This is a genomic window from Terrabacter tumescens (assembly GCF_014646815.1).
Taxonomy (GTDB): Bacteria; Actinomycetota; Actinomycetes; order Actinomycetales; family Dermatophilaceae; genus Terrabacter; species Terrabacter tumescens.
In genome coordinates this window covers 1-57,090 of the sequence record NZ_BMNZ01000011.1, presented here as the reverse complement: position 1 = coordinate 57,090, position 57,090 = coordinate 1, and the positions used below count along the sequence as shown (strand labels likewise).

Below are 57,090 nucleotides of genomic sequence, written 5' to 3'. Positions count from 1 at the left end.
GCCAGCTCGTCGTTGCGGATCGCCTCGCCGAGGTCGGCCATCTTGACCTCGTCGACGATGTCGATCGACGCGCCCTGCGGGCTCGTGCCGAATCCCGTGAACGGCGCCGTGATGAAGCGGATGTCGCCGCCGCGCAGGTCACGCAGGGCGAAGGCCTCGGAGCGCATCGTGCCGACGTCGAGCTTCTGGTCGACCGTGAGGTTCTTCGTCGCCGCGTCGGCGAACTCGCTGAGCCGGACCGGGTTGAGCAGGACGTCCTTGTTGAGCGTCTTGAGCATGAGGGCCTTGATGAAGGCGAGCTGACGCCGGCCACGGGAGATGTCGCCCTCGCTCAGCTGCTTGCGCTCGCGCACGAAGGCGAGCGCCATGTCGCCCGTCATGTGCATGGTGCCGACGGTGAAGTCGTAGCCGTTGTCCTTGCTCGGCTCCTCGACGTCGACGTCGACGCCACCGACGGCGTCGGTCATGGCCTTGAAGCCCTCGAAGCCCTGCATGGCGACGTGGTCGATGCGGATGCCGAGCATGTTCTGCATCGTCTTGACGAGCAGCGGAGCCCCGCCGAACGCGTACGCCGCGTTGAGCTTGTTCTTGCCCTTGCCCGGGATGGAGACGTAGAGGTCGCGGGGGAAGTGGATGAGGGTGACCTGCGAGTGGTCCTCGGGGACGTGCACGAGCACCATGACGTCCGAGCGGGCACCGACCCGGTCGGGTCCGGCGTCGTTGCCGATGATGAGGTAGTTGGTGCCGCTGCCGGTCGGCTGCGCGACGACGTTGCCGTTCTTGTCGGTGGGCTGGCTGTCCGTCCCGCTGTCGGGCAGCAGCAGCTCCTGCTTCACGTTGTTCGTGACGATGTGGTTGAGCCAGGCGAGGTAGCCGCCCACGGCCAGCACGGGCACGAGCAGCAGCACGAGCGCGGCGACGAGCACCTTGCGGTTGCGCTTCTTCTCCCGACGCCCGGAACCACCGTCGGCTGCGGCGCCGCCGTCCCAGTCGTCGCCGGAGCCCCCGGAGCCGCCGTCGGCCCCGTCGGGGCCGTCGGTCTCGTCACGCTCGAACAGGTCGGCGTCGCGCTCACGGGTGCTGTCCACGGCGCCAGTGTAGGTGTCGGGAGGACATCCCACGGCTGCTTACACTGTCCCGCATGCCCGGAGGACGAACGCGACGAATGAACGCCGACGTCCCCCTCGTGGCAGGTGGTGCCGTCGGCTTCGTGGTGCTGGTGTGGCTGCTCATGCACGCCACGGTGCCGCTCGTGACCGTCTTCGACTTCGCCTCCGACGGTCGTCCCAAGCTGTATGCCGCGTTCCTCGCCGGTCTCGCCGGTCTCGGCGGTCTGCTGCTCACCCTGCCGCGTGCGCTGAGCCAGCCGGTGCCCGCCGTGCAGCCGTCGCTGCGCAGCCGGCGTCAGGCGTCGGCGCTGCGCCGCTCCCACCTGCGCACCGACCTGCTCGCGGTCGCCGCGCTCCTCATCGCCCAGGTGCCGCTCCCGGCCCCATGGGGACCGGTGGGCAAGGCGGCGACCATCGCAAACGTCACGAAGTCGCCCGAGATCGTCGAGCTGAGTGCGCTCTTCGCCAACGTCTCGCTCGCCATCCTGGTGGTCGGCCTCGTCGCGGCCGTCGTCGCCAAGGTCTACAGCCACGCGGCTGCCTTACGGGTGCTCGCAATCGCCTTGGCCGTCGGCGCCCCGGTCATGGGCTGGTTCTTCGTCGTCCACGCCATCGGCTAGGGAGAGAGCAGTCGCTCGACCTCGGACCGGATGCGCTCGCGGAAGCGGGTCTCGGAGAACTGCTCGGCGTGGGTGCGGATCGCCGCGGCGTCCCACCCGCGATCTCGAGCGGTGATGACGGCCGCGCGCACCGCCTCGGTGGTCGGCTCCTCGAAGAAGGCGCCGTTGACGCTCTCGTCGATCGTGTCGAGGTAGCCACCCGCGTGCAGGGCCAGGGTCGGCACCCCGAAGGCCGCCGCCTCGAGCGGGGTCAGACCGAAGTCCTCGAGGCTCGGTGCGAGGAGCGTGCGTGCGTGGGCGTAGGTCCAGCGCAGCTCGGCATCGGTCAAGCCTGTGACGATCCGCACGTTGTCGGGCGCCTCCGCGCGCAGCCGCGCCTCGAGCGGCCCGGCGCCGACGACGACGAGCCGCTCGGGCAGCCCGCGCACGGCCTCGACCGCGACGTCGACGTTCTTGTAGGGCAGCAGCCGCGACACGACGAGCAGGTAGCCGGCCTCCGCCCAGTCCGCGAGGGCCGCGACCGGCTCCTGCGGGTCGGCGGGGTCGATACCGTACGGCGGGGCGAGCACCTCCGCGTCGATGCCGTAGGCCGTCGCGATGCGCTCGCGGACCACGGTGGAGTTCGCGAGGTAGCGGTCCGCGGACGAGGCCGCCCGACGGTCCCAGCGGCGCAGCCACCCGCTCAGGACCGACAGCGCCCCCGCCTTGGCCGAGCTCCCTGCCTCGTCGCCGAGGTAGGCGTCGGCCTGGTAGAGCCACCGGGCGGGAGCATGGCAGTAGACGAGCTTGCGCCCGGTCGCCGGCACGCCGTGGGCCCAGCCGGAGCTCGACGCGACGACGACCTCGGCGTCGACGCGAAGGCGCGACACGGCATACGGGAGCAGGGGCAGCGCAGCGCGGTGCTCACGGCGCAAGGGTGCGATCTTGTCGATGGGCGAGACGACGACGCTCGCGTCGCGGAACTCCGGGTAGGTGCCGTCGGGGTCGTAGAGGGTGGTGTGGATCGTCGCGTCGGGGAAGGCACGGTGCAGCGCGAGGACGACGCGCTCGGCGCCACCGCGCTGGGTCAGGTAGTCGTGCGCGATGGCGACGCGCGGACGGTCGCTCTCGGACGGCGCGGGGAAGGGGCGCGCACCGGCGGACTCCAGCCACACCCGGGTCAGAATGGCCGCTCCGCGGTCGGCGCGGAAGCGGCTCGCGACGTCGGCGTGGGCGCGCGCTGCCCGCTCGAGCGCCTCGGCCGGACGGTCGAGCACCTCGAGCACCGCGGCGGCCAGGGCCGCGTCGTCATCCGGCGCGACGAGCAGCCCGGTGTCCGCGCCGGGAGGCTGCGTGCGCACGATCTCGTCGACCCCGCCCCCGCGCGTCGCCACGACCGGGACGCCCCAGGCCATCGCCTCCGTCACGACCTGCCCGAAGGGCTCCGGGACGGTCGACGCGTGGACGCAGACGGTGAGCCTGTCGAGCTCGGGACGTGGGTCGGCGACGAAACCCGTGAGCTCGACGACGTCTGCCAGCCCCAGGCGGTCGATCTCGCCGCGCACCTCGCGCTCGTAGTCCTCCGCGCCGAACGCCGCTGCCCCGAGCAGCCGGAACCTCACGTCAGGGCGGACGTCGACGACGCGTCGGGCGGCGCGGACCAGGACGAGCTGGCCCTTGGTCGGGCTGAGGCGCCCCACCATCCCGACGACCGGCGGCCCCTCGGGCTGGTGGCGTCGCACCGACCCGGCCACCTGCTCGGGCGAGAGCCCCGGGTGGGCCACCGTCAGGCGTCTGGCCCCCGGCAGGGTGGCCGCCGTGGCCGCCGAGTTGGCGACCACGGCATACGGCACGCGACGGGCCAGGGCCCGGAACGCGCGGACGGTCCGAGCCGGCAGGTAGTCCTCGGCGATCCGGTCGTGGACGTGCCAGACGAGGGGGAGACCGAGCAGCCGCGCGGCCGGCACGGCCAGCAGGTCGGCCTTGAGCGAGGTGGTGTGGACGACGTCCACGTCCAGCCCTCGCAGCGTGCGCACCAGGCGTCCGAGGAAGCCGGCACCGGCGACCGCCGAGCGCACCACGGTGACCGGACCCGCGGCCCGGCCCACGTCACGCACGCCCGGGTCGAGCGGCACGACCACCACCCGGTGACCCGCCCGGTGCAGGCGCTCCTCCAGCGGCCCGGACGAGAAGAGGACCACGACCGGCTCGACGACCGTGGGGTCGAGCGCCTCCAGCGACCGCACGAGCGCCAGCTCCGCGCCCCCGAGCTCAGCTGTGTGGTCGAGGACGGCCACGCGCACGGGACGGGGGCGACGAGCGGGGGCTGGCGGCACGTCCCGAAGGGTATCCGCGGACCCTCGCGAACCGGGTCGATCCGCGGAGGTTTGCTGACATACTGCCGCTCATGCTGGCCTCCTCGCCCTCCGTCGACGTGGTCGTCGCGACGTTCAACCGCCCGGACAACGTGCGGACCTGCCTCGAGCACCTGAGCCGCCAGACGCTCACCCCCGACGAGGTCGTCGTCGTCGACTCCTCGCCCCACCGCCTGACCGCCGACGTCGTGGCCGACTTCCCCGGCGTGCGCTACATCCGCAACGACGCCGGCCCGGGCACCCTCGCGACCTCGCGCGCCATCGGCGTGGCCGAGACACGGTCCGAGATCATCGCCTTCATCGACGACGACGCCTACGCCGAGCCCGACTGGCTCGAGAACATCGTCGCCCGCTACGCCGACCCGGCCGTCGGGGCCGTCGGCGGGCGCGCCAGCAACGGACGACCGGGCGAGGAGCACGAGGGGCTCGACGCCGTCGGTCGCCTGCTGCCCGACGGGACCCTGACCGGCAACTTCGCGGCCGACACCGGCCGGGACCTCGACGTCGACCACGTGCTCGGCGCCAACATGTCCGTGCGCCGCTCGGCCCTCGAGCAGATCGGCGGCATCGTCGACCTCTTCCCGGGCACCTGCCTGCGCGAGGAGAGTGACATCATGCTGCGCCTCGGACGCGCCGGCCACCGAGTGGTCTACACCCCCACGGCCCTCGTCGAGCACGTCGCGGCGCCCTACACCCGGGGACGTCGCTTCGACGTGCGCTACACCTTCTACGGCCACCGCAACCATGTCGTGCTGCTCTCGCACACCTATGGCCTCGGGGCCCCGATCCTGCGCCGCTACTACGGCACGGCCCTGCGCGGTGTCGGCGGCAGCGTCGTCGAGGGCGCGCGGGCGGTCATCGACGGCGAGCGCACGCCTCGCCAGCGGGTGCGCTCGGTCGGCGGCAAGGCCCTGCACGCGTCGGCGACCCTCGGTGGCCTCGCCGCCGGCACCACCGCAGCGATCCGCACGCGGATCGACGACCGGCGCCACACCTGAGGTGTCCTCGACCGCACCGGGGGAGCCCGACCACACCGTGCCCCAGGGCCGAGGGCCTGACGAGGCGCCGACCGATGGCGCCGAGGCCATGAGCGCAGGCCACCTCCAGCAGCGTGCGGTCCGCGGCGCCGCGTGGACCGTCGTCAACACGTTTGTCGGCATCCCGGTGGCGTTCGCAGTCAACCTCGTGGTCGCCCGGGTGCTCGGCGCCTCCGACTACGGCAGGCTCGCACTGCTGACGGCGTTGATGGAGTTCGTCGGCGCCCTGCTGACGAGCGGCGTCGCGACTGCGGTCATCCAGTTCGGCGCCAAGGCTCACGCCGCCGGCCGCACCGCCGACGTCGCGCGCCTGCTGTCCCAGTGGCAGGGGTTCCGACTCCTCGTCGTCATGCCGGTGGTCGCGACGGTCGTCTTCCTCGTCGCCGACGTGCCGCCGCAGGCGATGGCGGTGGCGCTCGTCTTCGGGGTCGTGCTCCCGGCCGCGCTCGACGGCGGCGCAGCGTGCCTCGGCATCGAGAACAAGACGGCTGACGGCGCCAAGATCGCGCTCGTCACGACGATCGCCACGCAGGCCGCCGTGCTCGTGGTCGCCCTGGTCGTGCGGACGCCCGACGCGGTGTGGGCGACCCGTCTCGTCGTCGTTGGGCTGGCCGTCGGGCTCTGCCTGTTCCGGGTCGCCCCCGCCTACCGCGTCGCCGTGCTGCGCCCGATCCTGCCGCGCGGGCTGCCCCCGGGGTTCTGGGCCTTCGCCGTCCCGATGGGTCTCGCGGGCGTCGTCAGCGGGCTGGTCTCGTCACGCAGCGAGGTCTTCGTGATGAACTGGCTGGCCGAGCCCGCGGAGCTCGGGATCTATGCCCTCGCCTTCGGGCTGGCCGTGCATGCCTTCGCCCCGGCGCAGGCGCTCGTCGGTCCGCTGATCCCGGCCATCTCGGGCCTCCGGGAGGTCGACGAGGGCGCCGTCGAGCCGGCCTTCCGACGGGTGACGCGAGCGGGTTCCACCGTCGTGGCGCTCATCCTCGCGACCGGGCTCGCCCCGCTCGCCCTGCTCGTCCCCGTGCTCTACGGCGAGGAGTTCGCCGCCGCGTCGCCGGTCGTGCTCGCGCTCGGGATCTCCGCCGGGTTCGCGACGGTCGGCGGCCCGGTCTTCGCCTTCGTCTCGGCGAGGCTGTCGGGCAAGGCCATCTTGGCCGCCAACCTCGTGGCCCTCGTCGTCGATCTCGGGCTCGCCGTCCTGCTCATCCCGGGGCTCGGCGCGTGGGGCGCCGTCATCGCCAACGCCGGTGGAGCCCTGACGACGCTCGGCATCCTCAGCGGACGCGAGCTGCGGGCCTTGGGTCTACCGGTACGTATAGCCCTGCGGGATGCGCTGCCTGCCTTCATCGGAGCCGTCTGCGCTCTGGGCGCGTACTTCGGCTGGGTCCTCCTGACCGGGCCGGTGCTGCTGCGCGCGATCGGTGCGGGACTGGTCGGGGCGGTCCTCTGCGTCGTCCTCATGCGGGTGATGGGCTCGGGTCTGAGCGCGGAGGACCGTGGCGCGGTCGGGCGCGCCCTGCCGTCGAGCGTGGGCCGGGTCATGGGCCGCGTCCTGGGCTGGATGTCTGGGCCTGACTGATGATCAACGACCCGTTGAGCTCCGACGAGACAAAGGAGGTCCATCGGATGGAACTGTTCGACTACGACGTCGTCATTCCCAGCCACGGCCGGCATCCGGACCTGCTGCTCGCCGCCGTCGACAGCGTGCTGGCCCAGACCTGCCCGCCCGCCCGGGTCCTGGTCGTCATGGACGGCATCGCCGAGGCCTCCCGCCTGCTGGCACGCGCCCGTCCGCAGGTCGAGGTGCTGGACGTCGAGGAGCCTCGCGGGGCAGCTCACGCCAGACAGGTCGGCATCGACCACGCAACGGCGACCTGGGTCGCCTTCCTCGACGACGACGACCTCTGGCACCCGGCCAAGCAGGAGCGCGTCGCGGCCTGGGTGTCCGACCACCCCTGCTGCCGGGCGGTCCGCTCGGGGTTCTGGACCTTCACCGCGCCGGCCAGCGGGGTCGACGACGTCGGCACCCTGGCGGTCGAGCTCGTCGGGTCGACGGTGGACGAGCTCGTCGCCGCGGCCGCGACAGCCGTGCCGCGCAACGACCTCGGCTACCTCGACATCGACGGCGACAGCCTCGCCCTGATGCTCGAGCGCAACCGTGGCGTCATCGGCTCCAGCGTCGTGCGCCGTGACCTACTGCAGTCGCTGCCGGCCGTCCCCGCCGGCCTGCGCCCCGGTGACGACCATGCGCTGCTGACCCTCGTCGCGTCCCGGACCGAGTGGCAGTTGATGGGGGAGCGCCTGCTCTTCTATCGCGCCCACGCGGCGCAAACCACTCGCGACGCGGCGAGCAACGCCATGGCCGACCTCGTGCGAGCCCGACTCACGCTCTGGGAGCTGGTCGGCGACGTGGCGCCCCGCCCGCTCGAGAGCTACGGTCCCGTCTACCGGCGCGAGGTGAGGCAGATGGCCTGGTCGCTCGTCCGGAACGGTCGCCCGAGCGCGGCCATCCAGGGCTTCTGGGCCGCGGCCCGTCTGCTTCCCCGCTGGCGGGACCGCCTCCTCGTCCTGATCCCCGAACCCGTTGCCTGGCGCTGGCGCCACCGGGGTCGCGCGGGCGGGCAGCGGTCACCGGACTGACGGCGACCACGGGGCTGGGCGGATCAGGGGTCATCGGGCTTTCTGCACCGCGCGGTCGTAGAGCTCCCCGTATATGCGGGCGACCGACGCCCACGTGTAGCGCCGCACGCTGGTCAGACCATTCGCGGCCAGCTCGGCGGCACGGTCATGGTCGCGTAGCACCGACTCGATCGCGTACGTCAGGGCGCCGGTGTTGACCGGGTCGACAAGGACTCCATCGGCCCCGTCGGTGACAAATGACGCAGGGCCTCCGAGAGTCGTTGCCACCAACGGTGTCCCAGCTCGCCAAGCCTCGAGCGCCACGATCCCGAAGGCCTCGCGGCGGCTCGGCATGACCACGACGTCGGCTCGCCGCATCCACGTGTGCACCGCCGCCTCGTCGAGCGGTCCGACGAGCCTGAGGCGGCCGCGGAGCCCGAGCTGCTGGCCCTGGGCGCGCAGCGCCTCGCGCTGCGACCCGTCCCCGCCGAGGACGAGGCGTGCGCCGAGAGCGGGGTCGAGGGCGGCGAACGCCTCGACCAGAAGATCGAAGCCCTTCGTGGTCTCGAGGCGGCCCACTCCGAGGACGAGCGGGGCCGCGTCGAGGTCGAGATCGGCAGGCAGCACACCGTGAGGTGGCGACGTCGGGGCCGGGCCCACTCCGTTGGGCACCACGACCCCGCCGACGAGCTCGAACCGGTCACGCAGGTCGCCGAGCACCTGCTCGGAGCACCCGGTGGTCATCGCGGCTGCGGCGATGGTGCGTCGCAGTCCTTCGCGCATCAGGGCGGAGGCGCCGAAGGCGTCGTAGTCGTCCATGAACGTCTCGCCGTGCGCGGAGAGCACCAAGGGGGTCGCGGTCCGTCGAGCCAGCGCTGCCGCATACAGCCCGTTGGGTCCGAAGCACTGGACGTGGAGCAGATCCGGTCGGAAGGTGCGGAAGGCCGACCGCCAGGCGCGCCAAGCGCGAGGACTCGCGGCAGCGAAGGTTGCCAAGGCCCGGCCGGAACGGGCGGGCAGGGGAGTGGGCAGGTGCCGCACGACAATCCCGTCGAGCTCGGTGGTCCCGAGGCGCTCGCCGCGGTCGACGGTCCACACCTCGACGTCGGTCCCGATCCGACGCAGCTCGCGAGCCACATTGCGCACGTGGGACTCCACCCCGCCGAAGTGGGGATGGTACGACGACGTGACGAGGGCGACTCGGGCGCCTGCGCCACCACCCATCGGGTCTCCTGTCCGTCGTGCCGTGCGATCAGCCGGCCTCAGTGCGGTCTCACCCTACGATGCGAGGGCAGACCCGTCCGCCCCTTCTCCATGACCCCGACAGGCAGGATCACGCGTGCCCCGGCTCACGATCGCCACGACCGCCACTGCGGTGCCCATGGGTGCGCAGGCGTATGAGCGGCACATCGTCGCTCGCGCGGCGAAGGCGCTCCAGGCGCTCAGCGGCCCGGATGAGTCGTGGCAGGTGCGCCACGCCGTCGCCCGGTCACTGCGGTCCCCTCTCCCGGGCACCATCCGGCTGCCAATGGGCTGGCTCGGGCACGCGTCGCCGCGTGCCCGTGCGGCGGCAGGGCGCCTGACCTATGCGGGCCGCGGGCTGGTGCACCGCATGAACCTCGAGCTCCCGCCGGCGCCTCGCGAGGTCGTCACCCTCCACGACGTCGTGGCGTGGCGCTACTCCGACGAGTCGGCACCGGTCGCCGCAGCTGCGGAGGAGCTTCGCCGAGCCGCGGCCGTCGTCTGTGTGTCCGCCTATACGGCGTCGGAGGCTGTCGAGCTGCTCGGGGTCGCGGACCCCGTCGTCGTCCCCAACGGCGTCGAGGACCGCTTCTTCTCGGCCAAGGCGCTCGAACCCAATGCCCTGGCCGCGTTGGGGATTGAGGGTCGTTTCGTCCTGACGGCCGGCGGCGCCTCGGAGCGCAAGAACCTGCCGGCGCTTGCGGCGGCCTGGCCTCTCGTGCGGGCCGCGCGACCCGATGTCGCACTCGTGCTCGCGGGGCCACCACATCCCCGCCGGACCGAGCTGTTCGGCTCGCTCCCGGGCGTGCGTCTTGTGGGTCGTGTCCCCGACGACATCCTGCCAAGGTTGTATGCCGCCGCAGCCGTCGTCGTCGTCCCGTCGCTCGTCGAGGGGTTCGGCCTGCCGGCCCTCGAGGGCATGGCGGCGGGGGTCCCCGTCGTCGCCTCCGACCGGTCGTCGCTGCCCGAGGTCGTCGGCGACGGCGGCCTGCTGGTCGAGCCGACCGGAGCGGCCCTCGCCGAGGGGGTGCTCGACGTGCTGGGCGGGGGGAGCGACGTCGAGGCCATGGCCCGACGCGGACAGGAGCGGTCGCGGGCCTTCACCTGGGAGGCGAGCGCCGAGGGGCACGCCCGGGTCTGGTGCGCCGTCGGGGGCTGAGGCTCAGCCCGGTGCCCCATCGTCCCGACCCGCGGACCGGCTGACGTCGTCGTCGAGGTCGTCGTCGAGGTTGGCGGCGTCCCCACCGAGGACCGCGACCGTCGCTGCGGTCACGGTGCCCACGAGCAGGAGGCTGCCAAGGACGTCGCGGGGCTGGTGGGCGTACCACGTGACGTTGCCCAGGGCCACGACGACGGCGGCGACGGTCAAGGCGACGAGCCCACGGCGCGTCACGGGGCGCGGCCAGACGACCGAGACGCCCACGAGCAGGCCGATGCCGGCCGCCGCGTGGTTGGAGGGGAAGGCGTCGCCACCGATCCCGAAGACGTCCCGCACCCGGACCTCCAGCGCGACGATCGTGGAAGCGGCCGGCACGACGAGCCCGGCGACCGCCCGGCGCCAGCTGCGCCGGACGAGGGCGAGCAGGGCGAGCACCACGACCACCGGCGCGAGCACGACGATGACGAGGGGACGGGCCACGTGGTCCAGGCCCTGGCGCAGCGCCGCGGGCACCCCGTTGAGGATCCACCCCCGCACCGTGGCGTCGACCGACACCCCTGCTCCCGTGCGCGTCGACACGAGCGCCACGACGACGAAGGCGACGGCCCCGACGACCGCCGCCAGGGCCAAACGCAGCCGATCGCGATGCGACACGTGCGCCTCCTGCAGGCCTGTTAGGGTGCGATCGACCAGTCAGTTCGGAGTCTATGGGGGTTCGCGAGATGGCAACCCAGGAGGCGACGGAGGGCCCCGCACCGGCCGCGTCCGTGCCTCTCGAGGTCCGCATCGGTTTCGCGCACGCCAGCCTCCAGTGGATCGCCGACCGGTGCGGCGCCGACCTGATCCACGTCAAGGGTGCAGCGCTCGACCCGACCCTCGTGCCCGGTCGCGGCTTCTCCGACGCCGACGTGCTCGCGCGGCCCCAGCAGGTGAGGATGCTGCTCGACGAGCTGCGCCGCCACGACTGGGAGCTCATCAACACTTTCGCCTACGGGTCGTCCTTCGAGCACTCGGCAACCTTGCGGCACAAGGACTTCGGTCTCCTCGACCTGCACCGGATCTATCCCGGCACCGGCCCCACGCCCGAGCAGGCCTTCGACACGCTGTGGTCCGCACGCACCACCACCGTCATCGGGGGGAGGGACTGCGCCGTGCCGTCGCGCGCCGCCCAGGCCGCCCTCCTGCTCCTGCACGCCGCACGAGGAGGCACCGACCCCAAGGCCGCCAACGACGTCGAGTGGGTGTGGACCGCGGCCGGTCCCGACGACCGCGAGCAGATCCTCGAGTGGGTCCGGCGGCTCGACGCCGAGCTCGGGTTCTCCGTCATCACAGGGACGTTGGACGAGCACCGCGACGACCCGGCATACGACCTCTGGCGGGTGGCGTCGCGCGGGGGCACGCGCATGGACGAGTGGCGGGCGCGCGTGCGCGCCGCCCGGGGCGCGCGCACCAAGCTCGCCGTCGCCGCCCGGTCGGTCCTCGTCAACGTCGAGCACCTGACGATCGTGCGGGGACGGCCGGTCAGCCGGCGCGAGGTCGTCGCGGAGTTCTTCGAGCGGCCGGTGCGCGGCCTGCGTGAGCAGGTCACGCGCCGCGCGGGTACGGCACTGGGCCGCGCGGGTGCGAGGCACCGGGAGCCCGTCCCGCCCGCGACGGACGACCGGTGAGCGGCGCCTTCCGCCCGGGTCCCGACGCCGGCGTCACCGTCGACGGGGACAGCGGGACCGTCTACGTCGCCCGGCTCCCCGGTGGTCCGCTCCTCGTCCTCGAGGGCGCCGCCGCGGTGATCTGGGCCGAGGCGACGGCGGCCCCGGCCGCCGGCTGGCTCTCACGGGTGGCCGCCGCGGTCGGGCATGCCGAGGACGTCATCGCGGCCGACGTCGAGGACTTCGTCGCCGACCTGCGCGCCCGACAGCTGCTCGTGCCCGTCGACGGGGACGACCAGGTCGACGGGGCCGACGCGCCGCAGTGACGCCGGTCCCGCGGACGGAGTGATCACGCGTCGGCCCGGAGTGGTCCGAACACGCCTGGCCCCGACGGCTCAGGCGTGGCGGCCCTCCCGCTCGCGCTGCTCGCGCCGGCTCAGCTTGACGCCGGAGTCGCGGTTGTAGCCGTAGTAGCCGTAGCGGTGGGCCGTCGACGATCCGGCCGACACCATGTTGAGCGCGAAGCCGGCCACCGGGGCGTCGACCGTCTCGAGGGACTGGACGGCACTCGCAAGGTCGCGCTTCTTCGTGCGCTCGGCGCCGACGACCATGATGAGCCCGTGCGTCAGCTTGTTGATGAGCACGGCGTCGATGACGGGCACGACCGGCGGGCTGTCGACGAGGATGAAGTCGTACTCGTGCGAGAGCTTGCCGAAGAGGGCCTCCATCGGCTCCGAGCCGAGCAGCTCGCTCGGATTCGGGGGCACGGGTCCGGCCGGCAGGACGTGCAGCGTCGTCTCGCGCCAGCGCTGGACGACGTCGTCCGGGTCGGCCTGCCCGAGCAGCAGCGTCGTCAGACCGAACGACCCGTCGAGCCCCATCGTGCTGGCGACCGAGGGGTTGCGCAGGTCCCCGTCGATGAGCAGCACCTTGGAGCCGGCATCGGCCATCGCGAGCGCGAGGTTGATCGTCGTGGTCGTCTTGCCCTCCCCGGGCACCGAGGATGTGACGACGAAGGAGTGTCCGCCGGTGGTGACGTCGACGAAGAGGATGTTGGTGCGCAGGCGCCGGATCGCCTCGGCGTGCCGGCCGTGCGGGTCGCTCTCCAGCGACAGCAGACCGCCCTTGACCGACTTGACCATCGGCAGGTCACCGAGGATGGGCCGGCTCGACAGGGCCGCGATGTCCTCCTTGGTGCGCACCTTGGTGTCGAGGGTGTGGCGAAGCAGCGCGAGCCCGATGCCGAGGGCGAGCCCGAGCAGCCCACCCAGGGCGAGGTTGCGCTTGGCGTTCGGCGACGTCGGCGCGCCGGGCACCTCGGCCGGCGTGATCGTCGTCGCCTCGACCGACTGGCCGTTGGCGGCCAGCAGCGGTGAGAACTTCTTCGTCGCCACGTCGGCCAGCACCGGGCCGACCTCTGCGGCGACCCGCGCCACGAGCTGGGCGTCACCGCCGATCGCGGTGATCGTCATCATGTTGGAGGTCTGGGACACCTCGCCCGAGACCGACAGGGGATAGTTGGCCGGCAGTCCCAGCCGGGTGCGCAGCGGGTCCATGACCGACGGTGACGTGAGGACCTCGAGATAGGTGGCCAGGTCACTGGCCGAGACGGCATAGGTCGCGACCTGGTTGTTGGTGCTCGAGCTCGCCGGCTGCGTCGCCCGGAGGTAGATCTTCGAGCTGGACGCGTAGACGGCAGGCGTCAGCATCGTCTGGACGGCGACAGCCGCGACCACGGCGAGCAGGGTCACCGCGATGATCCGCCACCGTGCCCCCAGCACGCCCAGGAACTCCCGGAACGTCATGTCTCCCCCATGCCCCAACTCGCCAGTACGTGCCGCGATCCTCCCATATCATCCAAGAGGTTGTGCCGAGTCCGGGACATCCGGGGGACGGCCGGGATCGGCCGCGGACGGCCGGGGGACGGCACGGGGAGAGAGGGTGAGGCCATGTGGGCACTGCGGGTGTCCCACAGCGCGGTCGTGGACACGTGGCGTGAGCGGGAGCGGGCGCTGCGTCGCCGCGGCCACCGCGTCGACGTCGTGTCGGCCGCGCAGTGGTCGGAGGGCGGGCGTCGCGTCACCCTGTCCGCGCGCCCCGGTGAGGCGGTGGCACCGGCTCGCACGTTCGGCTCGCACCCGGCTCTGTTCCTCTACGACCCGCGTCCGCTCTGGCGCGCCCTCGGTCGGCCGGTCGACGTCATCGACATCCACGAGGAGCCCTTCGCGCTCGCGACCGCCGAGGTGCTGGCCCTGCGCTGGCTGCGCCGGCAGCGCGCGCCCTACCTGCTCTACTCCGCCCAGAACATCGACAAGCACTACCCGGTGCCCTTCCGCTGGCTCGAGCGCGCCGCGCTGCGCCACGCGAGCGGGGTCCACGTGTGCAACGACGGCGCAGGCCGCATCGTCGAGCGCAAGGGCTTCGCGGGCCGGGCCCGCACGATCGACCTCGGCACCGACCTCACCACCTTCACGCCGACGAGCACGTATGCCGTGACGCCGGGTCGGGCGCCCGTCGTCGGGTTCGCCGGTCGGTTCGACGCGGCCAAGGGCGTCGACGTGCTGCTGCGTGCCGCAGCCCTCGAGCCGGGGCTCCGGGTGCGCCTCGCAGGGGACGGTCCCGAGCGGGCTGCGCTGGCAGCCACGGCCGATGCTCTCGGCATCGCCGACCGGGTCGAGATGGTCGGCGCCCTGGCGCCCGAGGACCTGCCCGACTTCTACCGTTCGCTCGACGTCCTGGCCGTCCCGTCGTTGACCACCTCGTCCTGGGTCGAGCAGTTCGGCCGGGTGGCGATCGAGGCCATGGCCTGTGGCACGCCCGTCGTCGTCAGCGACAGCGGCGCCCTGCCGGCGGTTGTCGGCGCCGCGGCCCTCGTCGTGCCCGAGGGTGACGCGATCGAGCTCGCCAAGGCGCTCTCCGACGTGGTCCATGACACGGAGGTGGCTGCCCGGCTGCGGGAGGCGGGCCTGGCGCGCGCCGCCGCGACGTCGTGGGACCGGATCGCCCTCGAGCACGAGGTGATGTACCGCGCCGCCACCAAGCAGTGGGCAGAGCGGGCTGATGTCGAGGGGGAGAAGGTCGAGGATCGGGCGCTCGAGGTCGTCGTCGTCGCCTACGGCCGGCCCGACCTGCTCGCCGAGACGCTCGCCCCGCTGCGCGGGCTGTCGGTCACCGTCGTCGACAACTCGTCGTCGCCCGACGTGCGCGCCGTGGTCGAGCAGGCCGGCGCCGACTACGTCGACCCGGGCCGCAACGGCGGTTTCGGCGCCGGTGTCAACGTCGCGCTCGGCCGGATCGACCCCGACGCCGACGTCCTCCTCGTCAACCCCGACGCCGTCGTGCACGAGGACGACGTGGCGGCACTGCACAGAGTGCTGCTCGCCGAGCCCGACCTCGCGAGCGTCGGGCCGGTCCAGGTCGACTCCGGTGGCAGGCCGTCCCGTGTGGAGTGGCCCTTCCCGTCGCCGGTGGCGACCTGGGTCGAGGCGGTCGGACTCGGTCGGCTGCGGCGCAACCGCTACGTCATCGGCTCGGTGCTGCTGCTCCGTCGGGAGGCGGTCGACCACGTCGGCCCCTTCGACGACGAACGCTTCTTCCTCTACGCGGAGGAGGCCGACTGGGCCCACCGCGCCGCCCGGCTGGGCTGGCGGCACGCGCTGGTGCCGACGGCGCGTGCCACGCACGTGGGCGCCGCGACCAGTGCAGACCCGGTGTCCCGCGAGGGCCACTTCCATGCTGCCCAGGAGGTCTACCTGCGCAAGCACCACGGCGCCCTCGGATGGCAGGTGGGTCGGGCCGGACAGGTCGTCGGCTCCGCGGTGCGCGGCGTCGTACTCCCCGGTGAGCGCGGTCGCTCGGCGCGGTCGCGCCTGCGCCTCTACCTCGCCGGACCGGCACGCTCCGAGGTGCGGCCCGAGGACTCGCGGCGACAGCAGTCGGCCGGGGTGGGGGCCCTGTGACCACTCTCGTTCCCGAGCGCTTCAGGGGTCCCGGGCGCACCGACCTGCTGGCCCGCTTCGCGCTCGTGCTCGGCGGTGTCGCCCTCGTGGCGACGGTCGGACGGCTCGCGGTCACGGTGCCCGAGGCGGCGGTCATCATCTCCGTGGCCGTGCTGGCGATCGGGCTCACGGCCGTCCAGCCCGGCCTCATCCCCGTCGCGGTGCTCCCGGTGCTGCTCGTCGTGCTGCGCGTCGGCAGCGGCGGGATCGACCTCTCCCTCTCGGACTTCGCGCTCGCCGCCGCAGCGGTGCCGGCGCTGCTGCTCGCGCGCCGGCCGTTCTCGTCGGGCCTGCGTGCCGTGCTGTGGGCTTCGGCGATCTACCAGTTCGCCACGCTCGTCACGGTCGTCAACAACCCGTATGCCGCCAACGTCGTGGAGTGGGCGCACGCCTGGATGATGGTGTCCGGGTCGCTGCTCGTGGGCTGGGCGGTCGGTGCCAACGGGCACGGCCGGCTCGGCATCCGCCTCCTCGTCGCGACGATGACGCTGCTCGCCGTCATCACGGTGGTCGAGGGGAGCGTCCACTTCGCCCAGGGCGACTTCTCGCCGGTCTACCCGAGCTTCCCGTACGGCATGCACAAGAACTTCGCCGGCACGGTGTGCGCCACGGGGGCCGTGATGGTCTACGCCCGACCGGCCTGGGTGGGGATCAACCGCAGGTGGTCCTTCGTGCTCGGCTCCGTGCTCCTGGCCGCGGTGCTCTTCACCCAGTCCCGCCAGGCGCTGATCGGACTCGTCGCCGCCGTCGTGATCCTCGTGCTGCGCAGCGACAGCGACCGCAAGCGCTCCCGGGTCATCCTGCTGCTGCTGGCGCCCGTCGTGCTCTTCGTGACCAACCTCGTGCAGGACCAGGTCCAGAACGGCAACCAGTTCAACTCCGTGTTCCAGCGCCTCACCTGGTTCCAGGACTCGATGACGGTGTGGAGCTCGGACCCGTGGTTCGGTGTCGGGCTGCGGTGGTGGTACACCGACCGGTTCCCGTTCCAGTTCCAGCCGCCCAACGCCGAGATCGAGGTGCTCACCTCCGCCGGCGTCCTCGGCCTCGCGGCCTTCGTCGTCCTCATGGTCGTCGCGCTCCGGGTCGCGTGGAGGCTCGACCCCGCCTACGGCTCGCTCGCCGTCGCCGTCCTCGTCTCCCGTCTGGTCCAGGGTCAATTCGACCTGTTCTGGTCTGCGGTGCAGGGTTCGGTGCCCTTCGTCGTGCTCGGGATCTGCCTCGGCGCCTGCTGGCACGCCGAACGCGAACGGCAGGCGGCCGACGCGCGGCTGCTGCCCGCCTCGCCAGCACCACACGTCGCGGCCGGGGTCGCATGACGACGATCATCCAGATCACGCCCGAGATCGGCCCGGGCACGGGGGTCGGGGCGGTCGCCCACCACCTCGAGCAGGAGTGGCAGCGTCTCGGCGTCGACGTGCGCCGCTTCACCCTCGCCGAGGCCGGGGGCGCGTGGCTCCCGCAGCCCGGGGGCGGTGTGGCCGGCCGGCTGGCCCTGGTCGCACGGGTGGTGTGGTTCTCGACGGTCGGCACCCGGCGCGCCCGGCGCTTCCTGCACGCACACCCGGAGCAGCTGTCGGTCTGCCACAACGACGCCATGGTCGGTGACGTCTACGTCAACCACGGTCTCGTCGAGGCGGCCATGATGGCCCGCGGTCACCACCGCCTCCGGCTGGTCCGCAACCCGGTGCACCTGTTCACCACGACGAGGGACCGTGTGCGCTACTCCCGCCCAGGGACGCACCGGCTCGTCGTCAACCTCGTCAGCGACGAGGAGCGCCTGCTCCGTGAGCTGCATCCCCGTCTCGCCATCCCCACCGTCGTCATCGGCAACGGCGTCGACACCGAGCGGTTCCGGCCCCCGACCTCGGCCGAGCGTGCAGCAGCCCGTCAGGACCTCGGCATCGGGCCCGACGAACGGATGGTGCTCTTCATCGGCAACGAGTTCGGTCGCAAGGGCCTGCCCCGGCTCGTCGACGCCGTGGCGGCACTCGAGCCCGGCGTGCGCCTCGTCGTCGTCGGAGGCACCCCCGACCTCGTCGCGGCCGAGGCCCGGCGCGCGTCCGCCGTGTCGATGGGGGACAGGCTGCGGTTCGCGGGCGCCCACGCCGACCCGCGTCCGTGGCTGCACGCGGCCGACGTGCTGGCCATGCCCAGCGCGTACGAGTCCTACGGTCTCGTCGTCCTCGAGGCCCTGGCCTGTGGCGTCCCGGTCGTCGCCACGGCAACCGGGTGCGTGCCCGACGTCGTCGTCGACGGCGTCAACGGTGCCGTCGTCGAGGCGTCCGTGGGCTCGCTCACCGACGGACTGCGTCGCTCCCTGGAGCTCGACCCCGAGACCGCCCGGCGGGCGGCTCGGGAGAGCGCCGAGGATCACTCGTGGGCGTCGGTGGCTCGGCGCTACCTCGAGGTCCTCGACCGGCTGGGGTCCGACGGCAGCGTCGGTCAGCGCGAGGCCGGTCGGTCACGGTGAGGGTGGTCCACGCGGTCCGTTCCGACGCGTTCGCCGGTGTGGAGAGCCATGTCGCGCGGCTGGCGCGAGCACAGGTGCTCGCCGGAGACGACGTGCTCGTCATCGGAGGCGATCCCGGGCACATGGCGGTCGCCTGCGGGCCGCGAGTGCGCATCCTGCCCGCGACGACGGTCTCGCAGGTGCGACTGGCGGTGCGCCGCTGGGCTCCGGGTTCCGACGTGGTCCACGCGCACATGACGGCGGCCGAGATCGCCTGTGCCACAGCGATGGTGGGGGTGCGCACACCTCTCGTCGTGACGCGGCACTTCGCGAGCGAACGCGGCAGCAACCCTGTGTCCGCCGTGGTGGGGAGCGCGGCGGGCCGTCGGGTCGACGCGCAGATCTCGATCAGCCACTACGTCGCCGACACCATCTCCGGTGCCAGTGTCGTCATCCACCCGGGCGTCGACTCGATCACGGCCACCCGGCCGGCCGCGGAGCGCGAGCGGGTGGTCCTCGTCGCGCAGCGGCTCGAGCGTGAGAAGGACACCGAGGTGGCGATGCGGGCGTTCGCCCTCTCGGGTGCCGCCGGACGGGGCTGGCGGCTCGACGTGGCGGGTGACGGGGCGGAGAGGGCCCGACTCGTGGCCCTCGCGGGCGAGCTCGGCATCGGCGGGTCCACCCGGTTCCTCGGGCACCGCCGCGACGTGCTCGCCCTCATGGAGTCCGCCGGCGTGCTCCTCGCCCCGTGCCGGGTCGAGGGGCTCGGGCTCACGGTGCTCGAGGCCATGGCCGCCGCGCTGCCGGTCGTCGCGGTGGGCGCGGGAGGTCACCTCGAGACGGTGGGCGCGGCGGCGGCGGCTGCCCTGCATCCACCGGGGGACGTCGTCCGGGCCAGCGAGCTGCTGACGGTCCTGACGACCGACGCCGCCCACCGTGACGCGTACGGCGCCGAGCTCCAGCGCGTCCAGCGGGCCCACTTCACGCCCTCGCACCAGGCGGAGCGGACCGCCGAGGTCTATCGGGGGGTGCGCTGATGGATCTCGTCGTGACCTCGCTCGAGGCGTGGGACGGCGTGTGGCGCCGCAACCAGCACCTCATCGCCGGGCTCCTCCGCCGCGACCCGGGGCTGCGGGTGCTCTTCGTCGAGCCGGCCACCGACCCGCTTCACGCGGCCCTGGGAGCATCCGCTCCGCGACTGGGTCGGGGACTGCGCGAAGGACCGTCGCTCGACGGGATCCGTGCCGGCGCCCTCTGGCTGCTCGAGCCGACCAAGTGGCTGCCCCGGCGGGTCGACCGCCGTCTCGACGAGCGCTGGGCCAAGCAGGTGCTGCGGGCGGCGCGGACGCTCGACCTGGCCGACCCCGTGCTCTGGGTCAACGACCCGCGGGGATCACTCCTCGTCGAGGCGACCCAGTGGCCCTCGCTCTACGACATCACCGACGACTGGACGCTGGCCGACCGGTCCAGCGCCGAGACCGACCGCATCGTGGCCCAGGAGCAGGTGCTGCTCGGCCGCTGCGACGAGGTGGTCGTCTGCTCGCACGCGCTCGAGGAGAGCAAGGGTGCGCTGCGTCCCGTGACGCTCGTGCCCAACGGCGTGGACACGCGGGCCTACCTCGTCGACCACGACCGCCCCGCGGACCTGCCGGCCGGCGCGGTCGCCGTCTACGTCGGGACGCTGCACGACGACCGACTCGACGTCGACCTGTGCGTGCAGACGGCGCAGGCGCTCGCGGGTTCGGCCCTACTGGTACTCGTGGGGCCCGATGCCCTTGCGGCAGAACAGCGCTCGCGACTCGAAGAGGCGGGGGCACTCCTGCTCGGGGCGCGTCCGAGTGTGGATGTGCCTGCCTACCTCCAGCACGCCGACGTCCTCGTCGTGCCCCACGTCGTCACACCCTTCACCGACAGCCTCGACCCGATCAAGCTCTACGAGTACCAGGCTGCAGGGCGGCCCGTCGTGTCGACGCCGGTGGCAGGCTTCCGCGACGTGGACGACGACCTCGTGACGGTCGTGGGTGCTGCAGAGTTCGCGCACGCGGTCGTCGGCGCCGTGGCGTCTCCCGTGGCGACGCAGCGAGCGCGCGAGAGCTCGGCGGACTGGTCGCGCCGGGTCGACCAGATGCGCGAGATCCTCGGGCGGCTGCACGCTGGGAGGTCGGCCTCATGACCACCGACGCTGCTGCGCCGTTCGTGGTCCACGTCCGGGCGTTGGGGGCCACGGTGGCCATCGAGGTGCCCGACGAGCGCCTGCGCCTGCCCGTCGAGCAGGCCTGGTCGGCGTGCCGCACGGAAGCAGTTCCCGGCGCTCCCGGGGTGAGACCCCCCTCCCTGTCGCCGGCTGCCGAGCCGGACGAGAAGGCGTCAGCGCTGCAGTCGCTGACGCAGTCCGTGACCCGTGAGGCGATCCTGGCCCGTTCTGGCGAGCTGATGATGTTCCACGCTGCCGCCCTCAGCGACCAGTCGACCGGTGCGACCATCGCGATGGTCGCACCGGGTGGCACGGGCAAGACCACCCTGGTGCGGGCGCTGGGCCCGGGTCGTGGCTACGTCACCGACGAGACGGTCGGCGTGGCCGCAGATGGCGCCATCGCGCCCTACTGCAAGCCCCTGTCGGTGCGTCGCGAGCACCCGAGGCAGCCCAAGGACGAGATCTCGCCCGGGACCCTCGGGCTGTGCCCGCCCCGGGTCGAGCCGTGGCTCGCCGGCCTGGTGCTGCTGAGGCGCGACCGGGCGGCGGGCGAGCGTCCGGTCGTCGAGGACGTCGGCGTGCTCGACGCCCTGGTCCAGCTCGCGCCGGAGACCTCCTCGCTGGCGGCCTTCGACCGTCCGCTCCACCGCCTTGCCGAGCTCGTGGAGTCCGTGGGAGGCCTGCGCCGGATCCGCTACCACTCCGTCGACGATGTCGAGCCGGTCGTGCGCGAGGTCCTCGGGAGATCGAGGTGAGCGCCGACCGCGAGGGCGCCGCCGCGCTCACGTCCGAGGCGTTGCTGCGTCCGGGGGAGCTGCGCGACACCTACTCGACCGACGACGGCACGGTCGTCCTCGTGGAGGGCGCGGCCGGACACCGGGTCGTCCGGCTCTCGCCGCTCGGGAGCGCGGTCCTCGAGGCCGTCGGGTCGGGGACGACCCTCGCGGCGCTCGAGGTGGAGCTGAGGTCCCGGCTGGGGGAGCCACCCGCCGGAAACCTCTCCGAGCTGGTCCTCTCGGCGACGCTGGCACTGGTTGAAGAAGACCTCATCGTCGCAGGTCAGGGGCATAAAGACGACAATTCGGGCGTCACGCAACCGTGATGTGGGCACGTCGCCGCAAGGTGTGTGATTCCCGGCATCTGGGGTGGCAGCCTCCGGTATGTTGACGAGTGCTTGGGGGGCTTCAGTCATCGAGTGGGGGATGTATCCATGTCACAGAATCACGGCGCCGAGACGGCGCCTCCGAGCCGACGCTCGGTAGTCAAGGGCGCGGCCTGGGCTGTGCCCGCCGTCGTGGTCGCGGGGGCGGCGCCCACGGTCGCGGCCTCGGCGGGTCTGCTGAGCCTGACCGGCCAGGCCTGCAAGCTGCCGGGCAACTCGAACTCGATCTACAAGGGCTACGTCTTCGAGTTGGTGGGCAACAACGTCACCGGGCCGCTTCCGCGCGACGCCGTCATCGTCGTCGACAGCATCGCGGTCTCGGGCCTCGCGTCGGCCGGGCGGTTCATCGTGCAGTCCCCGACCCAGGGGACCTGCTCGTGCGGGCCGACCTGCGGCGGTTCGGATCCGAACCACACGGTCTGCGTCAAGGACGGGAGTGTGAACCAGCAGATCCTCATCTACACCGAGGCTGCGCTGACGGGCAACAGTGCATCTGGCACGGTGTCCATCACCTACCGGGTGTACGACTGCAACAACACGTCGAGCTGCGGGACGGCCGGCCCGGTCATCCCCGACTCAGCGAACTTCTCGGGTGGCTCGCTTCCGGGCGGTGGCAAGGGGTCCTGCGACATCACGCCTCGCCCGATCCCGCCGGGCTGCACGGAGAACTGCTGATCAACCGCCGATGGGGTGTGGCTCGTCCAGAGCCACACCCCATCGGCGTCCCCGCGCTCCAGGTTGAATCGGTCGGGCCGCAGCGGCCCCGCTCGCCTTCCTCGGGGCCCGGCGTGCAGTCTCGACTAGCGGGCGACGCCGAGCTCCACGGCGATGGCCTCCACGAACTCCAGCACGTCGTCGTGCCCGGTGACCGGGCCCCCTGCGAGGAGGCCGTCGGCCCCCAGCAGGATGGCGCTGGGGGTTCGGCGTATGCCGAACGAGTCGTCGAGGAGTCTCTCCGTGTCGTGGAGGCTCTGCGGCTCGTCCGCTGACGTCAGCGTGGAGTCGGACGGAGCGGCCGCGAGGACCAGCCGCACGTCGACGGGCCCGAGCAGTTCGCGCCAGCGAGGCACTTCCTCGACGACGTCATGGCAGCTCGAGCACCAGTCCGACACGTAGAGCAGCAGCTGGGCCCGTACGGTGCCCAGGGCCCGCAGGTTCGTCGTCGTACCGTCCCCGAGCATGATGGGCAGGGCGGGTGTGCGGTAGCGCACGTAGTCGCCCTCCTCGTCGGCGTACGCCGTCGGCTCGACCGTCGGGACGGCGGCCGACGAGCCTCCGACGACGAGCCACGTCGTGATCGCCGCCGCCACCGCACCGGCGAGCCACCACCAGGGAAGGAGCCCGTCCGCGATGCGCGTCAGCACCGACGGGCCCTGCGTGGCGACGCCGACGGCGACGGCTGCGAGGGCGACGAGCCAGGCGTTCCGCACGACCGTGCGGCGCGAGATGCGCCCCGGGGCGAACTCCCCGAAGCACGCGCACTCGACGTCCTCGTCGAAGCCGAGCGCGCGCACGACGAGGACGAGGTATGCCGTGAAGAGCACGAGCGTGGCCACCGCAGCCGCCGTGCCCGGCAGCCCACCGAGGGCCACCAGCCCGAGAGCGAGCGCGATCTCGACCCACGGAAGCGCCTTCACCACAAGCGATCCCGAGAGCGGGGCGGGCACGCGCAGGTCACGGAAGGCCTCGGCCAAGGCGCTCGGAGCGCGCAGCTTGCCGACCGCACTGACGACGAGGACGATCGCGAGGACGACGGGCGCGAGGGCGAGGGGGTCGGTGGGCACGTCGCATTCTAGGCACCCCACGGCATACCACCGGGGTTGATCGCGCGATCCCGGGGCCGCGTGACGGGGTCGTCGGAGCGGTCCTGCACAATCTGGCCATGCGCGTCGTCACGGCCAACGTCAACGGGATCCGAGCCGCAGCGAGGCGGGCGATGGTGCCGTGGCTCCAGCAGGCCGAGCCCGACGTCCTGTGCCTGCAGGAGGTGCGAGCGGACGACGTGGAGCTCACCAAGGTGCTCGCCGAGGCGGGCCTGGCGCACTGGTCGGTGGCGCACACCGAGGGCACCGCCAAGGGACGGGCCGGAGTGGCGGTCGTGACCCGTGAGCCCCAGGTCGCCGTCCGGGTCGGCGTCGACGGCGCATTCGCCGACGAGGGACGCTGGGTCTAGGCCTACGTCGTCACGCCCGCGGGCCCGCTGACGGTCGTCTCCGTCTACGTCCACACCGGCGAGGCGGGCACCGAGCGGCAGGACGCCAAGATGGCCTTCCTCGCGACCATGACGGAGCGGATGCGCCGCGCCGCCGAGGCCGACGAGCTCGTCCTCGTCACGGGCGACCTCAACGTCGCCCACCGCGAGGCCGACCTCAAGAACTGGAGGGGCAACCTCAAGAAGGCCGGCTTCCTCCCCGAGGAGCGTGCCGTCCTCGACGGGTGGTTTGACGACGGCGGCTGGGTCGACGTGCACCGCCTGCACGTCGGCGACGTCGCGGGTCCGTACTCGTGGTGGTCGTGGCGCGGCAAGGCGTTCGACAACGACGCCGGCTGGCGCATCGACTACCAGCTCGCGACGCGGCGTCTCGCGGCCACCGCGACCCACGCCTTCGTCGGCCGCGCGCCGACGTATGCCGAGCGCTGGAGCGACCACGCGCCGGTCGTCGTCGACTATGCCCTCGACGGGACGCTCCCCGACGCCTGACGCCGGCCCACGCCATCCGTCGCCGACAGCCCGGTTTGGGGGCGGTGGCCGACCATGGGCCAGAATGCACCCATGTCCTCGACGCCCTCCCTCCCGACCACGACGCCGCGCAGCCTCTCCGGCATGCAGCCGACGAGCGACTCGCTCCACCTCGGCAACTACATCGGTGCGCTCGTCGAGTGGGTGCGGCTGCAGGAGACGCACGACGCGTTCTACTTCGTCGCCGACCTGCACGCGCTGACCGTCGCCCCCGACCCCGAGGTGCTGCGCGAGCGCACCCGCATCACCGCGGCCCAGTTCATCGCCGGCGGTGTGGACCCGGCGCGCTCGACCCTCTTCGTCCAGAGCCACATCGCCCAGCACACCGAGCTCTACTGGGTGCTTGGCACGCTGACGGGCTTCGGTGAGGCGAGCCGCATGACCCAGTTCAAGGACAAGTCGGCCAAGGGCACCAACACCAACGTCGGCCTCTTCGCCTACCCCGTGCTCCAGGCCGCCGACATCCTCATCTACGACGCGAACGTCGTGCCGGTCGGGGAGGACCAGCGCCAGCACCTCGAGCTCTCACGCGACCTCGCGGGACGCTTCAACCAGCGCTTCGGTGACACGCTCGTCGTGCCCGAGCCGCACATCATGAAGGCGACCGCCAAGATCCAGGACCTCCAGGAGCCGACGGCGAAGATGAGCAAGTCCGCGGCCTCGGACTCGGGGCTCGTGAGCCTGCTCGACGAGCCGGCGCGCATCGCGAAGAAGATCCGCTCGGCCGTCACCGACACCGAGCGCGAGATCCGCTTCGACGAGGAGCACAAGCCCGGCATCTCCAACCTGCTCTCGATCCACTCGGCCCTGTCGGGCACGCCGGTCGCGCTCCTCGAGGAGGCGTATGCCGGCAAGGGCTACGGCGACCTCAAGAAGGACGTCGCCGAGGTCGTCGTCGAAGCGGTCACACCGTTCCGCACCCGCACGCTCGAGCTCATGGCGGACCGCGCCGAGCTCGACCGGATCCTCGCGGACGGGGCCGAGCGTGCCCGCACGGTCGCCGAGGCTACGGTCCGCCGCGTCTACGACAAGGTGGGGCTGCTGTCGTCGAGTGGGCGCGGCTGACGTCCGTCCGCAGCTGCGGCGACGAGGTCGAGACAGACCGTCTCGAGGGCCGAGGCCAGGTGCATCGCGGTGAAGCGCGACGCCACGAGGCCCGGGCCCTTCCGGGCGCGATCGCGCCAACCCGGGTCGACCAGCGCCTCCCGGAGCCGGTTCGGGTCCCCGGGCGGCACCACGCACATCACCTCGGGGTCGAGGTAGTCGCCGACACCGCTGACGTCACTGATGACGACCGGCGTGCCGAGCGCGAGGTTCTCGAGCAGGACCGTCTGCCCGGACGACATGCGTGACTCGCGGAGCGGGAGCACCATGAGCTCCGCGCGGGAGTAGAGCCCACGCAGCTCCGTGATGGGTACGTCGCTGCGGAAGGTCACGTCCGGGGCGTGAGCCAGCGGCTCGGCCTGCGACCGGTTCCAGGCGTCCGTGACGACCGTGCACGTCATCCCCTGGGGGAGGGCAGCCATGAGGGTGGGGAAGTCCTTTCCCGCGTTGGTGCCCACGGACAGCACCCCACCGTCGCGGTCGCGGGCGACTGGCTTGAAGAACTCCACGTCGACGCCGAGCGGCACCCAGCTCGGGCTGCGTCGCAGCCGACCGAGGCGGCGCGCGAGTGGTTCTCGCTGGACGGACGAGAACACCGTGATCGCGTCCGCGGCACGCAGGGCGGCCCGGTGGACGGCGCCGACGAGTCCGGGCCGCGTCGTGGCATCCAGGGCCGCCACGGTCATGACGACCACCGGCCTGCGGACCAGGCCGACCCTCCGCAGGACGAGTGCCGGAAGGGCTGCCGCCTCGTGCGTGGCGAGGACGACGTCGACGTCGCGCTGCACCTGCAGCAGCCACAGCAGCTGGGACAGGCGCCACGGCACTCGGCGTGCTCTGGGCGCCCGGCGCGGCCGACCCGATCGGGTGTGGTGCAGCACGCGGTGTCCGCGCTCCTCGAGCTCTCGCATGCCGAAGAGGCGGTGAGACGGCGTCCGCCCAGCCGCCACGTCCTCGAACTCGTGGTCCCAGTCGGACACGAACAGGGCTGCGATCCGCAGTCGACGTCCGGACGGCCGGGTCGTGTCCGACGGTCTCGTCTCCGTCATGCGTCGGCCCCGCATGCTCGGGTCGGCGGGTCCCGGACGCCTCGGGGCGCTGCCAGGAAGAAGTCGTCGACTTCAGGCCGGTCGGCCGAGCCCATCGCGGACCGGAACCGCACCCACGACAGCGCGAGGGCGACGACCCAGGCGAGACCCCAGGCCACCGCACCGCGTCGACCCCAGCCGCGTCGGAGATCCATGGCGCTGACGGTACTGGCCCAGAAGGGGCGGCGGGCCGCCTTACCGAGGTCGTTCTGGACGTGTCCGTCACCCGGACCCGACCGGGCTCGGGGACACTTCGGACACACCCGGGCACAGCTCGGGGGCACCTCGGGTCAGCCCGGCGCAGCAACCTTCGGTACGGTCGGGGGCGTGAGTGTTGCGCGCCTGACCACGATCGGCGTCTCGACCCCGATCCCGGCCCCGCACGGTGACTACCTCCAGCACCGTCGTGCCGACTTCGGCGACCCCCAGGCCTGGCAGATCCCCGCCCACATCACGCTGCTGCCGCCGACCGAGGTCGACGAGGAGGCGTATGCCGCCTTCCGCAGCCACTGCGCAGACGTCGCCGCCGCCTACGCCGCCTTCGACGTCGTCCTGCGTGGCACGGGCACGTTCCGACCGCTCTCCGACGTCGTGTTCATCCAGGTCGCCCAGGGGGTCTCGAACTGCGAGGCGCTCGAGCGCGCCCTGCGCTCTGGTCCGGTGCGCCGCGACCTCGACTTCTACTACCACCCCCACGTCACGGTGGCCCACAACGTGCCGTCGACGTCCCTCGACCGGGCGTTCACCGAGCTGGCCGACTACTCGGTCGCCTTCGAGGTCGACGCGTACCACCTCTACGAGCTGGGCGACGACGCCGTGTGGCGCCCAGTCCACGAGTTCGCGCTCGACGGGGACTGACCGTGCCGGCGTTCCAGCCCGCTCTGGACCGGCTCAAGGCCACCCGGGCCTACCAGGCGTGGACGCGCTACGGGGAGGCCAACGGCGACCTGCTTGCCGCGGGGGTCGGCTACTTCGCGTTCTTCTCGATCTTCCCCGCCCTGGCGCTCGCCTTCGCGATCTTCGGCTTCGTCCTGCAGGGTCGACCGGACCTCGTCGACACCATCGCCGAGTCGCTCAACAGCACGCTGCCGGGCATGGTCAAGACGACCGCGCACCCTGACGGCATCATCAGCATCGAGGCGCCGGCGAGCCTGACGCTCACCATCACCGGCATCATCTCGTTCGTCACGCTGCTGCTCGCGGGCCTCGGCTGGGTCGGTGCGCTGCGCACGGGACTTCGCGGCGTGTTCGGCCTCGAGGCGTCGACCGACAACTTCGTGCGCACCAAGGCGCGTGACCTCTTCGTCCTGGTGACGCTCGGCCTGGCGATCGCCGTCTCGGCGATCCTGACGAGCGCCGTCGGCGGCCTGGCCGAGCGCGTCGCGGGGTGGATCGGGTTGGCGGGCAACGGGTTCCTCGTCGGCCTGCTCGGGCTGCTGGCTGGGGTCGTCTTCGACACGCTCATTCTCGTCGTCCTGCTGCGGATGCTCTCGGGCGTGCCGCTGCCCATGCACAACGTACGGCAGGGCGCCGTCCTCGGGGCGGTCATCCTCACGGTGCTCAAGCTCTTCGGCGGCTTCCTCATCAGCCACGCCACCTCGAACCCGCTGCTCGGTGCGGTCGCCGTCGCGGTGGGCCTGCTCTTCTGGCTCAACCTCATGTCCAAGGTCGTCCTGCTCTCGGCAGCCTGGGCCGCCAACGACGTCGACCTCGGCCGTCCGGCCGAAGACGGTTCGGCCATGTCCACTCCGGGCCGCGGCCGCCCGCTGCCCGGAACAGCGCTCTCGCCGGCGACCACCGATGCGGGGGACGGGTCGTATGCCGTCACGGACCCGGGTGACCGGGAGCGGTCCCCCGACCGGCCGAGTCCGCGCCCCACCGACAGGGCCAGCCTTGCGGCGGGAGTCGTCATCGGTGCATTCGCCGTGTCTGCGGTCCGCGGGGTGCGTAGGGTCAGGCGACACTAGGGTCCGTCCCGCAGGGCCCGTCGGCACCTCGGGAGGGCATCGCCGTGCAGCCTCAGCAGCAGGACGTCTACGTCGACAACGCACGACTCGACGTCTCACCGTTCATCCCGGCCGGGGCGACCCGGGTCCTCGACGTCGGCTGCGGCTCCGGTGGCTTCGGCCCGACGCTGCGTCGTGTGCTCGGCGAAGGGGCCACAGTGGTCGGCCTCGAGGCAGTCCCGAGCCAGGCGGCGGCGGCGCGCGAGGGGCACGGGTTCGACGAGGTCGTCGCGGGCTACTTCCCGGAGGCGCTCGACGGACGGACCGGGTCGTTCGACGCGATCTTCTTCAACGACGTGCTCGAGCACATCGTCGACCCGTGGTCGGTGCTGCGTGAGGTCCCGCGCTTCCTCTCAGCGGGCGGCCAGGTGATCGCCGCGATCCCCAGCATCCAGTACGCACCCGTGGTGCTGAAGCTGCTCCGGGGCAGGTGGGACTACGTCGACCAGGGGACCCTGGACCGGACCCACGTGCGGTTCTTCACCAAGGCGACCATGGTCGAGATGTTCGAGAGCTGTGGCTACGAGGTGCTCTCGTGCACGGGCGCCAACACCATGGGTCGACGCTGGGCGGCGAGCGGGAACCCGCTCCTTCGCGCAGCCGCACGGGTGGTGCCGATCCCGTTCGGCAACATGCGCTTCGTGCACTTCGTGGTCGTGGCCCGCCCGCGCCGCTGACGCACGACGTCGGTGTGCGACCGGTCCGGTGGTCGGCTACGCCCGCGACCGGCGGCGCAGCACCAGGGCCAGCACACCGACCGCCGTCGTAATCACGACGCCGGCTCCGGCCAGCACGACGAGCGAGCTCGTCCGGTCGGCGGACGTCGTCTCGGCCGTCGCCACGGGGGCAGGGGTGCCCGTGGCGCCGCGCGCGCCGGCCGTGCCCGGACCGGTGGTCCCCGTGCCCGTCGCACCGTCCGTGGGCAGCGTCGGCAGGGTCGGGGCGGGGGAGGGCGAGGACGCCTCACCGGGGTCGACGAGCCGCCCGACGGGCGTGACCCGGTCGGCGTTGGCGAACCCCCAGTCGAGCAGGGCCGCGGTCGGCTTCCACGACCCGGTGACGCTGCCCATCTGGCTCACGACGAGCGTGCGACCGCCGCGCGTGGCCGCCCCGATGAAGGTGTGCTGCGCGCGGTCGGTGCGACCGGGCTTGATGCCGATGGCGCCGGGGTAGTGCCGGAGCAGCTCGTTGATGTTGTAGACGTGGAAGGCCGGCCACACCTTGCCGTTCTTGTCCTTGCCGCCGGGGAAGACGGCGTCACGCTTGGTGATGGTGGCCCGGAAGGCGGGCAGGCGCATCGCGTCTCGGCCGATGAGCGCCAGGTCGTAGGCGCTCGAGCGCTGGGCGCCCTCGTCGAGCCCGCTCGGGTCGACGGTGAGCGTGTCGTGCGCGCCGACCTCGGCGGCCTTGTCGTTCATCAGCGCGACCGTCTGCTCGTAGCCGCCGGCGGCGTCGGCGAGGGCGTAGACGGCGTCGTTGGCCGAGAACATCAGCATGGCGTCGAAGAGGCTCGAGACGGGGTACCGGTTGCCCGCGAGGATGCCGACGCGTGAGCCCGCCGCGTCCTGGGCGTCCTGCCCGGCCACGACGACCTGTCTAGGGTCGAGCCGCGGCATCAGGGTGAGGGCCGTCAGGGTCTTGAGGGTGCTGGCCGGACGCAGCCAGGCGTGCGGCGACTTGGCGGCGAGGATCTCGCCGGTGTCGAGGTCCGCGACGACGTAGGAGACGTCGTAGACCTCGGGCGGCGCCGGCACGGACACCGGCCGGTCGACGAGGACACCTGTCTCGGCGAGGCGCGAGCCGCCCACGACGGTCTCGGGCTCCCACGCGGGATGCGCGAACGGCGTCGGCGGCGCGTTGCGGCACACGAGGCGCACCTTCGGCGGCTTCTTCGTGCCTGCCGGTGAAGAGACCTGCGCCGACGGCGAGGTCGACACCACGGTGGGCGGCGCCGTCGCGGCGGCGGGCTGGTCGGTGGGGAAGACCCGCGGTGTCAGCGTCACCCCGGGAGGAACGGCCTGCTGGGTCTGCCACGGCGTGCACGGCGACGCAGCCGCAGGAGCCGCCACCATGGCGCGAGGCAGCGGTGCCCCTGCTGCGGCCGGCACGGCATACGTCGTCGTCAGGACGAGCCCCAGCGCGACGGCACCGAGAGCGGCGCCCGCGGCCGGAGTCGTCCACGGGCGACGTCGGGAGGTCGGAGGAGGCGTCATCGCCGGGAAAGACTAACCCGCCCCGGTGGTCCGGGGCGGGTCGTCGGTGGTCCTGCGGAGGGCGCGTCGCGCCTCACTCGCCGCGCATCAGCGCGCCGCGCAGGTCCTTGTTGAGCTGGTTGATGACGTCGAGCGGGATCTCCTTGGGGCAGGCCGCGGAGCAGGCGCCGACGTTGGTGCAGCCGCCGAAGCCCTCGTGGTCGTGCTGGCTCACCATGCTGACGACGCGGGCGTCGCGCTCCGGCTGGCCCTGGGGGAGCTCGCCGAGGTGGGTGATCTTCGCGCCCATGAAGAGCATGCCGGAGGCGTTGGGGCACGCCGCGACGCACGCGCCACAGCCGATGCACGCGGCCGCCATGAAGGAGCGGTCGGCCTTGGGCTTGGGCACGGGCACCGAGTGGGCCTCGGGCGCCGAGCCGGTGTTGGCGCTGATGAAGCCGCCGGCCTGGATGATCCGGTCGAAGCTCGACCGGTCGACGACGAGGTCCTTGATGACGGGGAACGCGTCGGCGCGCCACGGCTCGATGGTGATCTCGTCGCCGTCGGAGAAGCTGCGCATGTGCAGCTGGCACGTCGTCGTGACCTCGGGGCCGTGGGCCTTGCCGGAGATCATCAGGCCGCACATGCCGCAGATGCCCTCGCGACAGTCGGAGTCGAAGGCGATCGGCTCCTCGCCGCGGGCGTTGAGCTGCTCGTTGAGCACGTCGAGCATCTCGAGGAAGCTCATGTCCTCGGAGATGTCGGTGACCGGGTACGTCACCATCTCGCCCTTGGCCTTGGGGCCGGCCTGGCGCCAGATCTTCAGGGTCAGATTCACTTGTAGCTCCGCTGCTTCATCTCGACGAATTCGTAGACCAGGTCTTCCTTGTGCAGGACCGGCGTGCCGTCCTGACCGCCCCACTCCCACGCGGCGACGTAGGCGTACTCGTCGTCGTGACGCAGCGCCTCGCCGTCCTCGGTCTGGGACTCGGCGCGGAAGTGACCGCCGCAGGACTCGCGGCGGTGCAGCGCGTCGATGCACATGAGCTCACCGAGCTCGAGGAAGTCGGCGACGCGGCCGGCCTTCTCGAGGCTCTGGTTGAGCGTGTCGGCGGAGCCGAGCACCTTGACGTTGCGCCAGAACTCGTCACGCAGGCCGCGGATGAGGTCGATGGCCTTGAGCAGCCCCTCCTCGGAGCGCTCCATCCCGCAGTACTCCCACATGATGTTGCCGAGCTCCTTGTGGAAGGAGTCGACCGAGCGGTCGCCGTTGATGGAGAGCAGCTTCTGCACGCGGGCGTCGACGGAGGCGCGAGCCTCGACCACGGCCTCGTTGGACTCCTCGAGCTTGGGGAACGGGCCCTTGGCGAGGTAGTCGCGGATGGTGTTCGGCAGGACGAAGTAGCCGTCGGCCAGACCCTGCATCAGGGCGCTCGCGCCGAGACGGTTGGCTCCGTGGTCGGAGAAGTTCGCCTCGCCCGCGACGAAGAGGCCGGGGATGCTCGACTGGAGGTCGTAGTCGACCCACAGGCCGCCCATCGTGTAGTGCACGGCGGGGTAGATGCGCATCGGCACCTCGTACGGGTTCTCGCCCGTGATCCGCTGGTACATGTCGAGCAGGTTGCCGTACTTCTCGGCGACGGCCTCGGCGCTCATGCGCTTGAGGGCGTCGGTGAAGTCGAGGTAGACGCCGCGGCGGAAGTCGCCGACCTTCGGGCCGACGCCGCGGCCCTCGTCGCAGACGTTCTTGGCCTGGCGGCTCGCGATGTCGCGCGGCACGAGGTTGCCGAACGAGGGGTAGATCCGCTCGAGGTAGTAGTCGCGGTCCTCCTCGGGGATCTCGCGCGGGTCCTTCTCGCAGTCGGCGGCGTTCTTCGGCACCCAGATGCGGCCGTCGTTGCGCAGCGACTCGGACATGAGCGTCAGCTTGCTCTGGTGCTCGCCTGCCACCGGGATGCAGGTTGGGTGGATCTGCGTGTAGCAGGGGTTGGCGAAGTGCGCGCCCTTGCGGTGCGCGCGCCACGTCGCGGTGACGTTGCTGCCCATCGCGTTGGTCGAGAGGAAGAAGACGTTGCCGTAGCCGCCGGAGGCGAGCACGACGGCGTCGGCGAGGTGGGTCTCGATCTCGCCGGTGACGAGGTCACGGGCGATGATGCCGCGGGCCTTGCCGTCGACGACGACGACCTCGAGCATCTCGTGGCGGCTGAACATCTCGACCGTGCCGGCCGCGACCTGGCGCTCGAGCGCCTGGTAGGCGCCGATGAGCAGCTGCTGGCCCGTCTGGCCACGCGCGTAGAACGTGCGCGAGACCTGCACGCCACCGAACGAGCGGTTGTCGAGCAGGCCGCCGTACTCACGCGCGAAGGGCACGCCCTGGGCGACGCACTGGTCGATGATGTTGGCGCTGACCTCGGCGAGGCGGTAGACGTTCGACTCGCGCGAGCGGTAGTCGCCACCCTTGACGGTGTCGTAGAAGAGACGGAATGTCGAGTCGCCGTCCTCCTTGTAGTTCTTGGCGGCGTTGATGCCACCCTGCGCGGCGATCGAGTGCGCGCGGCGCGGGGAGTCCTGGTAGCAGAAGGACTTCACGTTGTAGCCCGCCTCGCCGAGCGTCGCCGCCGCGGCGCCACCGGCGAGGCCGGTGCCGACGATGATGACGGTGAGCTTGCGTCGGTTGGCCGGGTTGACGAGGGCGGCATCGAACTTGCGCTTGTTCCAGCGCGCCTCGATCGGGCCCTTGGGTGCCTTCGTGTCGACGATCGGCTCGCCCTCGGTGTAGAGGCCGTGCACGACGCCGGGCGCCGCCTCACGGGTGGGAGCGGGCGCCTCGGGCGCGACGGTGCTGGCTGTCTGGGTGTCGGTCATGGATCAGTTCCCCTTGACGATTCCGAACAGGATGGCGAGCGGCGGGAGCGCGAAGCCCACGGCGGTCACCAGCGCGATGACGGTCGCGGTCGCCTTGGCGGTGCGACGCGACTTGGCGCTGTTGGTCCAGCCGAGGGTCTGCGAGGCGCTCCACACGCCGTGCCACAGGTGCATGCCCAGCGCGGCGAGCGCGAGGACGTAGATGAGGACGACCCACCACACCTGGAAGCTCGAGATGACGAGCTTGCCGGCGCTGTCACCGGCGGCGTCGGGGCCGACGTTGATCTTGAGGATCGTGAACTGCAGCAGGTGCCACACGAGGAAGAGGAGCAGCGCCACGCCGCCCCAGCGCATCATCCGGCTGCGGATGGTCGCCTGCGCGGCCTGCTTGGCCACGTAGCGGGTGGTGCGGGCGCCCCGGGCGCGGCTCCACAGGTAGAAGGCGGAGTACGCGTGCGCGGCGAGCGCGACCACGAGCAGTGCGCGGAAGATCCAGAGGAACCCGCCGAAGGGCAGGATCGGCATGAGGATCGTGCGCAGGTGCAGGGCGTACTCGTCGAACGCCTCGACACCGCCGAAGATCTTGAGGTTGCCGTACATGTGCACCAGCACGTAGAACACGAAGAGCGCGCCCGAGAGGGCCATGAGCAGCTTCATGAACACGGTGGTGCGGCGTGCCGACGCCGGTCGGGGAGTTCCCGTCGCTGGGAGAGTGTTGGTGGCCACGTCCGCACCCTATCCCCGCGGTTTCCGCACTCGAATTCCTACCCACTGGTAAACGGGCTGTTGTGACAATCTCAACAAGAACCCTCGACAACCGGGGCGTATGCCGTGTCCTCGGGCGGGTGCCCGGCGTGACCGGCGTGCAGCGCCGACTCAGGCGGCGCGGTCGGCGCCCCGGTCGCGGATGACACGGCCGTAGTGCGCGACGAGGTCCTCGACGACCCGCGACCACGAGCGCTCGCGGACGCGCAGTCGACCGCGCCGACCGAGGGCGGCGCGGTGCCCCGGGGAGGCGAGCACCCGGCATACCTGCGCTCGTAGGTCGCCGGCGCGGTCGGGGTCGAAGAGGTAGCCGTTGTCACCGTCGGTGACGAGGTCGACCGGCCCACCCCGGCGCGGGGCGACGACGGGCAGCCCTGTGGCGCCGGCCTCCTGGAGGGTCTGGCCGAACGTCTCGGCGGTGCCGGTGTGCACGAAGACGTCGAGGCAGGCGTAGGCCCGGGCGAGGTCGTCGCCGTGCCGGGGCCCGAGGAAGGCCGGCGGCCGGTTGGGCCGGGTGGCCGAGCTCGCCACCGCCTCGGCGAGGGCGGCGCCGACCGGCGCGCGCGACGGTCCGTCGCCCACGACGACGATCCGCGTGCCGGGGAGGTCGGCGAGCTCGGCGAGGCGTTCGACCTCCTTCTCGGGCGCGAGCCGGCCGACGAACCCGAGGAGCAGCTCGCCTCCGGGAGCCAGCTCGTGGCGCAGTGCGCGGGTCAGCGCGTCGAGCCGCCACGAGGGGTTGAAGAGGCTCGCGTCGACGCCGCGACCCCACGACGCGATGCCCGGCACGCCCTGGTCCCGGAGGTCCGCCAGCGCGCTCGACGACGGCGCGAGCGTCAGGTCGGCCCACGAGTGCAGCCGTCGCAGCCAGCGCCACGTCGCCGCCGCAGCGGCCGCACCGGCCGGTCCGGGCGTGTGCTGCCTGACGTACGCGGCCATGTCGGTCTGGAACACCGCGACGGTCGGCAGGTCGAGCCGGCGGGCCGCGCTGAGACCTCGCGCGCCGAGGACGAAGGGGCTCGCGACGTGCACGACGTCGGGGGCGAAGTCGCCGAGCACCCGCTCGAGCTCCGGGGTCGGCAGGCCGACGTCGAACTGGCGCACCGGCACCGACGTCACGCGGTGCACGCGGGCGCCGTCGAAGCTCGCCGGTCCGTCCGCCCTCGTGCGCGGCGCGATGACGACCACCTCGTCGCCGCGCCGGTGCAGCTCCTCGACGGTGCGGCAGACGCTCGTGGTCACGCCGTTGACGGCCGGGAGGAAGGACTCGGTGACGATGGCGACGCGCACGGCACCCACGGTCCCGGGACGGACGCCGGGGCGGGCGACGTCCCGGGGTGTGTGGGGTGCCGCGTCGGTGACGTCCTCGTGCCCCGCACCTGGGCCGGCCACCTGAGCCCGCCTAGGGTGGGCACATGGTGCTCCACGAAGCTGCCGCTGCCCTCGACTGGGTCATGGACAAGTCGTTGGTCCTGGGCTACACGAAGATCGGCCCGGCGGTGCGTCGCGCGTGGTGGCCGCACGACCCGGTGCCCGGCGCCCTGGTCGGGCGTCACGTCCTCGTCACCGGCGCGAGCGGCGGGCTCGGCCTCGCCACGGCCCGAGGCCTCGTGCGCCTCGGCGCAGCCGTCCACATCACCGGCCGCGACCCCGGCCGCCTCGACGACGCCCGCGCGCGGCTCGTCGACGAGCAGCCCCTCGCCGAGGTGACGGTCCACGTCGCCGACGTCAGTGACCTGGCGGCCACGGCGGACTTCGCCCGGCAGTTCGCTGCGCAGGTGCCACGCCTGCACGCCGTCGTGCACAACGCCGGCGTCATGCCGCCCTCGCGCACCGTGACGCCTGAGGGGCACGAGCTGACCCTCGCCACGCACGTCCTCGGTCCGCACGTGCTGACCTACGGCCTGCGCGAGGCGCTCCACGGCGGGCGCGTCGTCCTCGTGACGTCCGGAGGTGCCTACGGCCAGCGCCTCGACGTCGACGACCCGGAGTACGCCTCGGGCGACTACTCCGGCGTGACGGCCTACGCACGGACGAAGCGCATGCAGCTCGTCCTCACCGAGCTGTGGGCCCGCGACCTCGCCGCCGACGGCATCCGGGTCCACTCGATGCACCCCGGCTGGGCCGACACCCCCGGCGTCACCGACTCGCTGCCGCGCTTCGCCGCGGTCACCGGGCCGCTGCTGCGCGACGCCGACTCGGGCGCCGACACCGCGGTGTGGCTCGCAGCCACGGCCGACCCCATCGGGACCGGCGGCTTCTGGCACGACCGGCGCCGGCGGTCCACGCACTACGCGCCCGTCGGGGTCGAGACGCCCCAGCAGGTGGCCCAGTTCTGGGACTACGTGCGTGAGGTGACCGGGGAGCCGGCGCCGAGCGCCTGAGCCCGGCGGACGGCACACGCCCTCGGTCGGGGGGGGCAGGGGCGCGGCCAGCACGTCGAGCGCTGGACGCGCCCGGTCAGGAGGCGCGGCGGACGCACACCTGCGAGACGGACGTCCGGACGCAGTCGTAGCCGGTGGCCACGAGGGCGCGGACCCGCGCGACGAACGAGTTCCACGCCGGCTGCCCGTCCTCGGGACGCGGGGTGTCGTCGACGATGACCGCCTGCGCCCGGGGCAGGCACGCAGCCGTCGCGTCCAGCGCCGCGGCGGAGTCGAACGGGTACTGGTGGAACCGCGGGCACACGAGCTCGAGGTCGCCCATCCCCACGGCGTGGGCGCTCGCGTCGTTCGAGCCCGCCCGGGCGTACGTCTTCACGCCGGGGAGTGAGCCGAGGACGGCGCTGTCGGGGGAGTCGCTCCCGAGCAGGCGCAGGCTCGACGGGACGTCGCGGGCAGCGGTGAGCACGAAGTAGGGGTGGAGCGCGCCGGCCATGAGATAGCCACCGACGAGGAGCAGCAACGCCGCCCGGCGCACGCTGAAGAGGGGCACGGCCCGCGTCGCGACGAGGGCGAGCGCCAGGCCGCCCGGGGCCGAGAGCGTCTGGGCGTGGTGCGGCCACGTCCCGGTCACGGCGATGACGACGAGCCCGAGCGCCAGGGTGGCGATGACGAGGTCCCACAGCACGGCCGGCGTGATGGTGCGCGCGGGGTGCTCTCGGCTGGTTGTCGGCTCGGGATCCGCGGGTTGCGCGCGGCGACCTGTCCAGGCGCGCGGCACCAGCACGAGGACGAGCACGATGCTTGCGATCGTCACGACGCCGGCACCGCGAGCGTCCTCGGGGAAGACCCGGAGCAGGTGTCCGACGACCGAGCCGTACTGCGACGCGGCGAGCTCTCCGTCCGCGTAGTCGGCGTTGAGGCGGAAGTTGTCGACCCAGCCGGTCAGCTCACCGCGCCACCACATCGCACCGACCCCTGCGGCGAGGACGACCACCGCTCCGAGGACCGCCCGCGCCAGGCCCGTGAGGCCGCCGGAGGAACGCCGGTGGAGCGCGACCACGAGAAGGGGCCCGGCGACCACCGGCGCCAGGATCAGCTTGGTGAGCAGGAGCAGCCCGACGAGAGCCCCGGCGAGGACCCAGCGCGAACGCACGGCGCACGCGACGGCCCCGAGCAGCAGGGCGAGTCCGGGCAGGTGGGTCATCCCGCTCTCGTAGGGGGGTCCGGTGAGGAGCAACGGCATGGCACCGAGACCGGCGACGACCGCGATCTTCGGAGCCGCGCCGGCGGCGCGCGCGAGGACGGTCACGGCGAGGCCCGCTCCCAGGACCCACAGGACCTCGAGCGCGACGTCGGCGAGGGGTGAGGCGAGCCGGCCGACGGCGAGGGCGTAGTAGAAGAGCGGGTCCTTGTTGTCCCAGACGTCGACGTAGAGGCGGTCACCGGCGAGCAGGCGCTCGGCGACCGACGCGTACGTCCCGTGGTCGCCGAACGTGCTCGGTACGAGTCGCGGCAGAGCCATGGCCCAGGCTGCGGCCACCGCCAGCACGACGGCGACAGCCGCACCGGGGCTGGCGGAAGGGGCCGGAGCGCGGGGAGCGCCGGCCGGGGTCGTCGGCGACCACGGCCGGCGCGGCGGCACCGCAGCAGGGTCGGCCAGGTCCACGCGGTCCGTCATGAGCGCTCCCGGTCTCAGGTCAGCTCGGTGCGGCCCTGGGCGGTCAGGGTCTCGACGACCTGCTTGACCTCCTGCGCGCGGTCCGGTCGGGTGATGAGCAGCGCGTCCTGCGTGTCGATGACGACGAGGTCCTCGACCCCGATGAGGGCGACGAGACGGCCGCCGGTCGCCACGGTGGCGGTCGAGTCGATGCTGATGATGTCGTCCGCAGGGCCGATCGCGGTGATGCCGGGGATCGAGCTCGACGCGGCGACGAGCCTTGTGAGAGAGGCGAAGTCGCCGACGTCGTCCCACCCGAGGGCGGCAGGGACGACCGCGACGCGACCCGCGGCGGCAGCGGGCTCGGCGACGGCGTGGTCGATGGCGATCTTCTGCAGCGAGGGCCAGAGGTCGGTCATCCGGCGTGGGTCGCCGGCGATGGTGCGCAGGCTGTCGACCATGTCGGCGTGGTTCTCCGCGAGCAGCTCGAGCAGGGTCGTCGCGCCGACGACGAACATCCCTGCGTTCCAACGGTATTCGCCGCTGTCGACGTAGCGGGTCGCCGTCTCGAGGTCGGGCTTCTCGACGAAATCGTCGACGCGGTGGGCGCTCGGTGCGTCCTCGACGTCGAGCGGCTCGCCGAGCCTGATGTAGCCGAAGCCGGTGGCCGGCTCGGTCGGGTCGATGCCGATCGTCACCAGCTCGCCACGACGGGCGAGGGCCACGGCCTCGGTGACGGCCCGCCGGAAGTTGTCCGGCTCGGTGATGACGTGGTCGGCGGCGAAGGAGCCGAGGACGGCCTCTGGGTCACGGCGCTCGAGGATGGCGGCGGCGAGGCCGATGGCGGGCATGGAGTCGCGGGGCGAGGGCTCGCCGAGGACGGCGTCGTAGCCGAGCATCGGCAGCTGGCGGCGGACCGCGTCCTCGTGGGCGACCCCGGTCACGACGAGGATCCGCTCACCGACGAGGGGCTCGAGCCGGTCCCACGTGGCCCGCAGCAGCGACTGCCCGGAGCCGGTGAGGTCGTGGAGGAACTTGGGGGAGTGGCGCCGGGAGATGGGCCAGAGCCGGGTGCCGGAGCCTCCGGCGGGGATCACGGCCCAGAAGCCCGGTATGCCTGTCATGGGGCACACCGTACCGAGGCGTGGCGACTCGTCCCGGCCAAAGCGCCCGGAGTCGCTGCGGAAGCGCCGTTGGGGTCGTCCGTCTCGTGTCGTATGCCGTGTGGCGTCGGTCCCGCGGGCCCGCTCGCGGCCGCCGGCGCCCCGTCAGCCGAAGTCGCGCCGCCGAAGGGCGGCGAGGCCCGCAGCGCCGACGGCCACCGCGAAGGCGGTCAGGGCGACGAGCGGCATCCACGTCAGGGTGCCCCCGGGCAGGGCCGGCAGGTGCGTGAACGGTGAGAGGTCGACGAGCCAGCCGGGCAGGTCGAGCAGGTCACCGAACTCGCCGAGCAGCAGGAAGACGATGAGCGCGGCCCAGGCCAGCCCGGTGAAGCGGGGCAGGGCGCCGTAGAGCAGCAGGGCGACGGCGAGCGCGACCCACACGGCCGGCAGGGTCGAGAGCGCCGCTCCCGCGAGGCGCGTCACCGTCCCGCCGACGTCGCCTGCGTCGGCTCCGTGCACCAGGCCGGCGACCGTGGCGCTGACGAGCAGGACGAGCGCCGAAGCGACGACGGCCACGGCGACGTGACCTAGCGCCCAGGCGACCCGCCTCACCGGCGTGGCGAGGACGGCCTCCGCGCGCGTCGTCGTCTCCTCGGTGTACATCCGCGTGACGAGCGCGATCGACAGGGCGGACGCGCCGATGGCGGCGAAGTGCAGCTCCGTCGAGAAGTAGAGGTCGGTGACGGAGCCGGCCTCGCCGCCCAGGGCCCTCAGCATGTCGGCGACCTCGGGGGAGTCGATGAAGGTCTCGACGCTGCCAGCGATGGAGCCCAGGACGACGCCGAGCACGACGTAGGCCACGAGCCAGCCGACGAAGGTGCCGCGCGCGAGTCGTCGGGTGAGGGCGCCGGCCGTGCCGATCCGGCTGCGGTCGTGGCCCGCCCGGCTCGGCAGCACCCCCGCGCCGAGGTCGCGTCGTTCCAGCAGCGAGAAGGCGACGGCGACGAGCACGGCGTAGAGCGCGATGCCGAGCGCCGCCACCCAGTAGCGGTTCTCGCCGAAGGCAGAGACCTTGACGCCCCACCCGAGCGGCGAGAGCCAGGACAGGAATCGCGCCGGGCTGTCCGCAGCCGCGGTGTCGCCGACGGCGCGGACGAGGAACGCCACGGCGAGCGCCCCGAGCGACCATCCGGCGGTCCCGCGGGTGCTCGACGTCAGCTGCGCCGCGACGGCGGTCACGCCGACCCAGGAGAGACCGATGACGAGCCAGCAGACGCCGAGCGCCACCGAGCCGGCCGGGTCGAGACCGACGCCGATCGACCAGCCGACGGTGAGGACGACCGTGAGCAGCACGGCCGCGGTGCCGAGCAGCACCGCGGCCGCCAGCGTCGCCCGGCGCCCGACGACGCCGGCGCCGAGCAGCTCGAGCCGGCCGGCCTCCTCCTCCGTGCGGGTGTGGCGGCGGACCACCACGTAGGCGAGCAGGGCGAGGAAGACGCCGCCGAGGAGCACCGACTTGAACGTCGCGATCGAGTCGATGCCGAGGCTCGAGATGGGGCCGTACATCGCGACGAGCGCCGGGTTGGCCAGCGTCGGCGCCATCGACTCCTGGGCCGACCTCAGGTCGGGGAAGAGGGCGAAGGTCGCCTGCGCCGACAGGGCGGCGAAGGCCGCGAGGCCGAAGGCGCTGACCGGCACGAGCACCCGGTCGCGGCGCGCGGCGAGGCGCAGGAGCGACAGCGTGCCGGTGAGCCCGGCACCGGCGGCGCGTGGCGCGGGACGCGCGGTCGGGCTCGGGGCAGGCGCGACGGTGGTCACGGGGCCACCGCCGATGCCCTGCGGTACTGCTCCATGAAGAGCTCCTCGAGCGTCGGCGGGGCGCTCGTCAGGGCCGTGATCCCGTGAGCGCCGAGCAGCTCGAGCAGCCGGCCGAGGTAGTCGCTGCCGACGGTGCACGCCACGTGGTCCCCGGAGACCGTGACGTCCGCGACCCCGGGCAGCGACTCGACCTGCGCCGCGCCGACAGGATGGGCGAGCGTCGCCCGGACCGTCGTGCGGGACAGGCGGCGCAGCTGGGTCAGGGTGCCGGACTCGACGTTGCGCCCCTCGCGGATGATGCTGACGCGGTCGCACACCTGCTCGACCTCGGAGAGGATGTGGCTCGAGAGCAGCACCGTGCCGCCGGCCTCCCGGAACTCGTGCACGACCTCGCGGAAGACCGCCTCCATGAGCGGGTCCAGGCCCGAGGTCGGCTCGTCGAGCAGCAGCAGCTCGACGTCGGAGGACAGCGCCGCGACGAGGGCCACCTTCTGCCGGTTGCCCTTGGAGTAGGAGCGGCCCTTCTTCGTGGGGTCGAGGTCGAAGCGCTCGATCATCGACGCCCGCCGCTTCTCGTCGACGCCGCCGCGGAGCCGGGCGAGGACGTCGATGGCCTCGCCGCCCGTGAGGTTGGGCCACAGGGCCACGTCACCGGGCACGTAGGCGAGGCGTCGGTGCAGCGCCTCGACCTCGCGCCACGGGTCCCCGCCGAGGAGGGTGGCGTCCCCACCGTCGGAGCGCAGCAGCCCGAGCAGGATGCGCAGGGTCGTGGACTTGCCGGCGCCGTTGGGCCCGAGGAAGCCATGGATCTCGCCCGTCGTCACCTCGAGGTCGAGCCCGTCGAGGGCGACCGTGCGTCCGAAGCTCTTGTGCAGCCCCTGCACCTGGATCGCGGAAGTCATGCATCGACGGTACACAACATTCACGGTTTACTGAATGTTATGACGGTGAGGATAGGGTCGGCGCACGCGGACCGAGGAGGAGTGGTGACGAGAGCACGACCGGAGCCCCAGCGCGACGACCGCGCGGTCTCGGCGTACGTCGAGCGCTTCGGCGACACCCTCACCGATGCCGGTATGCCGCGCCTGGCCTCGCGCGTCTTCGCGCAGCTGCTCGCCGACGACGACGGGCGCATGACCGCGGCCGAGCTCACCGAGGCGCTGGACGTGAGCCCTGCCGCCATCTCCGGGGCGGTGCGCTACCTGACGCAGACCTACCTCATCGGCAAGGAGCGCGAGCGCGGCTCGCGCCGTGACGTCTACGTCGTGCAGGCCGACGCCTGGCACGGGGCGATGCTCTCGCGCGACCGGGTGCTCGCCCAGATCGAGACGAGCCTGCGGGCCGGCGTCCCCGCCGTCGGGGGACTCGGAACCGCCGCCGGCCGCCGGCTCCAGCTGTCCGTCGCCTTCCTCGAGTTCCTCGGCGACCGGCTTGGGGCGCTCGAGGGGGAGTGGGCCGAGGTCAAGGCCGAGGTCACCCGCGGCTGGCCCACCGACCCCTGACCCCCTTTCAACCGTCGAGAGGCCAAAGTTCGCGGGTCCTCACCCGTCGAGAGGCCAGACTTCGCGGGTTCTGCCATGTCGAGAGGCCACACTTCGTGGGCCCCGCCCCGTCGAGAGGCCACGTCCGGCCCAATCGAGGCACGCGGCATACGCCGTCGGTCGAGTGAGATCGGCAACGTTCGGCCGGCAGGTCGCGGCGACCGACCCCCACGCCGATACGCTCGGCACCATGGCTGACAGCACTGGCGCGCGCTCCGAGTCCGACCTGCCCATCGAGCCCGTCTACGACGCGTCCGCGCTCGCCGGCTTCGACGCCGACGCCAAGCTCGGCGCGCCCGGCAGCTACCCGTTCACGCGGGGCGTCTACCCGTCGATGTACACCGGGCGGCCCTGGACGATGCGGCAGTACGCCGGCTTCGGCACCGCGAAGGAGAGCAACCAGCGCTACCACCAGCTCGTCAAGGCCGGCACGGGCGGCCTGTCCGTCGCCTTCGACCTGCCGACGCAGATGGGCTACGACTCCGACGAGTCGATCGCGCACGGCGAGGTCGGCAAGGTCGGCGTCGCCATCGACAGCCTCGACGACATGCGGACGCTCTTCGACGGGCTGCCGCTCGACAAGATCTCGACGTCGATGACGATCAACGCACCCGGCTCGACGCTGCTCCTGCTCTACCAGCTCGTCGCCGAGGAGCAGGGCGTCGCCGGCGACCAGCTGACCGGCACCATCCAGAACGACGTGCTCAAGGAGTACATCGCGCGGGGCACCTACATCTACCCGCCGCGCGAGTCCCTGCGCCTCATCGCCGACATCTTCGCCTACTGCCACAAGGAGATGCCGCGCTGGAACACCATCTCCATCTCCGGCTACCACATGGCCGAGGCCGGGGCGACGCCCGTGCAGGAGATCGCCTTCACCATCGCCAACGCGATGGAGTACGTCCGCGCCGCGCAGGCCGCAGGTCTGCACGTCGACGACTTCGCGCCGCGCCTGTCGTTCTTCTTCGTCGCGCGCACGACCCTCATCGAGGAGGTCGCGAAGTTCCGCGCGGCCCGTCGCATCTGGGCGCGGATCATGAAGGAGGAGTTCGGCGCCCAGAACCCGAAGTCGATGATGCTGCGCTTCCACACCCAGACCGCGGGCGTCCAGCTGACGGCCCAGCAGCCCGAGGTCAACCTCGTCCGCGTCGCGCTCCAGGGCCTCGGCGCCGTGCTCGGCGGCACGCAGTCGCTGCACACCAACTCCTTCGACGAGGCGATCGCGCTGCCGACCGAGAAGGCCGCGCGCCTCGCACTGCGCACGCAGCAGGTCATCGCCTACGAGACCGACGTGACGAAGACCGTTGACCCGTTTGCCGGTTCGTACGTCGTCGAGTCGATGACCGACGAGATCGAGGCCGCGGCGCTCGCGCTCATCCAGGCCGTCGAGGACAAGGGTGGCGCTGTAGCCGCCATCGAGCAGGGCTTCCAGAAGGGTGAGATCGAGCTGTCCGCCTACCGCGTGCAGCTCGAGATCGACAACGGCGAGCGCACCGTCGTCGGCGTCAACCGCTTCGTCCTCGACCAGGAGGACCGCTACGAGCCGCTCCGCGTCGACCCGACGATCGAGGCCGACCAGCGCGCGCGCCTCGAGGCGCTGCGTGCGGACCGCGACAACGACGCGGTCAAGGCTGCGCTCGGCCGTTTGCAGGACGCCGCCCGCGGCACCGACAACGTGCTCTACCCGATGAAGGAGGCGCTCGCCGCGCGCGCCACCGGCGGCGAGGTCGCGCACGCGCTGCGTGAGGTCTGGGGCACCTACCAGCCCCGCGAGACCTTCTGAGCCACACGGCATACGCCCGCGTATGCCGTGTGCCCGCCCACGCACCCGGGTCAACCAACAGGACCCAACCACGAGAACTGGCGTCACTCGGTCTTCTGTCGCTTCTGGCCTGTCACCTGACCCGTGCGGAGCCGACGCAGGCCCTGGGAGCGACGCAGCGCGACGACGTCCTCGATGGCGCGCCGCACGACGTCCGGCTCGAACATGACCTGCTCCCACGTGAACCGGAGCACGAGCCAGTCGCGGGCCACGAGACCGTTGTAGCGGCGGCAGTCTCGGTCAAACGCCTTGCGCTCTGTGTGGAACTCGTGGCTGTCCGCTTCCAGCACGATCCGCAGGCCCTCGTCCGCGAGGTCCACCCGCGCGAAGAACCCGTCGTAGCGGATCCGCGTCTGGGGCTCGACCACGAGCCCCGGCACGCCCAGGGCGATGGCCCTGAGCGAAGACTCGAACGGCCCGGTCGCCCGGGGGTCGGAGGCGGCGAGCACGCGAGCGACGTGGTCGCGTTGCCGCATGGGCAGCCACGCGCTCCGGGCCAGCACCGCCGACGGCCGCAGGCCTGCTCGACGCGCGGAGTCGGCGACGGACAGCGCGTCTGCGAACGGCAGGTCGAGGCAGCAGTCGATGACGGCCCGCACAGGGTTCGTGACCCACCCGTCGAAGACGTCATCGGCGTCGAGGTCGCGCCAGTGGAGGACGACGCCGTCCGACGCGCCGCTCGGCAGACTGCGCTTGGCCCGGATCGTCACGTGTGGATCTGGGGAGGCGAGCCGCACCTTCCAGCCCCAGTGCAGGGCGGCGGTGGTGTGCGAGGCCGCGCCACTGAGCCGGTGGGCAGCAGCCTGGGCGGCGTCCGTGCCGGCGAGGCAGTAGTGGCCGTGCGACGTGCGCTCTATGAGCCCCGCGTCGAGCGCGGCGTCGATATGACGCCAGTGCACCACGGCGAGCCGCAGCTGCCGTCGGGTGGCCGTGCCTCCGAGACGGACGAGAGCCTTGACCGCGTGCATGGGGCGATGCTGCCAGCGACGGTCCGGAAGCCGTCTGCGTTCTCCACAGGGGTCTTCCGACCGGAGCGAGTCCCGACATCGTGTGTCTGAGCCACGTTCGGCGGCTCGATCCGGCCGATCGGCCCGGACGGAGAACGGTGGCGGCCGCCACCGAGGGCGTATGCCGTTCAGCTGGGTCGGGCGCCCACGCGCGCTGCCGCGGCGCTGCCGGCCGCGACCCCGGCGCGAAGGGCTCCGGTCCTGTCCGCACCACCGAGCCATGCCGACAGCAGGCCGGCGTTGAAGGCATCGCCGCACCCCGTTGCGTCGACGTTGTCCACGAAGGGCGCCTCGGCCGCCTCGTCGACGTCGGCGCCGACCCACCGGGCGCCGGCCGCGCCGTAGGTGGCGACGACCTCGCGCGCGTGCCCGAGGATCGCGGCCAGGCCGCCGAGCGCGGCGACCTCGTTCTCGTTGGGCAGCAGCAGGTCCACGCCGTCCACCCAACCCAGGAACGACGAGACCCCCTCGCGCTCGATGAGGGCCGGCGACTGCGGGTCGACCGACGTGCTCCACCCCAGCGACCGGGCCTGGCGCAGGGACTCGAGACCGGCCGCACGCGACCCGGCGTCGAAGAGCACATAGCCCGACAGGTGCAGGTGGGGCCGCGGCTCCGCGGGCAGACCGAGCGAGGCGAGGTCGACGTCGGCCACGGAGAAGGCCTTGTTGGCGCCGCGGTCGGGGAACATCGTCCGGTCGCCGTGGGCGTCGAGCAGGATGACGACCATGCACGTCGGCAGGGCGGGGTCGACGGCGAAGGCGCAGGTGACGCCGGCCGCCTCGAGCTCACCACGGCACGCGGCCCCGGCTGCGTCGTCGCCCACCCGCGCGACGAGCGTCACCTCGGCGCCGAGCCCGGCCAGCCACGACGCGGAGTTGCCGCCCGCGCCACCGGGGACGAGGGCCACGGCCGACGGGGTGTCGGAGTGCCACCGGATGTCGCCGGAGGGGCGGGTGATGACGTCGAGCCCCACGTCGCCGACGACGACCACCGGCCGCGTCGTCATGCGCGTGCTGCCGTCTGCGTCGCCACCTCGGCGGCGACCTCCCCGGCGAGCGCCGCGTTGGACAGGACGAGCTCGACGTTGGCGCGCAGCGACTCGCCCCCGGAGTGGTGGTGGAAGTACTCGAGCAGCCTCGGGGTGACGTCCTTGCCGTGCACACCCTCGCGCTCCAGCAGCGCGAGCCCCTCCTCGACGAGCCGGTCGTGCAGACCGCGCTCGACCTGCCGGTCGACGGGCAGCGGGTTGGCGAGCACGGCGCCGGCCGAGTCGGTCCCGAGACGCGCCCGGGCGACGACGACGCGCGCCGCCTCCGCCGCGGACTCGACCCGCCACGGCACCGGCTGCCCCGAGTCGGACAGGTAGAAGCCGGGGAACGCGTCGGTGCGGTAGCCGAGCACCGGCACCGACAGCGTCTCGAGGGTCTCGAGCGTCCCCGCCACGTCGAGGATGGACTTCACGCCCGCGCACACGACGAGGACCGGCGTCGAGGCGATGACGCCGAGGTCGGCCGACACGTCGAACGTCTCGGACGCGCCGCGGTGCACGCCGCCCAGCCCGCCGGTCGCGAAGACCCGGATCCCCGCCAAGTGGGCCAGCGCGGAGGTCGACGCCACGGTCGTCGCTCCCGAAAGTCCCAGTGCCGCAGCGACGCCCACGTCACGGACCGACAGCTTGGCGATGTCGGGGTCGGTGCAGACCCGCTCGACCTCCCGGGCGCCGAGGCCGACGTGCACGACGCCGTCGAGCACCGCGATCGTGGCCGGGACCGACCCGCCGGTCCGGACGGCGTCCTCGATCTGCGCCCCGATCTCGATGTTGTCGGGGTGGGGGAGGCCGTGGGCGAGGATCGTGCTCTCGAGGGCCACGACACCGACGCCGGCGTCGAGGGCCTCCTGCACCTCCTCGTGGACGACGAGCAGGTCTGACCCGGGCAGGTGCGCACGCATGGCGGCAACCCTAGTTCCGGCCGAACTCCCGGCGTCAGCGGCCACCGCGCGGGCAGGCCGCGCACTCCCGCATCCCGGGCAGCGCGTAGATGAAGCAGCACGACACCCGCGTCGGCTCGGGCCCGACGCTCTCGCCGGCGGCGCCGCGGGCCAGCCGCAGCGCCGTGGTCCACATGTCCTCGACGACCCCCCACCGCTGCCGTGACCCCATCCGCACGTCGGGGGCGTATGCCGTCACGACCTCCGAGACGAGGTCGAGGTATGCCGCGTGGCCGCGTTCGAGACGCCGCCCTGGGTCCTCGTCCACCTCCAGCGAGGCGCTCTCCGGCTCGAGGACGATGCGCGCCGGGTTGAGACCCGGCGCGAGCTCGAAGCCCAGCCCCGCGCCCGACGGCACGAGGAGCCAGGGACCGAGGCACGCGGCATACGCGATCGGTGTGGCGGCGACCTCGCACGCCCACTGCAGCACGAAGGCGGCGGGCACGTGCGTCGGCACCGACACGCCGTGACGCCGCCCCATCTGCCCGCCCAGCCCCGAGCGCCACGGCTCGAGCGGGTCGGCGCCGGCGCGCACGTGGGCCAGCACGTCGCTCCACCACACCGTCGCGGGGGACTCCTCGCAGGTCAGCGTGGTGAAGGGCAGCGCCCGGTCGACGACGCCCACGAGGGAACGGACGGCGTCGGGACCGAGCGCCGGCACCGACGCTGACTCCTGCTCCACGCGTGACCTCCCTGCCTCGTCGGGACCCCGCGCCCGGGGTCGGCGACCATCCTCTCGCTAGACTCCGGTGCTCGTGACCGACCGCTCCGCCCCACTGCCCTTCGAGGCCCTTGCTCGTACCGTCGAGCAGCATGCCGCGGAGCTGGTCTCGATCCGCCGCGACCTGCACACCCATCCCGAGCTCGGACGTGGTGAGGTGCGCACGACCGCACTCGTCGCAGAGCGGCTCGAGCGGGCCGGCATCGCCGTCCGGCGGCTGCGCGGCACCGGCCTCGTCGCCGACCTCGGCGCGACCGAGCCCGCCCACCGCATCGCGCTGCGCGCCGACATCGACGCGCTCCCGATCCGCGAGCAGACCGGCCTCGACTTCGCCTCGCAGACGGACGGCGTCAGCCACTCGTGCGGTCACGACGTGCACACGACGGCGCTCATCGGCGCGGCGCTCGCGCTCAAGTCCGTCGAGGAGCGGCTCGTCGCGTCCGGCGTCGGTGCCCGCCTCGTCTTCCAGCCCGCCGAGGAGCTCATGCCCGGAGGGGCGGAGGACGTCGTGGCCCAGGACGGCCTCGTCGGGGTCGACCGCATCTTCGCGCTGCACTGCGACCCCAGCCTCGACGCGGGGCAGGTGGGACTGCGCGTCGGCGCCATCACCGCCGCGGCCGACCAGATCGAGGTCACGCTCTCCGGGCGGGGCGGGCACACCTCGCGTCCGCACCTGACCCAGGACCTGACGTATGCCCTCGCCAAGGTCGTCACGGACGTGCCGGCCGTGCTGTCGCGCCGTCTCGACCCGCGCGCGGGCGCGGCGCTCGTGTGGGGCTCGATCCACTCGGGCGGCGCCCACAACGTCATCCCGTCGTCCGGCAAGGTCGGCGGCACGCTGCGCATGCTCGACGCCGGCATCTGGGAGGGCGTCGAGCGCCTCCTCGAGGCCGTCGTCCACGAGGTCGTCAAGCCGTATGCCGTCCAGGCCGAGGTCGCCATCACCAAGGGCGTGCCCCCGGTCGTCAACGACGCCGGCTGCATCGACGCGCTCACGGCCGCGGTGACCGGCACCGGCTCGTTCGTCGCCCCGACCCCGCAGTCGCTCGGCGGCGAGGACTTCGCGTGGTACCTCACCCACGTCCCCGGCGCCATGGCCCGCCTCGGCACCCGCGCCGCCGGTGGCACGACCTACGACCTGCACCGCGGGGACCTCGTCATCGACGAGGCCGCGATCACCGTCGGGGCGCGCACACTGGCGGGTGTCGTCTTCTCCGCAGCCGCCCAGCTGGCGGGCACTGCGACCCTCACAGGAGTGACGCCACTGGGTGCGGTCGCGGATCGGTAACACTTCCTGCGACTTGACCCGAGCCGCTCAGATCTTGTCGTGCCGGGGTCTACAGTTCCGTGCTATCTGGGCCGATGTCGTCGTCGGCCCGACGGACTGAAGGAGAGCGCCTTGCGTTCACATGTGAAGTTGAGTGCCGTCGTCGCGACCGGTCTGGTCGCCGCACTCGCGGGCTGCGGTGGGACGTCGGGTCCCGCCACCGGCTCTGGTGGTGGCACCAACACGGCTGCCTCGGGCGACTGCTCGAGCGCCGAGGTGTTCTGCGTCGGCCTCGTCACCGACGTGGGCAAGGTCGACGACAAGGGCTTCAACCAGGCTGCCTGGGAGGGTGTCGAGCAGGTCAAGGGTGAGCTCGGGGCGCAGACGAAGTACGTCGAGACGACCGACCCCAAGGACTACGCGAAGAACATCAAGCAGTTCACCGACGCGAAGTACGACGTCATCGTCACGGTCGGCTTCCTCATGGCCGACGCCACGCGCGCGGCGGGCAAGCAGTACCCCAACACGAAGTTCATCGGCTTCGACCAGTTCCAGGCCGACCCGGTCGTCCCGAACGTCACCGGTCTGATCTTCCACGAGGACCAGGCGGGCTACGCCGCCGGCTTCCTCGCCGGCTCCATGACGAAGTCCAACAAGATCGGCGTCGTCCTCGGCCAGGAGATCCCCCCGACCCAGGCCTACGCCGCGGGCTACGAGAACGGCGCCAAGGCCGCCAACCCGGCCGTCTCCGTCTCCAAGGTCTACCACCCCGCCGGCAACACCGCCTTCAACGACCCCGTGTGGGGTGCCGGTGAGGCCAAGAAGATGCTCGCGCAGGGCGCGGACTTCATCTTCGGTGCCGGTGGTGGCACGGGCAACGGCGCGCTCCAGGAGACCGCCAAGACGAGCGGTGCGGGCGACAAGGTCTTCTGCATCGGCGTCGACCTCGACCAGTGGGACACCCTGCCGGCCGCGCACCCCTGCCTCATCACCTCGGCCGAGAAGCACGAGAAGGACGGCATCGGCGAGCTGCTCAAGCAGATCAAGGGCAACACCGTCAAGCCGGGCAACTTCTTCGGCACCGCCGGCATCTCGCCGTTCCACGACTTCGACAGCAAGGTCCCGGCCGACGTCAAGACCAAGGTCGCCGACGTCGTCAAGAAGCTCGAGGACGGCTCGCTCGCCACGGGCTACAAGCCCTGATCGAGTTTCGTTCTGGGGCGGATCCCATCCGCACTAGAGTCCCTTCATGAAGTCGTCGAGCGGGTGCTCCACCGGGGCACCCGCTCGACGCCGTTCTGCCTCGGGTCACCGGCGCCGAGCGTGCATCGCCGCATGAGTTTGGTCCAGACAAGGAGTCGAGAGGTCCGAGATGGCCGATCCCAGAGATGAGCCGTCGGACGGCCGCCCCGCGACGGGCGCCGTAGCCACGGAGACAGCACCGCCGCCCGTGGTGGCCGAGCGAGGCGCACCGCCGCCACCGACGGGGGTCCTGGGGCTGCTCGTCCGTGAGCAGTCCATCATCGTGCCCATCGTGGCCGTCATCGCGGCGCTCGCCATCGGTGCGGTCCTGATCCGGGCCCAGGGCGTCAACCCGATGTACGCCTACCAGAGCCTCTTCTCCTACTCCTTCGGCACGGCGGACGGTCTGCGGGGCACCTTCGAGAAGATGGTGCCGCTCATCCTCTGCGGCCTCGCGGTCGTCATTCCACTCCGCGTCGGCCTGTTCAACATCGGCGCCCAGGGGCAGCTGATGTCGGGCGCCATCTGCGCCGCGGCCGCCGCGCACGCGGTGCGTGAGGCGCCGGGTTTCCTCATCGCGATCATCGCGATGGTCGCCGGCATCCTCGGCGGCGCCATGTGGGCCTCGATCGCCGGAGCGCTCAAGGCGACCCGCGGCGTCCACGAGGTCATCTCGACGATCATGCTCAACTCGATCGCCGCGGGCCTCATCGACTACCTCGTCAACGGGCCGCTCAAGGACCCGACCCAGTCCTACCCCTCGTCCTACCCGGCCCCCGAGGCGGCGCAGTTCCAGCCGCTCGGCTTCGTCCCGATCGGCCTGCCGATCGCGCTGGTGCTGGCGATCCTCGTCGCGTGGATGCTGCGCCGGACCACGCTGGGCTTCCAGTTCGAGACCATCGGCCGCAACCGCCACGCCGCGTCCTACGCCGGCATCAAGCTCGGCGGGATGATCGTGCTGGCCATGGCCGTCGCCGGTGGGCTCGCGGGCCTCTCGGGCTCGATCGAGTACCTCGAGATCGACCCCTACCGCTACCAGGACGGCATCGCCGGCTCGCTGGGCTTCGACGGCATCACCATCGCGTTGCTCGCCCGGTCCACCCCCCTCGGCACCATCCCGGCCGCGCTGCTCGTCGGTGCGCTCCGGGCCGGCTCGTCGACGCTGATGTTCAACACCGGCATCCAGCCCGAGATCGTCGACATGCTGCTGGCGATCACGCTGCTGCTCGTGTCGCTGCCGATCATCGCCAAGCTGATCTTCCGCCGGCACACCGCCAAGTCGTCCGCGCTCGCGAGCAGCTGGGGGTCCTGACATGGAGTGGCTCAAGCGCAACCAGATCACCGTCGGCGCGGGTCTCGTCATCCTCGTCGCGGCCTACGTGTTCTACGCCGTCAACTCCAACGTCGCGACCTCGATGTTCAGCGGCGCGTGGTTCTTCGCCGTCCCGCTCGTGCTCGGCGCCCTCACCGGTGTCGTCGGTGAGCGGTCCGGTGTCGTCAACATCGGTATCGAGGGCCAGATGCTCGTCGCGGCCTTCGCGGCGTTCTTCTCGGCGGCCGCCACCGGCTCGCTCATCGTCGGCGTCCTCGTCGGCATGCTCGCCGGCATCGCCATGGGCGCGTTCCTCGCCCTGACGACGGTCAAGGGGCTGATGGACCAGATCATCGCCGGTGTCGTCATCAACATCGTCGCGACCGGTCTGACGTCCTTCTTCTACCGTCCGGGCAAGGTCCTCTCGGCCAACATGCCGCAGTGGGAGGTCCCGCTGCTGTCGAAGATCCCGCTCATCGGCGACGTGTTCTTCCAGTCAGGGCCGATCGCCCTGTTCGCCCTCGTGTCGGTGCCGGTCGTGCACTTCGCGCTGTTCCGCACCCGCTGGGGCCTGCGCACCCGGTCCATCGGCGAGTACCCGTCGGCGGCCGACACCGCCGGCATCGACGTCATCCGGATGCGGCTGGTCAACGTCACCATCGGTGGCATCTTCGCCGGTGCGGCCGGGGCCTACCTGTCCATGGAGGCCACGGGTGGCTTCGAGCGCGGGATGACCGCAGGCCGAGGCTTCCTCGCCCTCGCCATCCTCATCTTCGGCGGCTGGCGACCGCTCCGCGTCTTCGCGGCGGCGCTGTTCTTCGGCTTCACCAACGCGCTCGCGTCGCAGCTGCAGGGCGTCATCAGCATCCCGCAGCAGTTCATCACCCTGCTGCCGTACCTCCTGACGCTCATCGTGCTGGCGGTCGCCGCCGGCCGGGTCCGCGCGCCCGCAGCCGTCGGCCAGCCGTTCGTGAAGGGAGAGGGCTCGTGAGCCAGGAAGCAACCCAGGACACCACCCGGGACCGACCGGTGGAGGCCACCGACCGCTCCGCGGCACCGGCCGAGCGCCTGCTCGACATCGAGGGCCTGTCCAAGTCCTTCGGCACCGTCCGGGCCAACCGCGACATCAACCTGCACGTGGGACGTGGCGAGATCGTCGCCCTCCTCGGCGAGAACGGCGCCGGCAAGTCGACGCTCGTCAAGCAGATCTTCGGCCTCATCAAGCCCGACCACGGCACGATCACCATCAAGGGCGACGCGAGCCCGATCAAGGACCCGAAGGACGCGATCCGTCGCGGCATCGGCATGGTGCACCAGCACTTCCAGCTGGTCCCCGTCATGACGGTGGCCGAGAACATGATCCTCGGGCACGAGACGACGAGCCGGGGCGTCCTCGACATCGAGGGCGCCCGCCAGCTCGTCCGCGAGCTGTCCGACAAGCACGGCCTCAAGGTCGATCCCGACGTCGAGGTCGAGGACCTCCCGGTCGGCACCCAGCAGCGCGTCGAGATCCTCAAGGCGCTCTCGCGCCGGGTCGACCTGCTCATCCTCGACGAGCCCACGGCGGTGCTGACGCCGCAGGAGACCGACGAGCTGCTGACCGTGATGAAGGAGCTCGCCGCCGGCGGGACCTCGATCGTCTTCATCACGCACAAGCTGCGTGAGGTCCTCGCCGTCGCGGACCGCGTCTACGTGTTGCGCCAGGGCGGGGTCGTCGGCGAGGTCGCAACGGCCGACACCGATGCCCGCGGGCTCGCCACGATGATGGTCGGTCGTGACGTCGTGCTCCGTGTCGACAAGGAGGAGGCGACTCCGGGCGACGACGTCCTGTCGATCCGCGACCTCGTGGTGCTCGACGACCGCCAGCTCCGGGCCGTCGACGGGTTCTCCCTCGACGTCCGCGCGGGCGAGATCGTCGGTGTCGCCGGTGTCGAGGGCAACGGCCAGCGCGAGCTCGTCGAGGCGATCGCCGGCATGCGTCCTCCGCAGTCGGGCCGCATCGACCTGCTCGGCAAGGACATCACCAAGGCCAACCCGCACGACACGCACGTCGCGGGCGTGGGGCACATCCCCGAGGACCGTGAGCGTCACGGCCTCGTGGCGTCCTACTCCCTCGCCGACAACCTCGTGCTCAACCGGTTCTCCGAGAAGCCGTTCGCCAACGGGTTCGTCCGGGACTTCGACGAGGTCCGCAAGAACGCAGAGGCGCTCTTCACCGAGTTCGACATCCGTGCGGCGGGGGTCCAGGCCATGGCCGGCTCGCTGTCCGGTGGCAACAAGCAGAAGGTCGTCGTCGCGCGCGAGATGAGCTTCAGGCCCAAGCTGCTCATGGCCGCCCAGCCCACGCGCGGTGTCGACGTCGGCTCGATCGAGTTCATCCACCGGCGCATCGTCGCGGCCCGTGACGCGGGGGCGGCCGTGCTGCTCGTGTCGGCCGAGCTCGACGAGGTCCTCTCGCTCGCCGACCGCATCGCCGTCATCCACGGCGGCAAGGTCGTCGCCGAGATGCCGGGCAAGGATGCCGACCGCACCGAGATCGGTCGCCTCATGGCGGGGGACCACTAGGTGTCCTCCGCCGACGAGGCCACCGGCCACGAGACGCAGCCGTATGCCGTCCAGCCCGCTGGACGGCATACGGCCGGGTCGCTCGGTGGTGACCCTGCTGGTGACGGCGCGGTCGAGCGCGACGCGGTCGACTGGGAGTCGCTGCGGCTGCGCGCCGTCGAGCTCATGGAGCGGGCCTACGCGCCGTACTCCGAGTTCCGGGTCGGCGTGGCCGGGCTCACCGACGACGGCCGCGTCGTCGCCGGCTGCAACGTCGAGAACGCCGCCTACGGCGTGACGCTGTGCGCCGAGTGCGGCATGGTCTCCGAGCTGCACGCCACCGGCGGGGGCCGGCTCACCGCCGTCTTCTGCGTCGGTGGTGACGGGCAGGCCCTCATGCCGTGCGGGCGCTGCCGGCAGCTGCTGTGGGAGAACGGCGGTCCGGACTGCCTGCTCATGACGCCGGAGGGCGTGCTGCCGATGTCGGTCGTGCTGCCCCAGGCGTTCGGGCCCGACAACCTGACGCACGGGGGCTCACGGCCGTGAACGGCCTGCGCCCCCGTGTACCCCCGACAGACCCGCGTCGCCGAGTGAGGATGTTGCCGTGAGCGAAGCCTTCGATGCCGTAGACGTCATTTCCGCCAAGCGCGACCGGGCCGAGCTGTCCGACGCCCAGATCGACTGGGTCATCGACGCCTACACCCGCGGCGCCGTCGCCGAGGAGCAGATGTCCGCCCTCGCGATGGCCATCTACCTCAACGGGATGAACCCGCGCGAGATCGCGCGCTGGGCCGACGCGATGATCCGCTCCGGTGAGCGTCTGGACTTCTCCGGGCTCTCGCGCCCCACGAGCGACAAGCACTCGACCGGGGGAGTGGGCGACAAGATCACCCTGCCCCTGGCGCCGATCGTCGCCGCCTGCGGCGTCGCCGTCCCGCAGCTGTCGGGTCGCGGGCTCGGCCACACGGGGGGCACGCTCGACAAGCTCGAGTCGATCCCGGGGTGGCGTGCCGACCTGACCAACGAGCAGATGATGCACCAGCTCGAGGACGTCGGCGCGGTCATCTGCGCCGCCGGCTCCGGCCTCGCCCCAGCCGACAAGAAGCTGTATGCGTTGCGCGACGTCACGGGGACCGTGTCGTGCGTGCCCCTCATCGCCACCTCGATCATGAGCAAGAAGATCGCCGAGGGGACCGGGTCGCTCGTCCTCGACGTCAAGGTCGGCTCGGGCGCGTTCATGAAGGAGCTCGGCCAGGCGCGCGAGCTCGCCGAGACCATGGTGCGGCTGGGCAAGGACGCCGGCGTGCACACGGTCGCGCTCCTGACCAACATGGAGACCCCGCTCGGCCTGACCGCCGGCAACGCCCTCGAGGTGCGCGAGTCCGTCGAGGTGCTCGCCGGTGGGGGACCGGCCGACGTCGTCGAGCTGACCCTCGCGCTGGCGCGCGAGATGGTGGCCGGCGCGGGACGCTCCGACATCGACCCCGCGGACGTCCTCGCGGACGGGCGGGCCATGGACGTGTGGCGCCGGATGATCAAGGCGCAGGGCGGGGACCCCGACGCCGAGCTGCCGACGGCCAAGGAGACCCACCAGGTGCTCGCGCCCGCCGATGGCGTGCTCGTGCAGCTCGACGCCCTCGCCGTCGGCGTGGCCGCCTGGCGCCTCGGTGCGGGGCGCGCCCGCAAGGAGGATCCAGTGCAGGCCGGCGCGGGGGTGGAGCTTCACCACAAGCCGGGGGCGACGCTCCGTGGGGGAGAGCCCCTCATGACGCTGCACACCGACGAGCCGGAGCGCTTCACCCGGGCGCTCGAGGCGCTTGAGGGCGGGTTCACCATCGCTCCCGAGAGCTCCCGCCCCGACCTGCCGCCGATCGTCATCGAGCGCGTCTCCTGACGCGGCGCCCGCCTCATGGGCTGGTGGCGTTCGGCCGTCGCGATCGAGTGGGCCGATGACCGTTCGTGGGGCAGGCGGATCGGGTAGGGAATCGGATTTGTGCTCCGCGGCAGGGCCGGGTTAATGTTCTCTTCGTCAGCCCGACAGGGAGGAACGGACGCCACCGCGGAGCGAGTCATCGCGAGCGAAGTTGGCCGGTCCCGGGGCTGACGAGCTTGGACCGAGACTCGCTGGTTGCACCAGGACGGTCTCGGGTGCAGGACTGCCTCACTGCGGGTCCTCGCGGCCGGTCTACGGATCGGGAGCGGGTTTGACTCGGATCGGTGCGGCGGGTAAGTTTGAAGGGTTGCCCCGGAGGCCTCCTCGTTGAGGTGGTTGATGGTGTGTGTCCGATTCTTGAGAACTCAACAGCGTGTCAAAAATCGATGCCAATTACCTCGTCCCG

General features: G+C 72.2%; 49 protein-coding genes and 2 pseudogenes (1 of these 51 only partly in view). 30 read left to right on the top strand and 21 right to left on the bottom strand.

Annotated elements, in window-relative coordinates; all coding sequences use genetic code 11:
• On the bottom strand, positions 1 to 1,088 hold the 5' portion of the coding sequence (locus tag IEY30_RS20605) for an LCP family protein (RefSeq protein WP_030203356.1). Its footprint begins 13 nt before the window's first position; the window shows 1,088 of its 1,101 coding nt (coding positions 1–1,088); it begins with the start codon at positions 1,086 to 1,088; its stop codon lies off the left edge, out of view.
• 53 nt (positions 1,089 to 1,141) lie between these two features.
• Here IEY30_RS20605 and IEY30_RS20600 point away from each other — a divergent pair, with 53 nt between their 5' ends.
• Positions 1,142 to 1,729, top strand: coding sequence for a hypothetical protein (locus tag IEY30_RS20600; protein ID WP_229675125.1), 588 nt, complete (start codon positions 1,142 to 1,144; stop codon positions 1,727 to 1,729).
• Here IEY30_RS20600 and IEY30_RS22200 read toward each other — a convergent pair.
• The gene (locus tag IEY30_RS22200; RefSeq protein WP_081920677.1) at positions 1,726 to 4,044 is read right to left on the bottom strand and encodes a glycosyltransferase family 4 protein; all 2,319 of its coding nucleotides are present in this window, start codon (positions 4,042 to 4,044) and stop codon (positions 1,726 to 1,728) included. The two genes, IEY30_RS20600 and IEY30_RS22200, sit on opposite strands and share 4 nt — an antisense overlap.
• 71 nt (positions 4,045 to 4,115) lie before the next feature.
• On the opposite strand from IEY30_RS22200, the gene IEY30_RS20590 reads away from it, so the two are divergent.
• The 3 genes from IEY30_RS20590 (at position 4,116) to IEY30_RS20580 (ending at position 7,754) form a co-directional block, all read left to right on the top strand.
• Positions 4,116 to 5,081, top strand: coding sequence for a glycosyltransferase (locus IEY30_RS20590; RefSeq protein ID WP_052359043.1), 966 nt, complete (start codon positions 4,116 to 4,118; stop codon positions 5,079 to 5,081).
• Between the two features lie 88 nt (positions 5,082 to 5,169).
• The gene (locus IEY30_RS20585) at positions 5,170 to 6,693 is read left to right on the top strand and encodes a lipopolysaccharide biosynthesis protein (RefSeq protein WP_162181034.1); all 1,524 of its coding nucleotides are present in this window, start codon (positions 5,170 to 5,172) and stop codon (positions 6,691 to 6,693) included.
• Between the two features lie 47 nt (positions 6,694 to 6,740).
• Positions 6,741 to 7,754, top strand: coding sequence for a glycosyltransferase family 2 protein (locus IEY30_RS20580; protein ID WP_162181033.1), 1,014 nt, complete (start codon positions 6,741 to 6,743; stop codon positions 7,752 to 7,754).
• A 30-nt stretch (positions 7,755 to 7,784) separates the two neighbouring features.
• Here the strand turns inward: IEY30_RS20580 and IEY30_RS20575 are convergent, their stop codons facing one another.
• Positions 7,785 to 8,957 carry a glycosyltransferase family 4 protein gene (locus tag IEY30_RS20575; protein ID WP_030203342.1) on the bottom strand — a complete coding sequence of 391 codons (1,173 nt, stop codon included), beginning with the start codon at positions 8,955 to 8,957 and terminating at the stop codon, positions 7,785 to 7,787.
• 115 nt (positions 8,958 to 9,072) lie between these two features.
• On the opposite strand from IEY30_RS20575, the gene IEY30_RS20570 reads away from it, so the two are divergent.
• Positions 9,073 to 10,134, top strand: coding sequence for a glycosyltransferase family 4 protein (locus tag IEY30_RS20570; protein ID WP_030203340.1), 1,062 nt, complete (start codon positions 9,073 to 9,075; stop codon positions 10,132 to 10,134).
• Between the two features lie 3 nt (positions 10,135 to 10,137).
• Here IEY30_RS20570 and IEY30_RS20565 read toward each other — a convergent pair whose 3' ends face one another.
• Positions 10,138 to 10,788 (bottom strand): phosphatase PAP2 family protein, encoded by a 651-nt coding sequence (locus tag IEY30_RS20565; protein ID WP_156035492.1) that lies wholly within the window; start codon positions 10,786 to 10,788, stop codon positions 10,138 to 10,140.
• Between the two features lie 68 nt (positions 10,789 to 10,856).
• On the opposite strand from IEY30_RS20565, the gene IEY30_RS20560 reads away from it, so the two are divergent.
• Together IEY30_RS20560 and IEY30_RS20555 are read left to right on the top strand one after the other, a co-directional pair.
• On the top strand, positions 10,857 to 11,801 hold the full coding sequence (locus IEY30_RS20560; protein ID WP_052359041.1) for a nucleotidyltransferase family protein: 945 nt from the start codon (positions 10,857 to 10,859) through the stop codon (positions 11,799 to 11,801).
• Positions 11,798 to 12,106: a hypothetical protein gene (locus IEY30_RS20555; RefSeq protein WP_030203331.1), complete on the top strand. Its 309-nt coding sequence runs from the start codon at positions 11,798 to 11,800 to the stop codon at positions 12,104 to 12,106. Before IEY30_RS20560 ends, IEY30_RS20555 begins: the two co-directional genes overlap by 4 nt.
• A 69-nt stretch (positions 12,107 to 12,175) precedes the next feature.
• Here the strand turns inward: IEY30_RS20555 and IEY30_RS20550 are convergent, their stop codons facing one another.
• Entirely contained in the window at positions 12,176 to 13,585 is a 1,410-nt protein-coding gene (locus IEY30_RS20550) for a tyrosine-protein kinase domain-containing protein (protein ID WP_030203328.1), read from the bottom strand.
• A 144-nt stretch (positions 13,586 to 13,729) separates the two neighbouring features.
• Here IEY30_RS20550 and IEY30_RS20545 point away from each other — a divergent pair, with 144 nt between their 5' ends.
• The 8 genes from IEY30_RS20545 to IEY30_RS20510 all read left to right on the top strand — a co-directional run bounded on the left by IEY30_RS20545 (position 13,730) and on the right by IEY30_RS20510 (position 22,258).
• A complete protein-coding gene (locus IEY30_RS20545) occupies positions 13,730 to 15,739 on the top strand; it encodes a glycosyltransferase (protein WP_052359039.1) in 2,010 nt (669 codons plus the stop codon).
• Positions 15,736 to 17,094 carry an O-antigen ligase family protein gene (locus IEY30_RS20540; RefSeq protein WP_030203319.1) on the top strand — a complete coding sequence of 453 codons (1,359 nt, stop codon included), beginning with the start codon at positions 15,736 to 15,738 and terminating at the stop codon, positions 17,092 to 17,094. Before IEY30_RS20545 ends, IEY30_RS20540 begins: the two co-directional genes overlap by 4 nt.
• Positions 17,091 to 18,248 carry a glycosyltransferase family 4 protein gene (locus IEY30_RS20535; RefSeq protein ID WP_030203316.1) on the top strand — a complete coding sequence of 386 codons (1,158 nt, stop codon included), beginning with the start codon at positions 17,091 to 17,093 and terminating at the stop codon, positions 18,246 to 18,248. The genes IEY30_RS20540 and IEY30_RS20535 overlap by 4 nt, the downstream gene beginning before the upstream one ends.
• Entirely contained in the window at positions 18,245 to 19,264 is a 1,020-nt protein-coding gene (locus tag IEY30_RS20530) for a glycosyltransferase family 4 protein (protein WP_156035491.1), read from the top strand. Before IEY30_RS20535 ends, IEY30_RS20530 begins: the two co-directional genes overlap by 4 nt.
• Complete coding sequence (locus IEY30_RS20525) at positions 19,264 to 20,400, top strand: glycosyltransferase (protein WP_030203305.1); 1,137 nt, start codon at positions 19,264 to 19,266, stop codon at positions 20,398 to 20,400. Before IEY30_RS20530 ends, IEY30_RS20525 begins: the two co-directional genes overlap by 1 nt.
• Positions 20,397 to 21,176: a hypothetical protein gene (locus tag IEY30_RS20520; protein ID WP_052359037.1), complete on the top strand. Its 780-nt coding sequence runs from the start codon at positions 20,397 to 20,399 to the stop codon at positions 21,174 to 21,176. Before IEY30_RS20525 ends, IEY30_RS20520 begins: the two co-directional genes overlap by 4 nt.
• Positions 21,173 to 21,523, top strand: a complete 351-nt coding sequence (locus IEY30_RS20515) for a hypothetical protein (protein ID WP_030203300.1) — start codon at positions 21,173 to 21,175, stop codon at positions 21,521 to 21,523. The genes IEY30_RS20520 and IEY30_RS20515 overlap by 4 nt, the downstream gene beginning before the upstream one ends.
• A 108-nt stretch (positions 21,524 to 21,631) precedes the next feature.
• Complete coding sequence (locus IEY30_RS20510; RefSeq protein ID WP_156035490.1) at positions 21,632 to 22,258, top strand: hypothetical protein; 627 nt, start codon at positions 21,632 to 21,634, stop codon at positions 22,256 to 22,258.
• Between the two features lie 125 nt (positions 22,259 to 22,383).
• On the opposite strand, the gene IEY30_RS20505 is transcribed toward IEY30_RS20510, so the two are convergent.
• The gene (locus tag IEY30_RS20505) at positions 22,384 to 23,367 is read right to left on the bottom strand and encodes a MauE/DoxX family redox-associated membrane protein (RefSeq protein WP_030203294.1); all 984 of its coding nucleotides are present in this window, start codon (positions 23,365 to 23,367) and stop codon (positions 22,384 to 22,386) included.
• A 98-nt stretch (positions 23,368 to 23,465) separates the two neighbouring features.
• Here IEY30_RS20505 and IEY30_RS20500 point away from each other — a divergent pair.
• Together IEY30_RS20500 and trpS are read left to right on the top strand one after the other, a co-directional pair.
• Positions 23,466 to 24,284: pseudogene (locus IEY30_RS20500) on the top strand (exodeoxyribonuclease III).
• A 54-nt stretch (positions 24,285 to 24,338) separates the two neighbouring features.
• Positions 24,339 to 25,388, top strand: a complete 1,050-nt coding sequence (trpS, locus tag IEY30_RS20495) for a tryptophan--tRNA ligase (RefSeq protein WP_030203290.1) — start codon at positions 24,339 to 24,341, stop codon at positions 25,386 to 25,388.
• Here the strand turns inward: trpS and IEY30_RS20490 are convergent.
• Positions 25,346 to 26,476 (bottom strand): glycosyltransferase family 4 protein, encoded by a 1,131-nt coding sequence (locus tag IEY30_RS20490; RefSeq protein ID WP_162181031.1) that lies wholly within the window; start codon positions 26,474 to 26,476, stop codon positions 25,346 to 25,348. The two genes, trpS and IEY30_RS20490, sit on opposite strands and share 43 nt — an antisense overlap.
• Positions 26,473 to 26,670, bottom strand: coding sequence for a hypothetical protein (locus IEY30_RS20485; protein WP_156035489.1), 198 nt, complete (start codon positions 26,668 to 26,670; stop codon positions 26,473 to 26,475). Before IEY30_RS20485 ends, IEY30_RS20490 begins: the two co-directional genes overlap by 4 nt.
• A 172-nt stretch (positions 26,671 to 26,842) precedes the next feature.
• Here IEY30_RS20485 and IEY30_RS20480 point away from each other — a divergent pair, with 172 nt between their 5' ends.
• From IEY30_RS20480 to IEY30_RS20470, 3 genes are read left to right on the top strand one after another with little or no spacing between them, the layout of a single operon-like run.
• Positions 26,843 to 27,373, top strand: a complete 531-nt coding sequence (locus tag IEY30_RS20480) for a 2'-5' RNA ligase family protein (RefSeq protein ID WP_229675123.1) — start codon at positions 26,843 to 26,845, stop codon at positions 27,371 to 27,373.
• A 2-nt stretch (positions 27,374 to 27,375) separates the two neighbouring features.
• Positions 27,376 to 28,482, top strand: coding sequence for a YihY/virulence factor BrkB family protein (locus tag IEY30_RS20475; protein ID WP_030203283.1), 1,107 nt, complete (start codon positions 27,376 to 27,378; stop codon positions 28,480 to 28,482).
• A gap of 44 nt (positions 28,483 to 28,526) precedes the next feature.
• Entirely contained in the window at positions 28,527 to 29,198 is a 672-nt protein-coding gene (locus IEY30_RS20470) for a class I SAM-dependent methyltransferase (protein WP_052359036.1), read from the top strand.
• A gap of 36 nt (positions 29,199 to 29,234) precedes the next feature.
• Here IEY30_RS20470 and IEY30_RS20465 read toward each other — a convergent pair whose 3' ends face one another.
• The 5 genes from IEY30_RS20465 to IEY30_RS20445 form a co-directional block, all read right to left on the bottom strand.
• Positions 29,235 to 30,734, bottom strand: a complete 1,500-nt coding sequence (locus IEY30_RS20465; protein WP_052359034.1) for a D-alanyl-D-alanine carboxypeptidase family protein — start codon at positions 30,732 to 30,734, stop codon at positions 29,235 to 29,237.
• A gap of 73 nt (positions 30,735 to 30,807) precedes the next feature.
• Complete coding sequence (locus IEY30_RS20460) at positions 30,808 to 31,551, bottom strand: succinate dehydrogenase/fumarate reductase iron-sulfur subunit (protein WP_030203278.1); 744 nt, start codon at positions 31,549 to 31,551, stop codon at positions 30,808 to 30,810.
• Complete coding sequence (locus IEY30_RS20455) at positions 31,548 to 33,578, bottom strand: fumarate reductase/succinate dehydrogenase flavoprotein subunit (RefSeq protein WP_030203275.1); 2,031 nt, start codon at positions 33,576 to 33,578, stop codon at positions 31,548 to 31,550. The genes IEY30_RS20460 and IEY30_RS20455 overlap by 4 nt, the downstream gene beginning before the upstream one ends.
• A 3-nt stretch (positions 33,579 to 33,581) precedes the next feature.
• Positions 33,582 to 34,304, bottom strand: coding sequence for a succinate dehydrogenase cytochrome b subunit (locus tag IEY30_RS20450; protein ID WP_030203272.1), 723 nt, complete (start codon positions 34,302 to 34,304; stop codon positions 33,582 to 33,584).
• Between the two features lie 150 nt (positions 34,305 to 34,454).
• Positions 34,455 to 35,633: a glycosyltransferase family 4 protein gene (locus tag IEY30_RS20445; RefSeq protein ID WP_030203271.1), complete on the bottom strand. Its 1,179-nt coding sequence runs from the start codon at positions 35,631 to 35,633 to the stop codon at positions 34,455 to 34,457.
• A 125-nt stretch (positions 35,634 to 35,758) separates the two neighbouring features.
• Here IEY30_RS20445 and IEY30_RS20440 point away from each other — a divergent pair, with 125 nt between their 5' ends.
• A complete protein-coding gene (locus IEY30_RS20440) occupies positions 35,759 to 36,727 on the top strand; it encodes an SDR family NAD(P)-dependent oxidoreductase (RefSeq protein ID WP_030203270.1) in 969 nt (322 codons plus the stop codon).
• Positions 36,728 to 36,803: 76 nt separating this feature from the next.
• Here IEY30_RS20440 and IEY30_RS20435 read toward each other — a convergent pair whose 3' ends face one another.
• From IEY30_RS20435 to IEY30_RS20420, 4 genes are all read right to left on the bottom strand, one after another.
• Positions 36,804 to 38,405 (bottom strand): hypothetical protein, encoded by a 1,602-nt coding sequence (locus IEY30_RS20435; protein ID WP_030203268.1) that lies wholly within the window; start codon positions 38,403 to 38,405, stop codon positions 36,804 to 36,806.
• A gap of 14 nt (positions 38,406 to 38,419) precedes the next feature.
• Positions 38,420 to 39,508 carry a mannose-1-phosphate guanylyltransferase gene (locus IEY30_RS20430; RefSeq protein ID WP_030203267.1) on the bottom strand — a complete coding sequence of 363 codons (1,089 nt, stop codon included), beginning with the start codon at positions 39,506 to 39,508 and terminating at the stop codon, positions 38,420 to 38,422.
• Between the two features lie 144 nt (positions 39,509 to 39,652).
• On the bottom strand, positions 39,653 to 41,305 hold the full coding sequence (locus IEY30_RS20425; RefSeq protein WP_081920669.1) for an ABC transporter permease: 1,653 nt from the start codon (positions 41,303 to 41,305) through the stop codon (positions 39,653 to 39,655).
• Positions 41,302 to 42,207 carry an ABC transporter ATP-binding protein gene (locus IEY30_RS20420; protein ID WP_030203263.1) on the bottom strand — a complete coding sequence of 302 codons (906 nt, stop codon included), beginning with the start codon at positions 42,205 to 42,207 and terminating at the stop codon, positions 41,302 to 41,304. The genes IEY30_RS20425 and IEY30_RS20420 overlap by 4 nt, the downstream gene beginning before the upstream one ends.
• 84 nt (positions 42,208 to 42,291) lie before the next feature.
• Between IEY30_RS20420 and IEY30_RS20415 the strand changes: the two genes are divergently transcribed.
• The gene (locus IEY30_RS20415; protein WP_081920681.1) at positions 42,292 to 42,807 is read left to right on the top strand and encodes a GbsR/MarR family transcriptional regulator; all 516 of its coding nucleotides are present in this window, start codon (positions 42,292 to 42,294) and stop codon (positions 42,805 to 42,807) included.
• 229 nt (positions 42,808 to 43,036) lie between these two features.
• Complete coding sequence (locus IEY30_RS20410) at positions 43,037 to 44,629, top strand: acyl-CoA mutase large subunit family protein (protein WP_030203257.1); 1,593 nt, start codon at positions 43,037 to 43,039, stop codon at positions 44,627 to 44,629.
• An 83-nt stretch (positions 44,630 to 44,712) separates the two neighbouring features.
• On the opposite strand, the gene IEY30_RS20405 is transcribed toward IEY30_RS20410, so the two are convergent.
• From IEY30_RS20405 to IEY30_RS20390, 4 genes are all read right to left on the bottom strand, one after another.
• Positions 44,713 to 45,636, bottom strand: coding sequence for a DUF559 domain-containing protein (locus tag IEY30_RS20405; protein WP_052359032.1), 924 nt, complete (start codon positions 45,634 to 45,636; stop codon positions 44,713 to 44,715).
• A gap of 167 nt (positions 45,637 to 45,803) precedes the next feature.
• Complete coding sequence (locus tag IEY30_RS20400) at positions 45,804 to 46,682, bottom strand: carbohydrate kinase family protein (RefSeq protein WP_030203252.1); 879 nt, start codon at positions 46,680 to 46,682, stop codon at positions 45,804 to 45,806.
• Entirely contained in the window at positions 46,679 to 47,626 is a 948-nt protein-coding gene (locus IEY30_RS20395) for a pseudouridine-5'-phosphate glycosidase (protein WP_030203250.1), read from the bottom strand. The genes IEY30_RS20400 and IEY30_RS20395 overlap by 4 nt, the downstream gene beginning before the upstream one ends.
• A gap of 34 nt (positions 47,627 to 47,660) precedes the next feature.
• Entirely contained in the window at positions 47,661 to 48,347 is a 687-nt protein-coding gene (locus tag IEY30_RS20390; protein ID WP_030203242.1) for a (2Fe-2S)-binding protein, read from the bottom strand.
• 67 nt (positions 48,348 to 48,414) lie between these two features.
• On the opposite strand from IEY30_RS20390, the gene IEY30_RS20385 reads away from it, so the two are divergent.
• The 7 genes and pseudogenes from IEY30_RS20385 (at position 48,415) to IEY30_RS20355 (ending at position 56,645) form a co-directional block, all read left to right on the top strand.
• Entirely contained in the window at positions 48,415 to 49,674 is a 1,260-nt protein-coding gene (locus IEY30_RS20385; protein ID WP_030203239.1) for an amidohydrolase, read from the top strand.
• 111 nt (positions 49,675 to 49,785) lie between these two features.
• On the top strand, positions 49,786 to 50,856 hold the full coding sequence (locus IEY30_RS20380; RefSeq protein WP_030203236.1) for a BMP family ABC transporter substrate-binding protein: 1,071 nt from the start codon (positions 49,786 to 49,788) through the stop codon (positions 50,854 to 50,856).
• A 247-nt stretch (positions 50,857 to 51,103) separates the two neighbouring features.
• Positions 51,104 to 52,207 carry an ABC transporter permease gene (locus IEY30_RS20375; RefSeq protein WP_052359030.1) on the top strand — a complete coding sequence of 368 codons (1,104 nt, stop codon included), beginning with the start codon at positions 51,104 to 51,106 and terminating at the stop codon, positions 52,205 to 52,207.
• Position 52,208: 1 nt separating this feature from the next.
• Positions 52,209 to 53,198 (top strand): ABC transporter permease, encoded by a 990-nt coding sequence (locus IEY30_RS20370; RefSeq protein WP_030203231.1) that lies wholly within the window; start codon positions 52,209 to 52,211, stop codon positions 53,196 to 53,198.
• Entirely contained in the window at positions 53,195 to 54,772 is a 1,578-nt protein-coding gene (locus IEY30_RS20365) for an ABC transporter ATP-binding protein (protein WP_156035487.1), read from the top strand. Before IEY30_RS20370 ends, IEY30_RS20365 begins: the two co-directional genes overlap by 4 nt.
• Before the next feature lie 126 nt (positions 54,773 to 54,898).
• Positions 54,899 to 55,297 (top strand): annotated as a pseudogene (locus IEY30_RS20360) (cytidine deaminase); the annotation flags it as partial.
• Positions 55,298 to 55,355: 58 nt separating this feature from the next.
• Positions 55,356 to 56,645 (top strand): thymidine phosphorylase, encoded by a 1,290-nt coding sequence (locus tag IEY30_RS20355; protein WP_030203228.1) that lies wholly within the window; start codon positions 55,356 to 55,358, stop codon positions 56,643 to 56,645.
• Positions 56,646 to 57,090: the final 445 nt, after the last annotated feature.

Excerpts from the sequence above, each read along its gene's own strand:
- IEY30_RS20535 (WP_030203316.1), top strand. The coding sequence starts at position 17,091 with ATGACGACGATCATCCAGATCACGCCCGAGATCGGCCCGGGCACGGGG.
- IEY30_RS20435 (WP_030203268.1), bottom strand. The coding sequence starts at position 38,405 with ATGACGGACCGCGTGGACCTGGCCGACCCTGCTGCGGTGCCGCCGCGC.
- IEY30_RS20590 (WP_052359043.1), top strand. The coding sequence starts at position 4,116 with ATGCTGGCCTCCTCGCCCTCCGTCGACGTGGTCGTCGCGACGTTCAAC.
- IEY30_RS20525 (WP_030203305.1), top strand. The coding sequence starts at position 19,264 with ATGGATCTCGTCGTGACCTCGCTCGAGGCGTGGGACGGCGTGTGGCGC.
- IEY30_RS20490 (WP_162181031.1), bottom strand. The coding sequence starts at position 26,476 with ATGACGGAGACGAGACCGTCGGACACGACCCGGCCGTCCGGACGTCGA.
- IEY30_RS20545 (WP_052359039.1), top strand. The coding sequence starts at position 13,730 with ATGTGGGCACTGCGGGTGTCCCACAGCGCGGTCGTGGACACGTGGCGT.
- IEY30_RS20510 (WP_156035490.1), top strand. The coding sequence starts at position 21,632 with ATGTCACAGAATCACGGCGCCGAGACGGCGCCTCCGAGCCGACGCTCG.
- IEY30_RS20440 (WP_030203270.1), top strand. The coding sequence starts at position 35,759 with ATGGTGCTCCACGAAGCTGCCGCTGCCCTCGACTGGGTCATGGACAAG.
- IEY30_RS20395 (WP_030203250.1), bottom strand. The coding sequence starts at position 47,626 with ATGCGTGCGCACCTGCCCGGGTCAGACCTGCTCGTCGTCCACGAGGAG.
- IEY30_RS20420 (WP_030203263.1), bottom strand. The coding sequence starts at position 42,207 with ATGACTTCCGCGATCCAGGTGCAGGGGCTGCACAAGAGCTTCGGACGC.
- IEY30_RS20575 (WP_030203342.1), bottom strand. The coding sequence starts at position 8,957 with ATGGGTGGTGGCGCAGGCGCCCGAGTCGCCCTCGTCACGTCGTCGTAC.
- IEY30_RS20370 (WP_030203231.1), top strand. The coding sequence starts at position 52,209 with ATGGAGTGGCTCAAGCGCAACCAGATCACCGTCGGCGCGGGTCTCGTC.
- IEY30_RS20585 (WP_162181034.1), top strand. The coding sequence starts at position 5,170 with ATGAGCGCAGGCCACCTCCAGCAGCGTGCGGTCCGCGGCGCCGCGTGG.
- IEY30_RS20455 (WP_030203275.1), bottom strand. The coding sequence starts at position 33,578 with ATGACCGACACCCAGACAGCCAGCACCGTCGCGCCCGAGGCGCCCGCT.
- IEY30_RS20400 (WP_030203252.1), bottom strand. The coding sequence starts at position 46,682 with ATGACGACGCGGCCGGTGGTCGTCGTCGGCGACGTGGGGCTCGACGTC.
- IEY30_RS20485 (WP_156035489.1), bottom strand. The coding sequence starts at position 26,670 with ATGGATCTCCGACGCGGCTGGGGTCGACGCGGTGCGGTGGCCTGGGGT.
- IEY30_RS20520 (WP_052359037.1), top strand. The coding sequence starts at position 20,397 with ATGACCACCGACGCTGCTGCGCCGTTCGTGGTCCACGTCCGGGCGTTG.
- IEY30_RS20410 (WP_030203257.1), top strand. The coding sequence starts at position 43,037 with ATGGCTGACAGCACTGGCGCGCGCTCCGAGTCCGACCTGCCCATCGAG.
- IEY30_RS20580 (WP_162181033.1), top strand. The coding sequence starts at position 6,741 with ATGGAACTGTTCGACTACGACGTCGTCATTCCCAGCCACGGCCGGCAT.
- IEY30_RS20550 (WP_030203328.1), bottom strand. The coding sequence starts at position 13,585 with ATGACGTTCCGGGAGTTCCTGGGCGTGCTGGGGGCACGGTGGCGGATC.
- IEY30_RS20560 (WP_052359041.1), top strand. The coding sequence starts at position 10,857 with ATGGCAACCCAGGAGGCGACGGAGGGCCCCGCACCGGCCGCGTCCGTG.
- IEY30_RS20430 (WP_030203267.1), bottom strand. The coding sequence starts at position 39,508 with ATGACAGGCATACCGGGCTTCTGGGCCGTGATCCCCGCCGGAGGCTCC.
- IEY30_RS20600 (WP_229675125.1), top strand. The coding sequence starts at position 1,142 with ATGCCCGGAGGACGAACGCGACGAATGAACGCCGACGTCCCCCTCGTG.
- trpS (WP_030203290.1), top strand. The coding sequence starts at position 24,339 with ATGGGCCAGAATGCACCCATGTCCTCGACGCCCTCCCTCCCGACCACG.
- IEY30_RS20405 (WP_052359032.1), bottom strand. The coding sequence starts at position 45,636 with ATGCACGCGGTCAAGGCTCTCGTCCGTCTCGGAGGCACGGCCACCCGA.
- IEY30_RS20465 (WP_052359034.1), bottom strand. The coding sequence starts at position 30,734 with ATGACGCCTCCTCCGACCTCCCGACGTCGCCCGTGGACGACTCCGGCC.